Annotated in this window: 49 protein-coding genes and 2 pseudogenes (2 of these 51 only partly in view); 18 read left to right on the plus strand and 33 right to left on the minus strand. The window is 73.6% G+C overall.

Annotation, left to right across the window (positions count from 1 at the left end; translation table 11 throughout):
* Positions 1-1,270, plus strand: the 3' portion of a protein-coding gene (locus ACLE50_RS10765) for an SLC13 family permease (RefSeq protein ID WP_410943316.1). It extends 416 nt beyond the left edge of the window; only the last 1,270 of its 1,686 coding nucleotides appear in the window; its start codon lies off the left edge, out of view; the stop codon is at positions 1,268-1,270.
* Positions 1,271-1,334: 64 nt separating this feature from the next.
* Here ACLE50_RS10765 and arc read toward each other — a convergent pair whose 3' ends face one another.
* A complete protein-coding gene (gene arc / locus ACLE50_RS10770) occupies positions 1,335-3,155 on the minus strand; it encodes a proteasome ATPase (protein ID WP_410943317.1) in 1,821 nt (606 codons plus the stop codon).
* 214 nt (positions 3,156-3,369) lie between these two features.
* Positions 3,370-4,182 (minus strand): annotated as a pseudogene (locus ACLE50_RS10775) (tRNA (adenine-N1)-methyltransferase); the annotation flags it as partial.
* A gap of 623 nt (positions 4,183-4,805) precedes the next feature.
* Between ACLE50_RS10775 and ACLE50_RS10780 the strand changes: the two are divergent.
* Entirely contained in the window at positions 4,806-5,657 is an 852-nt protein-coding gene (locus tag ACLE50_RS10780) for a RecB family exonuclease (protein ID WP_410943318.1), read from the plus strand.
* 8 nt (positions 5,658-5,665) lie between these two features.
* Positions 5,666-6,484 (plus strand): thioesterase family protein, encoded by an 819-nt coding sequence (locus ACLE50_RS10785; protein ID WP_410943319.1) that lies wholly within the window; start codon positions 5,666-5,668, stop codon positions 6,482-6,484.
* 152 nt (positions 6,485-6,636) lie between these two features.
* On the opposite strand, the gene hisG is transcribed toward ACLE50_RS10785, so the two are convergent.
* The 4 genes from hisG to metH all read right to left on the minus strand — a co-directional run bounded on the left by hisG (position 6,637) and on the right by metH (position 12,406).
* Positions 6,637-7,530 (minus strand): ATP phosphoribosyltransferase, encoded by an 894-nt coding sequence (gene hisG, locus ACLE50_RS10790; RefSeq protein WP_410943320.1) that lies wholly within the window; start codon positions 7,528-7,530, stop codon positions 6,637-6,639.
* A gap of 58 nt (positions 7,531-7,588) precedes the next feature.
* Entirely contained in the window at positions 7,589-7,852 is a 264-nt protein-coding gene (locus ACLE50_RS10795; RefSeq protein WP_410943321.1) for a phosphoribosyl-ATP diphosphatase, read from the minus strand.
* Between the two features lie 190 nt (positions 7,853-8,042).
* On the minus strand, positions 8,043-8,744 hold the full coding sequence (locus ACLE50_RS10800; RefSeq protein WP_410943322.1) for an HAD family hydrolase: 702 nt from the start codon (positions 8,742-8,744) through the stop codon (positions 8,043-8,045).
* Entirely contained in the window at positions 8,741-12,406 is a 3,666-nt protein-coding gene (gene metH, locus ACLE50_RS10805; protein ID WP_410943571.1) for a methionine synthase, read from the minus strand. The genes ACLE50_RS10800 and metH overlap by 4 nt, the downstream gene beginning before the upstream one ends.
* A gap of 157 nt (positions 12,407-12,563) precedes the next feature.
* Here metH and ACLE50_RS10810 point away from each other — a divergent pair, with 157 nt between their 5' ends.
* Positions 12,564-13,457: a PAC2 family protein gene (locus tag ACLE50_RS10810; protein WP_410943323.1), complete on the plus strand. Its 894-nt coding sequence runs from the start codon at positions 12,564-12,566 to the stop codon at positions 13,455-13,457.
* A 48-nt stretch (positions 13,458-13,505) separates the two neighbouring features.
* Here the strand turns inward: ACLE50_RS10810 and ACLE50_RS10815 are convergent, their stop codons facing one another.
* The 4 genes from ACLE50_RS10815 to ACLE50_RS10830 all read right to left on the minus strand — a co-directional run bounded on the left by ACLE50_RS10815 (position 13,506) and on the right by ACLE50_RS10830 (position 16,689).
* Positions 13,506-13,868 (minus strand): DUF2237 family protein, encoded by a 363-nt coding sequence (locus ACLE50_RS10815; protein WP_410943324.1) that lies wholly within the window; start codon positions 13,866-13,868, stop codon positions 13,506-13,508.
* Between the two features lie 28 nt (positions 13,869-13,896).
* Entirely contained in the window at positions 13,897-15,135 is a 1,239-nt protein-coding gene (gene mshC, locus ACLE50_RS10820; RefSeq protein ID WP_410943325.1) for a cysteine--1-D-myo-inosityl 2-amino-2-deoxy-alpha-D-glucopyranoside ligase, read from the minus strand.
* A 152-nt stretch (positions 15,136-15,287) separates the two neighbouring features.
* Positions 15,288-15,938: a hypothetical protein gene (locus ACLE50_RS10825; RefSeq protein ID WP_410943326.1), complete on the minus strand. Its 651-nt coding sequence runs from the start codon at positions 15,936-15,938 to the stop codon at positions 15,288-15,290.
* Between the two features lie 121 nt (positions 15,939-16,059).
* Entirely contained in the window at positions 16,060-16,689 is a 630-nt protein-coding gene (locus tag ACLE50_RS10830; RefSeq protein ID WP_410943327.1) for a TetR family transcriptional regulator C-terminal domain-containing protein, read from the minus strand.
* Between the two features lie 223 nt (positions 16,690-16,912).
* On the opposite strand from ACLE50_RS10830, the gene ACLE50_RS10835 reads away from it, so the two are divergent.
* Positions 16,913-18,343: an MFS transporter gene (locus tag ACLE50_RS10835; protein WP_410943328.1), complete on the plus strand. Its 1,431-nt coding sequence runs from the start codon at positions 16,913-16,915 to the stop codon at positions 18,341-18,343.
* Positions 18,344-18,538: 195 nt separating this feature from the next.
* Here ACLE50_RS10835 and ACLE50_RS10840 read toward each other — a convergent pair whose 3' ends face one another.
* On the minus strand, positions 18,539-19,000 hold the full coding sequence (locus ACLE50_RS10840; protein ID WP_410943329.1) for a MarR family winged helix-turn-helix transcriptional regulator: 462 nt from the start codon (positions 18,998-19,000) through the stop codon (positions 18,539-18,541).
* Positions 19,001-19,077: 77 nt separating this feature from the next.
* Between ACLE50_RS10840 and ACLE50_RS10845 the strand changes: the two genes are divergently transcribed.
* Both ACLE50_RS10845 and ACLE50_RS10850 read left to right on the plus strand, forming a co-directional pair.
* Positions 19,078-19,755 carry a DUF4386 domain-containing protein gene (locus tag ACLE50_RS10845; RefSeq protein ID WP_410943330.1) on the plus strand — a complete coding sequence of 226 codons (678 nt, stop codon included), beginning with the start codon at positions 19,078-19,080 and terminating at the stop codon, positions 19,753-19,755.
* The gene (locus ACLE50_RS10850; RefSeq protein ID WP_410943331.1) at positions 19,752-20,558 is read left to right on the plus strand and encodes an LLM class flavin-dependent oxidoreductase; all 807 of its coding nucleotides are present in this window, start codon (positions 19,752-19,754) and stop codon (positions 20,556-20,558) included. Before ACLE50_RS10845 ends, ACLE50_RS10850 begins: the two co-directional genes overlap by 4 nt.
* A 272-nt stretch (positions 20,559-20,830) precedes the next feature.
* On the opposite strand, the pseudogene ACLE50_RS10855 reads toward ACLE50_RS10850, so the two are convergent.
* Positions 20,831-21,772, minus strand: a pseudogene (locus ACLE50_RS10855) (bile acid:sodium symporter family protein); the annotation flags it as partial.
* Positions 21,773-21,865: 93 nt separating this feature from the next.
* Between ACLE50_RS10855 and ACLE50_RS10860 the strand changes: the two are divergent.
* From ACLE50_RS10860 to ACLE50_RS10870, 3 genes are all read left to right on the plus strand, one after another.
* Positions 21,866-22,741, plus strand: coding sequence for a LysR family transcriptional regulator (locus ACLE50_RS10860; protein WP_410943332.1), 876 nt, complete (start codon positions 21,866-21,868; stop codon positions 22,739-22,741).
* A 78-nt stretch (positions 22,742-22,819) separates the two neighbouring features.
* A complete protein-coding gene (locus ACLE50_RS10865) occupies positions 22,820-23,614 on the plus strand; it encodes a transporter substrate-binding domain-containing protein (protein WP_410943333.1) in 795 nt (264 codons plus the stop codon).
* A 35-nt stretch (positions 23,615-23,649) separates the two neighbouring features.
* Positions 23,650-24,534 (plus strand): NmrA family NAD(P)-binding protein, encoded by an 885-nt coding sequence (locus ACLE50_RS10870; protein ID WP_410943334.1) that lies wholly within the window; start codon positions 23,650-23,652, stop codon positions 24,532-24,534.
* A 5-nt stretch (positions 24,535-24,539) separates the two neighbouring features.
* Here the strand turns inward: ACLE50_RS10870 and ACLE50_RS10875 are convergent, their stop codons facing one another.
* Positions 24,540-26,498, minus strand: coding sequence for a VWA domain-containing protein (locus tag ACLE50_RS10875; protein WP_410943335.1), 1,959 nt, complete (start codon positions 26,496-26,498; stop codon positions 24,540-24,542).
* Positions 26,491-27,885, minus strand: coding sequence for an ATP-binding protein (locus tag ACLE50_RS10880; RefSeq protein ID WP_410943336.1), 1,395 nt, complete (start codon positions 27,883-27,885; stop codon positions 26,491-26,493). The genes ACLE50_RS10875 and ACLE50_RS10880 overlap by 8 nt, the downstream gene beginning before the upstream one ends.
* A 147-nt stretch (positions 27,886-28,032) precedes the next feature.
* Between ACLE50_RS10880 and ACLE50_RS10885 the strand changes: the two genes are divergently transcribed.
* Together ACLE50_RS10885 and ACLE50_RS10890 are read left to right on the plus strand one after the other, a co-directional pair.
* Entirely contained in the window at positions 28,033-28,656 is a 624-nt protein-coding gene (locus ACLE50_RS10885; protein ID WP_410943337.1) for a TetR/AcrR family transcriptional regulator, read from the plus strand.
* Entirely contained in the window at positions 28,653-29,825 is a 1,173-nt protein-coding gene (locus ACLE50_RS10890) for an oxygenase MpaB family protein (protein ID WP_410943338.1), read from the plus strand. Before ACLE50_RS10885 ends, ACLE50_RS10890 begins: the two co-directional genes overlap by 4 nt.
* A gap of 27 nt (positions 29,826-29,852) precedes the next feature.
* Here the strand turns inward: ACLE50_RS10890 and ACLE50_RS10895 are convergent, their stop codons facing one another.
* The 8 genes from ACLE50_RS10895 to ACLE50_RS10930 form a co-directional block, all read right to left on the minus strand.
* Entirely contained in the window at positions 29,853-30,638 is a 786-nt protein-coding gene (locus ACLE50_RS10895; RefSeq protein ID WP_410943339.1) for a DUF6885 family protein, read from the minus strand.
* 3 nt (positions 30,639-30,641) lie between these two features.
* Positions 30,642-32,024, minus strand: a complete 1,383-nt coding sequence (locus tag ACLE50_RS10900) for a type I glutamate--ammonia ligase (protein WP_410943340.1) — start codon at positions 32,022-32,024, stop codon at positions 30,642-30,644.
* Between the two features lie 22 nt (positions 32,025-32,046).
* Positions 32,047-32,952: a M56 family metallopeptidase gene (locus ACLE50_RS10905; protein WP_410943341.1), complete on the minus strand. Its 906-nt coding sequence runs from the start codon at positions 32,950-32,952 to the stop codon at positions 32,047-32,049.
* An 85-nt stretch (positions 32,953-33,037) separates the two neighbouring features.
* Complete coding sequence (locus ACLE50_RS10910) at positions 33,038-33,379, minus strand: BlaI/MecI/CopY family transcriptional regulator (RefSeq protein ID WP_410943342.1); 342 nt, start codon at positions 33,377-33,379, stop codon at positions 33,038-33,040.
* 122 nt (positions 33,380-33,501) lie between these two features.
* Positions 33,502-34,242: an enoyl-CoA hydratase gene (locus ACLE50_RS10915; protein WP_410943343.1), complete on the minus strand. Its 741-nt coding sequence runs from the start codon at positions 34,240-34,242 to the stop codon at positions 33,502-33,504.
* The gene (locus ACLE50_RS10920) at positions 34,239-36,659 is read right to left on the minus strand and encodes an FUSC family protein (RefSeq protein ID WP_410943344.1); all 2,421 of its coding nucleotides are present in this window, start codon (positions 36,657-36,659) and stop codon (positions 34,239-34,241) included. Before ACLE50_RS10920 ends, ACLE50_RS10915 begins: the two co-directional genes overlap by 4 nt.
* A gap of 56 nt (positions 36,660-36,715) precedes the next feature.
* A complete protein-coding gene (gene speD, locus ACLE50_RS10925; RefSeq protein WP_410943345.1) occupies positions 36,716-38,032 on the minus strand; it encodes an adenosylmethionine decarboxylase in 1,317 nt (438 codons plus the stop codon).
* 64 nt (positions 38,033-38,096) lie between these two features.
* On the minus strand, positions 38,097-39,302 hold the full coding sequence (locus ACLE50_RS10930) for a type III PLP-dependent enzyme (protein ID WP_410943346.1): 1,206 nt from the start codon (positions 39,300-39,302) through the stop codon (positions 38,097-38,099).
* 77 nt (positions 39,303-39,379) lie between these two features.
* Here ACLE50_RS10930 and ACLE50_RS10935 point away from each other — a divergent pair, with 77 nt between their 5' ends.
* Positions 39,380-39,886: a pyridoxamine 5'-phosphate oxidase family protein gene (locus tag ACLE50_RS10935; protein ID WP_410943347.1), complete on the plus strand. Its 507-nt coding sequence runs from the start codon at positions 39,380-39,382 to the stop codon at positions 39,884-39,886.
* 404 nt (positions 39,887-40,290) lie between these two features.
* On the opposite strand, the gene ACLE50_RS10940 is transcribed toward ACLE50_RS10935, so the two are convergent.
* Positions 40,291-41,433 (minus strand): acyl-CoA dehydrogenase family protein, encoded by a 1,143-nt coding sequence (locus ACLE50_RS10940; RefSeq protein ID WP_410943348.1) that lies wholly within the window; start codon positions 41,431-41,433, stop codon positions 40,291-40,293.
* On the minus strand, positions 41,433-42,623 hold the full coding sequence (locus ACLE50_RS10945) for an acyl-CoA dehydrogenase family protein (RefSeq protein WP_410943349.1): 1,191 nt from the start codon (positions 42,621-42,623) through the stop codon (positions 41,433-41,435). The genes ACLE50_RS10940 and ACLE50_RS10945 overlap by 1 nt, the downstream gene beginning before the upstream one ends.
* Positions 42,624-42,725: 102 nt before the next feature.
* On the opposite strand from ACLE50_RS10945, the gene ACLE50_RS10950 reads away from it, so the two are divergent.
* Positions 42,726-44,198 (plus strand): NAD-dependent succinate-semialdehyde dehydrogenase, encoded by a 1,473-nt coding sequence (locus ACLE50_RS10950; RefSeq protein WP_410943350.1) that lies wholly within the window; start codon positions 42,726-42,728, stop codon positions 44,196-44,198.
* Between the two features lie 81 nt (positions 44,199-44,279).
* Here ACLE50_RS10950 and ACLE50_RS10955 read toward each other — a convergent pair whose 3' ends face one another.
* The 5 genes from ACLE50_RS10955 to ACLE50_RS10975 all read right to left on the minus strand — a co-directional run bounded on the left by ACLE50_RS10955 (position 44,280) and on the right by ACLE50_RS10975 (position 49,917).
* Positions 44,280-44,552, minus strand: a complete 273-nt coding sequence (locus ACLE50_RS10955) for a hypothetical protein (protein ID WP_410943351.1) — start codon at positions 44,550-44,552, stop codon at positions 44,280-44,282.
* On the minus strand, positions 44,552-46,624 hold the full coding sequence (locus ACLE50_RS10960) for a hypothetical protein (protein WP_410943352.1): 2,073 nt from the start codon (positions 46,622-46,624) through the stop codon (positions 44,552-44,554). The genes ACLE50_RS10955 and ACLE50_RS10960 overlap by 1 nt, the downstream gene beginning before the upstream one ends.
* Positions 46,621-48,423, minus strand: a complete 1,803-nt coding sequence (locus ACLE50_RS10965) for a hypothetical protein (RefSeq protein WP_410943353.1) — start codon at positions 48,421-48,423, stop codon at positions 46,621-46,623. The genes ACLE50_RS10960 and ACLE50_RS10965 overlap by 4 nt, the downstream gene beginning before the upstream one ends.
* Positions 48,420-48,797 carry a hypothetical protein gene (locus tag ACLE50_RS10970; RefSeq protein ID WP_410943354.1) on the minus strand — a complete coding sequence of 126 codons (378 nt, stop codon included), beginning with the start codon at positions 48,795-48,797 and terminating at the stop codon, positions 48,420-48,422. Before ACLE50_RS10970 ends, ACLE50_RS10965 begins: the two co-directional genes overlap by 4 nt.
* Before the next feature lie 103 nt (positions 48,798-48,900).
* Positions 48,901-49,917: a glycosyltransferase family 2 protein gene (locus tag ACLE50_RS10975; RefSeq protein WP_410943355.1), complete on the minus strand. Its 1,017-nt coding sequence runs from the start codon at positions 49,915-49,917 to the stop codon at positions 48,901-48,903.
* Between the two features lie 535 nt (positions 49,918-50,452).
* On the opposite strand from ACLE50_RS10975, the gene ACLE50_RS10980 reads away from it, so the two are divergent.
* Positions 50,453-51,352 carry a glycosyltransferase family 2 protein gene (locus tag ACLE50_RS10980; protein ID WP_410943356.1) on the plus strand — a complete coding sequence of 300 codons (900 nt, stop codon included), beginning with the start codon at positions 50,453-50,455 and terminating at the stop codon, positions 51,350-51,352.
* A gap of 129 nt (positions 51,353-51,481) precedes the next feature.
* Here the strand turns inward: ACLE50_RS10980 and ACLE50_RS10985 are convergent, their stop codons facing one another.
* The 3 genes from ACLE50_RS10985 to ACLE50_RS10995 form a co-directional block, all read right to left on the minus strand.
* Positions 51,482-52,714, minus strand: a complete 1,233-nt coding sequence (locus ACLE50_RS10985; RefSeq protein WP_410943357.1) for an SPFH domain-containing protein — start codon at positions 52,712-52,714, stop codon at positions 51,482-51,484.
* A gap of 15 nt (positions 52,715-52,729) precedes the next feature.
* Positions 52,730-53,173, minus strand: a complete 444-nt coding sequence (locus tag ACLE50_RS10990) for an NfeD family protein (protein WP_410943358.1) — start codon at positions 53,171-53,173, stop codon at positions 52,730-52,732.
* A 94-nt stretch (positions 53,174-53,267) separates the two neighbouring features.
* Complete coding sequence (locus ACLE50_RS10995; protein ID WP_410943359.1) at positions 53,268-54,110, minus strand: DUF3097 domain-containing protein; 843 nt, start codon at positions 54,108-54,110, stop codon at positions 53,268-53,270.
* Positions 54,111-54,277: 167 nt separating this feature from the next.
* On the opposite strand from ACLE50_RS10995, the gene ACLE50_RS11000 reads away from it, so the two are divergent.
* Together ACLE50_RS11000 and ACLE50_RS11005 are read left to right on the plus strand one after the other, a co-directional pair.
* Positions 54,278-55,072 (plus strand): hypothetical protein, encoded by a 795-nt coding sequence (locus tag ACLE50_RS11000; protein WP_410943360.1) that lies wholly within the window; start codon positions 54,278-54,280, stop codon positions 55,070-55,072.
* Between the two features lie 48 nt (positions 55,073-55,120).
* Positions 55,121-55,582, plus strand: a complete 462-nt coding sequence (locus ACLE50_RS11005; protein ID WP_410943361.1) for a VOC family protein — start codon at positions 55,121-55,123, stop codon at positions 55,580-55,582.
* 33 nt (positions 55,583-55,615) lie between these two features.
* Here the strand turns inward: ACLE50_RS11005 and ACLE50_RS11010 are convergent, their stop codons facing one another.
* On the minus strand, positions 55,616-56,500 hold the full coding sequence (locus ACLE50_RS11010) for a LysR family transcriptional regulator (RefSeq protein ID WP_410943362.1): 885 nt from the start codon (positions 56,498-56,500) through the stop codon (positions 55,616-55,618).
* Between the two features lie 70 nt (positions 56,501-56,570).
* On the opposite strand from ACLE50_RS11010, the gene ACLE50_RS11015 reads away from it, so the two are divergent.
* On the plus strand, positions 56,571-57,671 hold the 5' portion of the coding sequence (locus ACLE50_RS11015; RefSeq protein WP_410943363.1) for an FAD-binding oxidoreductase. The gene runs 102 nt beyond the window's last position; only the first 1,101 of its 1,203 coding nucleotides appear in the window; its start codon is at positions 56,571-56,573; the stop codon falls past the right edge of the window.

Genomic DNA, 57,671 nt, shown 5'->3' on the forward strand with positions numbered 1-57,671 from the left:
GAAGTGGCAGCTGCACCGGCGGATCGCGCTGCTCACGCTGCTCACGGTCGGGACGACACCCACCCGGATCGTGCTCGGCATCATGATCGCGACCGGGTTCCTGTCGATGTGGGTGTCCAACACCGCGACCACCCTGATGATGCTGCCGATCGCGCTGTCGGTCCTGGCACTGGTCGCCGAGCGCGCGGGTGGCGCAGGCGACGCCGTACGGCGGGGCGCCCCGATCAGCGAGACGGTGCGCGACCCGGCGGTGCGGACGTTCGGCGTCGGCCTGGTGCTCTCGGTCGCGTGGGCGTCGTCGATCGGCGGCCTCGGCACCCTGCTGGGCAGCCCGCCGAACGCGATCGTCGCCGCCTACGTCTCCGACGAACTCGGCCGCGAGATCGGCTTCCTCGGCTGGATGCAGCTGGGCGTGCCGATCGCCGTGGTGTTCATCGGCGTCGCGTGGTTCCTCATCACCCGGTTCCTGTTCCGCACGACGCTCACCGAGATCCCCGGCGGCCGCGAGATGATCACCGGGCAGCTGGCGGAGATGGGCCCGGTCAGCCCCGCGGAGAAACGGGTGCTCGCGGTGTTCGCCGGTGCCGCGTTCCTCTGGATCGTGCCGGGCATCCTGTCCGAGTTCGCCGCCGTCGAGGCCGTGCTGCCGTGGATCGGCGACCTGAACGACACCGCGATCGCCATCGCCGCAGGCGTGGCGCTGTTCCTGATCCCGGCCGGCTCGGTGCCGCCCGGTGAGGCCCGGTCCGGGGAGGCACCGAACACCGGGCGGCCGTTCCGGATGCTGCTGGTCTGGGAGGATGCGCAGAAGGGCCTGCCCTGGGGCGTGCTGGTGCTCTTCGGCGGTGGCCTCGCCCTCGCCGGTGCGGTCGCCTCCAGCGGGCTCGACGAGTTCATCGGCGCCAGCGTCGCCGGTCTCGGCGTGCTGCCGATCCTCCTGCTGGTCGCCGCGGTCGTGACGATCGTGCTGTTCCTGACCGAGGTCACCAGCAACACCGCGACCGCCGCGACGTTCATCCCGGTCCTCGGCGGGGTCGCCCTCGGCATCGGCGCCGACTCGATGACCCTGCTGATCCCGGCCGCACTGGCTGCGACGTGCGCGTTCATGCTCCCGGTCGGGACGCCGCCGAACGCGATCGTCTTCGGCTCCGGGGTGGTCACCATCGGTCAGATGGCCCGCGGCGGGATGGCGCTGAACGTCGTCGGCGTCATCGTGATCACGCTGTTCGCGTGGCTGCTCGGCGGCTGGGCACTGGGCCTGCAGTTCTGATGCCGGCCCGGCACGCGACCGGCCCCGCCGCGACTGCGACGGGGCCGGTGCGGTGCTGCCGGTGCTACAGGTACTGGCCGGTGTTCGACGCGGTGTCGATGGCCCGCCCCGCGGCGTCGTTCTTCCCGGTGACCAGCGTGCGGATGTAGACGATCCGCTCGCCCTTCTTGCCCGAGATCCGGGCCCAGTCGTCCGGGTTGGTGGTGTTCGGGAGGTCCTCGTTCTCGGCGAACTCGTCGACGATCGCGTCGAGCAGGTGCTGGACCCGCAGGCCCGGCTGCCCGGACTCGAGCACCGACTTGATCGCGGACTTCTTCGCCCGGTCGACGATGTTCTGGATCATCGCGCCGGAGTTGAAGTCCTTGAAGTAGAGGGTCTCCTTGTCACCGTTGGCGTAGGTGACCTCCAGGAACCGGTTCTCCTCCGACTCGTCGTACATCCGCTCGACGATGCGCTGGATCATGCCGTCGACGCAGGCCTTGCGGCTGCCGCCGAACTCGGCGATGTCCTCGTCGTGGATGGGCAGCGACTCGGTGATGTACTTGGAGAAGATGTCCTGCGCGCCCTCGGCGTCCGGACGCTCGATCTTGATCTTCACGTCGAGCCGGCCGGGCCGCAGGATCGCCGGGTCGATCATGTCCTCGCGGTTCGAGGCGCCGATGACGATGACGTTCTCCAGTCCCTCGACGCCGTCGATCTCGGCGAGGAGCTGGGGCACGATCGTCGTCTCGACGTCGGAGGACACACCCGAGCCACGGGTGCGGAAGATCGAGTCCATCTCGTCGAAGAACACGATCACCGGGGTGCCGGCCGAGGCCTTCTCCCTGGCCCGCTGGAAGATCAGCCGGATGTGCCGCTCGGTCTCGCCGACGAACTTGTTGAGCAGCTCCGGGCCCTTGATGTTGAGGAAGAACGCGCGACCCTCGTCCGGGTCGTCGCCCCGCTGCTTGGCGATCTTCTTCGCCAGCGAGTTCGCAACCGCCTTCGCGATCAGCGTCTTCCCGCAGCCGGGCGGCCCGTAGAGCAGGACGCCCTTGGGAGGCGCCAGCTCGTAGGTGGTGAACAGCTCGGTGTGCAGGAACGGCAGCTCGACCGCGTCCTGGATCTGCTCGATCTGCCGGGACAGACCACCGATGTCGCCGTAGGAGATGTCCGGGACCTCCTCCAGCACGAGGTCCTCGACCTCGGCCTTGGCGACCCGCTCGTAGGCGTAGCCCGCCCGCGAGTCGACCATGAGGGAGTCACCGGACTTGAGGGCACTGGTGCCCTCCTCCGCGCCGAGCTCGAACAGCGGCGCGGCCAGCCAGACCACGCGCTCCTCGTCCGAGTGGCCGACCACCAGGCCGCGGCCGGCGGTGCCGTCCTCGCCCGGGCGGTCGATGATCTCGCGCAGCGAGTAGAGGTCGCCCACCTGTTCGAAGCCCATGGCCTCGACGACGGTGAGTGCCTCGTTGAGCCGCACGGACTGGCCGCTCTGCAGCTGCTCGCCCTCCACCGCAGGCGACACCGGGACACGCATCCGGCGGCCGGAGGTGAACACGTCGACGGTGTCGTCGTCGTAGCGGCCGAGGAACACCCCGTACCCCGACGGCGGCTGGGCCAGCCGGTCGACCTCCTCGCGGAGCGCGACCAGCTGTCCCCGAGCCTCCTTGAGGGTCTCGGTGAGCTTCTCGTTGCGGGCGTTCAGGGCGGAGAGCCTGCTCGTGGTCTCGGCCAGGCGCTGTTCCAGCACACGGGCGTGCCGGGGGGTCTCGCTCAACCGCGCGCGCAGCGACGCGATCTCGCTCTCGAGGTGACGGATGTGCTCAGCGGCCTCAGCGTCGCTGAGATCGCGATCAGATTGGACGTCCTGCCTGCCGGGACCGTCGTCGTAGGGGTGGTTCACGGCAGCCTCCCTCCGTGTTCCGTCTCACCACGGTACCCGTAGGGGGTGACCGCGAAAGTGCGTCGAACCGGTGATCCGGGCCTCAGCCGGTCGGCACCATGTGGTCACTCTGCGGCTTCGTGGCCGTCACCGCCACGTCCACACGGATGGGAGTTTGTGAACTTCTTGTTTTCCGGCCCGGGCGCGTCGCGGCCCGGTGCCGTTCACCCGGTGATCACTTGGACTGCGGCCTGCGCTGCGGCCGGGGCGGGGTCACGCCGTCGGCCAGACGCCGTGTGGTCAGCAGGAACGCGGTGTGCGCGATCATCCGGTGCTCCGGCCGGACGGCCAGCCCGACGACGTGCCACGGCCGGATCATCGACTCCCACGCCTGCGGCTCGGTCCAGCACTGCATCTCGCGCAGCTTCTCGGTGAGCGCCGAGAGCTGGGTCGTCGTCGCGACGTAGCCGACGAGCACTCCCCCGGGCACCAGTGCGTCCCGCACGGTGTCCAGGACGTCCCACGGGGACAGCATGTCCAGCACGACGCGGTCGACCTCGCCGCGGAAGTCCCGGACGTCGCCGACGGTCAGGTCCCAGTGCGGCGGGCGGTGCCCGAAGAACGTCTCGACGTTGGAGAGCGCGTGCGGGGCGTGGTCGTCGCGGATCTCGTAGGACGTCACCGACCCGGTCGGCCCGACGGCCTGCAGCAGCGAGCAGGTCAGCGCACCCGAGCCCGCGCCGGCCTCGAGGACGCGGGCGCCCGGGAAGACGTCGCCCCACATCAGGATCTGCGCGGCGTCCTTGGGATAGATGACCTGCGCGCCCCGGGGCATGGACAGGACGTAGTCGGCGAGCATCGGGCGCAGCGCCAGGTACGGCGTGTTCGACGCCGACCGCACGATGCTGCCCTCGGGCTCACCGATGAGGTCGTCGTGCGCGATCTGGCCGCGGTGGGTGTGGTACGCGCCGCCGGTCTCCAGGACCAGCGTGTAGTGCCGCCGCTTGGCGTCGGTGAGCTGGACCCGGTCGCCGGGACGGAACGGGCCACCGCGGCGGGGTGGCTCCCAGACGGCCGCGCCGGGGGTGTCCGCGGTGTCGCCGGAGGCAGCGGCCTCGCCGGGAGCTGCGGTCTCGCCCGGGACTGCAGCCTCGCCGGGGACTGCGGCCTCACCGGGGACTGCGGCCTCGCCGGGGACTGCGGCCTCACCGTGAGCTGCGGTCTCGCCGGGCGCAGCCATCGGGTCGGCACCGTTCGCGGCCGGGGACGCGTCGGCGGGGGCTGTCGCGGGGGCTGTGGGGACGTCCCCGGGAGCGACGTCGGCGGAGGTCTCGGCGGAGCCGGGCTGGTCGTGCACGGACGACGACGCTAACGGCGCGTCCCGGCTCCCGGTCGGGCGGGGCTCCCCGTCGTCGCAGCCGTCGTCGCAGCACAGCGTTTCCGGCCGCAGCACATGCCGCAGCGTGTGCCACGTACGGAATCGGTCTGCCACGCCGGTTCCCGCGGGCGGGGGCACACCCCGTGGCGGGTCGCCACACCGGAAATATCGGGTGTGCCGACCGGGCCCGGGGTGTGTGGTGCGGCGCCGGGGTGTGGGAACGCCGGGGCACCGGGCGGTGCAGGCCCGCCGCGGCGGCGTCACTGTCGGACCCCTCGCCTAGCCTCGTCGTCGTGACCGCACCACCCGAGCAGCAGGCCGCCGAGCGGCGCGCACCGGCCCTGTCGCCGTCGCGCGCCGCGGACTTCCGGCGCTGCCCGCTGCTCTACCGGTTCCGGGCGGTCGACCGGCTGCCCGAGCCGCTGTCGCGGGCGCAGGTGCGGGGCACGCTGGTGCACGCCGTCCTGGAGCGGCTGTTCGCGCTCGACCCGGCCGCCCGCACCCCGGACGCCGCGCGGGCACTGCTCGGCCCGTGCTGGGACGAGCTGGCCGAGGCCGAGCCGGCGGCCACGGAGCTGTTCGCCACCCCCGACGAGCTCGCGGTGTGGCTGGACTCGGCTTCGGCACTGCTCGACACCTACTTCGCGCTGGAGGACCCGGCTCAGGTCACGGCGTCGTCGGTCGAGGAGCGGGTGGAGACCGAGCTGACCGGCGAGCAGGGCCCGGTGCCCTTGCGCGGCATCATCGACCGGCTCGACGAGGGCCCGGACGGCACCCTTCGCGTGATCGACTACAAGACCGGTGCGACGCCCGGTGAGGGCTTCGAGGGTTCGGCACTGTTCCAGCTGAAGTTCTACGCGCTGGCCGTGCTGCTGGCCCGCGGCCGTGTCCCCGACGAGCTGCGCCTGCTCTACCTGTCCGACGGCACCGCACTCACCTACCGCCCCGACGAGGCCGAGCTGCACCGCTTCGCCCGCCTGCTCGACGCCGTCTGGTCGGCCATCCGCCGCGCCGCACCGACCGGCGACTTCCGGCCGAACCGCGGCTCCGCCTGCCGGTTCTGCGACCACCGCGACCGCTGCCCCGCCTGGGAGGGAACGCCGCCGCCGTACCCGGGGTGGCCGGGCGCCACGACCGAGGCATGATCGACGGCGTGGAGACCACGACCGAGCCCGGCCCGTTCTACCTGCCCGACACCGCGAGCAGCGCTCCGGGCGGCACCGAGCACTTCACCGCCACCCATTGGACGACCGGCCCCTGGTTCGCCGAGGCCCAGCACATGGGGCCGCCGTCGGCGCTGCTCGCCCGCGCGCTGGAACGCGTACCCGGCGGGGAGGGCAAACGGATCGCGCGGATCACCGTCGAGGTGCTCGGTGCGGTCCCGTCCGGAGCGATCACCGTGTCCGCCGGCGTCGAGCGCCCGGGCCGCACCATCGAACTGCTGCACGCCACGATGAGCGCCGGCGGCCGCGACGTGCTGCGTGCCCGCGCCTGGCGGCTCGCCGCGAGCGACACCGCGGCCGTCGCGAGCGGCGCGGCCGATCCGCTGCCCGGCCGCGAGCACGCGACGATCCGCGACGAGCACCCCGACGGCTGGCTACCCGGCTTCCTCGACGCCATGGAGTGGGGCTGGCTCGACGGCGCCCTCGACGAGCCCGGCCCGGGCCGCGCCTGGATCCGGATGCGGGTCCCGCTGGTCGAGGGCGAGCCGACGACGCCGCTGGAGCGGGTCATGGTCGCTGCTGACTGCGCGAACGGTCTCGCCGCGCCGCTGGACGTGCGCGGCTGGCTGTTCCTCAACACCGAGCTGACCGTGCACCTGCTGCGCGCCCCGGCCGGCGACGGGGCGGTGGGGGTGTCCGCGCAGACCGTCGTCGGGCCGGAGGGGCTGGGCACCTGCACCGCCACCCTCTTCGACGACGACGGCCAGGTCGGCCGCATCACCCAGGCCCTCACCGTCCGCGCCCGCTGAGCCCGGCACCGCCGAGCCTCCGATCCACCCGGGTCACGGGGCTGCCGGCCCCGGACACCGCGACGGCCCGGCCCCGAGGGTGTCGGGACCGGGCCGGCCGGCGCTGGGGAGAGGTTCGGCGGGACGCCCGAGACGGTGCCCCGGAGGCTCGCTCAGCCCTCGTCGGTCCGCGGCGCCATCATCGCGCGGCAGGACCGGATCTCCGAGGTCAGGATGGCCGTCGCGCCGATCGTCGCGAGCTGGTCCATGACCCGGTTGGTGTCCTTGGTCGGCACCATCGTGCGGACCGCGACCCAGCCCTGCTTGCGCAGCGGCGACACCGTCGGCGCCTGCAGGCCCGGGGCCACCTTCTCCACCTGGGGCAGCAGGTCCTCGTGGCAGTCGAAGTCCATCATCAGGTACTCGCGGGCGAGCACGACGCCGCGCAGCCGCTCCGCGAAGACCTTCTTGACGCCGTCGATCTCGGGGTCCTCGGTGCGGTCCGGGCGCTTCTCGCGCTCGATCAGCGTCGCCTGCGAGGTGGCGATCGGCTCGCCGATGACCTCCAGGCCGTGCTGGCGCAGCGTCCGGCCCGAGGACACGACGTCGGCGATCGCGTCGGCCAGCCCGAGCTGGATGGAGATCTCCACGGCACCGTCGAGCTTCACGATCTCGGCGCCGATCCGCTTGCCCGACAGGTAGGACCGGACCAGCCGCGGGTACGACGTGGCGATCTTGCGGCCGTCGAGGTCCTCGAGCTTCCAGTCGTTGTCCACCGGGGCGGCGAACTGGAAGCGCGACTTGCCGAAGCCCAGCGCGATGAGCTCCTGGGTCTGGCTGCCGGACTCCTCCATGAGGTCGAAGCCGGTCACGCCCAGGTGCAGGTCGCCCTTGCCGACGTAGGTCGCGATGTCCTTGGGCCGCAGGTAGAAGAACTCGATGCCGTTGCCCTCGTCGACGATGCTGAGGTCACGCGAGTCGGTCCGCTGGCGGTATCCGGCCTCGCGCATCATCGTCGCGGCGGGCTCGGCCAGGGTGCCCTTGTTCGGCAGTGCCACGCGGAGCATGACGCTCTCCTGAATCGTTCGGTGCGGTCGTCGGTCGGGTCGTGACGGGTGCGGCGCGCTACAGGTGCTTGTAGACGTCCTCGAGGCCCAGGCCACGCTGGAGCATGATCACCTGCAGCCGGTAGAGGAGCTGTGAGATCTCCTCGGCGAGGGACTCGTCGCTCTCGTACTCGGCGGCGATCCACACCTCGCCGGCCTCCTCGAGCACCTTCTTGCCCTGGGCGTGCACCCCGGCGTCCAGTGCGGCGACGGTTCCCGACCCGGCCGGGCGCTCCTGCGCCTTGGCCGAGAGCTCGGCGAACAAGCCGTCGAATGTCTTCACGTGCATCGACCCCTTTCACCACCAGTGTGAAGGGTCCCCGGAACGCGGCGCGCAGCCACCCGGGGCCGTGGAGCCGTGCGGGCGGGCGACGTCGGCGGGTGGTTCACCCGCAGTGGCTGCCTGGTGACCCGCAGGACAGCCGGCGGCCGTTCGTCGCGGTGATCCGGCCGCTCGTGTGGGTGACGCCCGGTCAGGCCCGGGCGGTCACCTCGGCCAGGATCGCGGCCAGCTCGGCCGGCCCGACGCCGTCGAGGGTGTCGCGCTGCACGCGTCGCGGGCCCGCGGGCACGTCCAGCTCGCACGGCACGACGAGCACGGCGCAGCCGGCCCGCTCGGCCGCCAGCGCCCCGGTCGGCGAGTCCTCGACCGCGACGCACTCGGCCGGGTCGAGCCCGAGCAGCTCGGCCCCGCGCCGGTACGGCTCGGCGCCGGGCTTGGGATCGGACACCTCGTCCCCGCAGACGACGGCGGCGAAGTTCTCGTGCCCCATCGTCACCAGCGCGCGGTCGGCCAGCACCCGGATGGTGTTGGTGACCAGTGCGGCCGGGATGCCCTCGGCGCGCAGCGCGGTGAGCAGCTCCAACGCGCCAGGCCGCCAGTCGACGCCCTGGCCGAACAGCTCACCGGCACGGTCGTAGAGCCACTCCCCCGCCTGGCGGTACTCCCCGGCGGGCACCGCGGCCGGGTCGCGCCCGGCCTCGCGGAAGCAGATCCGCAGCGAGGAGTCCAGCGATCCGCCGACGGACTCCCGGCGGGCCTCGGTGGACAGCGGCGGCGCCCCGAGGTGCTTCATGAGGTCGTTGAGCGCGACCTCCCACACCTTCTCCGAGTCGACGAGCGTGCCGTCCATGTCGAGCAGGACGCCCCGCAGGGCCACGGGAGCCCCGGTCACGGCGTGTACCCCAGGTTCGGGCGCAGCCACTTCTCCACGTACTCCACGTCCTGGTCGAGGCGGCCTGCGTAGTCGCCGACCTGGTCCTTGCCGATGCGCCCGACGGTGAAGTACCTGGACTCGGGGTTCTGGAACATCATGCCGCTGACCGCGGCGGCCGGAGTCATCGCGTAGGACTCGGTGAGCGCGATACCCAGGTCGTCCGCGCCGAGCAGGTCGAACAGCGGCCGCTTGAGCGTGTGGTCCGGGCAGGCCGGGTAGCCGAACGCCGGGCGGATACCGCGGAACTTCTCCGCGAGCAGCTCCTCGAGCGGCTGGTCGGCGTCGGGCTCGAACCACTCGCGGCGGGCCTGCAGGTGCGCGTACTCGGCGAAGGCCTCGGCCAGCCGGTCGGCCAGCGCCTTCACCATGATCGCCCGGTAGTCGTCGAGGGCGTCCTCGTACTCCTTGGCCATCTCCTCGGCGCCGTGGATCGACACCGCGAACGCGCCCAGGTGGTCCCCGGAGGGCGCCACGTAGTCGGCCAGGCTGCGGTTGGCGCGGCCCTCGGGCTTCTTGGTCTGCTGGCGCAGCATCGGCAGCCGCACGTCATCGGTGTCCGGCGAGATCACGATGTCCTCGCCCTCGGCGTGGGCGGGCCAGAAGCCGTAGACGCCCTTCGCGGTGAAGCGGTCCCCGGCGATGATCTCGTCCATCATCGCGTTGGCGTCGTCGTAGAGCTCCTTGGCGACCGGGGAGTTCAGGATCTGCGGGAACTTGCCCTTCAGCTCCCAGGCCAGGAACAGGAACTGCCAGTCGATCAGCTCGCGGAGCTCGGCGATGCTCGGCGCGAGCTCCCGGGTACCGGTGAACTCCGGCACGGGCAGGTCGTCGAAGGAGACCTGCTCGCGGTTGGCGACGGCGTCCTCGAACGCCAGCAGCGGCTTGGACTCGCGGTTGGCGTGCTGCTCGCGCAGCCGTTCCTGGTCCTCGTCGTTGCGCTTGCGCAGCGCGTCGGCGCGGTCGTCGTCGAGCAAGTCGGAGACCACCCCGACGACGCGGGAGGCGTCGAGCACGTGCAGCACGTTGGCGTCGTACTCGGGGGCGATCTTGACCGCGGTGTGCTGGCGCGAGGTCGTCGCACCGCCGATGAGCAGCGGCAGCTTGAGCCCGCGCCGCTCCATCTCCGCGGCCACGCCGACCATCTCGTCCAGCGACGGGGTGATCAGCCCGGAGAGCCCGACGACGTCGGCGCCCTCGGCCACGGCGGTGTCGAGGATCGTCTGCGCCGGGACCATCACGCCGAGGTCGATGACCTCGTAGCTGTTGCAGCCCAGCACGACGCCGACGATGTTCTTGCCGATGTCGTGCACGTCGCCCTTGACCGTGGCCATGACGACCTTGCCGTTGCCGCGGGAGTCGATCTCCCCGCGGGCCTTGGCCTCCTCCTTCTCCTTCTCCATGAAGGGCTCGAGGTAGGCCACGGCGCGCTTCATCACGCGGGCGGACTTCACGACCTGCGGCAGGAACATCTTGCCGTCGCCGAACAGGTCGCCGACGACCTTCATGCCGTCCATCAGCGGGCCCTCGATGACGTGCAGCGGCTTGTCGGCCTGCTGCCGCGCCTCCTCGGTGTCCTCCTCGACGAAGTCCACGATGCCGTGCACCAGCGCGTGCTCGAGGCGCGCGGAGACGTCGTTCTCCCGCCAGGACAGGTCCTGCTTGCGCTGGGTGCCCTCGCCCTTGAACCGGTCCGCGGCCTCGACCAGGCGGTCGGTGGCGTCCTCGCGCCGGTTGAACAGCACGTCCTCGACCATCTCGAGCAGCTCGGGCTCGATGTCCTGGTAGACGACCAGCTGGCCGGCGTTGACGATGCCCATGTCCAGGCCGGCCTTGATCGCGTGGTAGAGGAACGCCGAGTCCATCGCCTCGCGCACCACGTTGTTGCCGCGGAAGGAGAACGACAGGTTCGACACACCGCCGGAGATGTGCGTGCCCGGGCAGCGCTCCTTGATCTGCGGGCAGGCCTCGATGAAGTCCTTGGCGTAGTCGGCGTGCTCGGACATGCCGGTCGCGATGGCCAGGACGTTCGGGTCGAACACGATGTCCTCGGGCGGGAACCCGATCTCGTCGACCAGCAGCTTGTACGCGCGCTCGCAGATCTCGACCTTGCGCTGCGCGGTGTCGGCCTGGCCGCTCTCGTCGAAGGCCATGACCACGACGCCCGCGCCGAACGAGCGCACGATGCGGGCCCGCTCGAGGAACTCCTCCTCACCCTCCTTGAGGCTGATGGAGTTGACGATCCCCTTGCCCTGCACGCACCGCAGCCCGGCCTCGACGACCGACCAGCGCGAGCTGTCGATCATGATCGGCCACTTGGCGACCTCCGGCTCGGTGGCCAGCAGGTTCAGGAACGTCGTCATCTCCTCGGCGGACTCGAGCAGGTCGGCGTCCATGTTGACGTCGAGCATGTTCGCGCCGCCGCGGACCATGTCCAGGGCGACGTCGAGCGCCCCGTTGTAGTCCTTGGACTCGATGAGCCTGCGGAACCGCTTGGAGCCGGTGACGTTGGTCCGCTCACCGATCATCACGAAGCCGGTGTCCGGGCCGATCTCGAAGCGCTCCAGGCCGGAGAACCGGGTCCGGTGGCTCGGCTCGACCGGGGTGCGCGGCGGCAGGCCCTTGACCTTGTCCGCGATGTGCCGGATGTGCTCCGGGCCGGTGCCGCAGCAGCCGCCGACGATGTTGACCAGGCCGGAGTCGGCGAACTCGCGCAGGTACTCCGCGGTCTGCTCGGGGCGCTCGTCGTAGCCGCCGAACGCGTTCGGCAGGCCGGCGTTGGGGTAGGTCGCGACGTAGGTGTCGCTGATCTCCGACATCGCGACGGCGTGCGGGCGCATCTCGTCGGCGCCCAGCGCGCAGTTCAGGCCGACGACCAGCGGCTCGGCGTGCGCGATCGAGGTCCAGAACGCGTCGACGGTCTGCCCGGACAGCGTGCGGCCCGACCGGTCGACGATCGTGACCGAGATCCAGACCGGCAGGTGCGGCGCGACGTCGTGCGCGGCGTGCAGCGCGGCCTTCGAGTTCAGCGTGTCGAAGATCGTCTCGATCAGCAGGATGTCGACGCCACCCTGGTCGAGCGCGGCGATCTGCTCGGCGTAGGAGTCGTAGACGTCCTGGTAGGTGACGGCGCGGTACGCGGGATCCTCGACCTTCGGCGACAGCGACAGCGTCACGTTCAGCGGCCCGATGGAGCCGGCGACCCACTTGGGCTCGCCGGTGGCCTCCTCGGCCTCGTCGGCGGCGGTCCGGGCGAGCTTCGCGGCCTCGACGTTCATCTCGACGACCTTGGACTCCAGGCCGTAGTCGGCCTGGCCGATCGTCGTCGCGGTGAAGGTGTTGGTCGTGGTCAGGTCGGCACCGGCGTCGAAGTAGTCACGGTGCGCCTGCAGGATCAGGTCCGGACGGGTGAGGTTCAGCAGGTCCGGGTCACCGTTGGTGTCCTTGTGATGACCCTCCAGCCAGTCCGCCTGGTAGTCCTCGGCCGACAGACCCAGCCCCTGGATGACCGTCCCCCACGCGCCGTCGATGACGCCGATGCGCGTGTCCAGCAGCTCTCGGAGCTGCTGAGTCTTCTTCTGTGCGTGCGCGACCCGCTCGTGGTCGGCCTGCCCCCGGGGGATGTCGCCTTCCGAAGAGGTGCTCACCGCGTGATCCGCTCCCGTCGTAGATGACACGCTGCGCCACGTTACCTGCTCATGTGTGAAGCCTCGGGTCCGAAGTGCCTCCGGCTGCCGTGTACGGCGGGGTTCGGCGGGACCGAAGTCGTAGGCTGGGGCGATGACCGACCGAGAGCCGAGCACCACGGGCAGCGGTGAGCCCCCCGCCCTGGTCGATCCGGTCCTCATCGCATCGTTCGAGGGCTGGAACGACGCAGGCGAGGCCGCGAGCACCGCACTGGAGCACCTGGAGCTCAGCTGGGACGCCGAGCCTCTGACCTCGATCGATCCCGAGGAGTACTACGACTTCCAGGTCACCCGGCCGCACGTGAAACTCGCCGGCGGGGTGACCCGCAACATCGAGTGGCAGACCACCCGGCTGTCCTGGGCGACCCTGCCCGGCACCGACCGGCACGTCGTGCTCGTGAACGGGATCGAGCCGAACCTGCGGTGGCGCTCGTTCTGCGCCGAGCTGGTCGGCCACGCGGAGCGCCTGGGAGTGACGAAGGTCATCACATTGGGGGCGCTGCTGACCGAGGTGCCGCACACCCGGCCGACCCCGGTGAACGGCACGGCATGGGACGCCGAGTCGCTCAAGGAGATGGGCATCGAACCCTCGAACTACGAGGGCCCCACCGGGATCGTCGCGGTGTTCCAGCAGGCCTGCGTGCAGGCCGGGATCCCGGCGCTGTCCTACTGGGCCGAGGTGCCGCACTACGTCTCGCAGGCGCAGGTGCCCAAGGCCGCCGTCGCGCTGCTGCACCGGATCGAGGAGGCCCTCGACGTCGAGGTGCCGCTGGGGTCGCTGCCGGAGAAGGCCGAGGAGTGGGAGCGGACCGTCTCGGAGATGGCCGACGCCGACGACGAGGTCCGCGAGTACGTCCGCCAGCTGGAGGAGCAGGCGTCGGAGACCGAGGCCGAGGAGACCGCGGCCGAGCTGCGCGACACCTCCGGCGACACGATCGCCGCGGACTTCGAGCGGTACCTGCGCCGCCGCGGCGGCCCCGATTCCTGATTCCGTGACGTCCTGACACCGTGAGCCGGTCGCACGCCGGCCCGTGCCTCAGCGCGGGACGGCGTGCGCCTTCAGGTCCTCGAGGTCGACCCACTCCAGGGTGCGCGCGTGCGTGGCCTCCAGGACCACCGGCGGCGCGGCGCCCTCGCGCAGCGCCTCGGCCCAGCGGCTCGCGCACAGGCACCACCGGTCGCCGGGCACCAGTCCGGCGAACCCGAACTGCGGGCGCGGGGTCGACAGGTCGTTGCCCTGCTCGCGGGAGAAGTCCAGGAACTCCGCGGTGACGCGGGCGCACACCGTGTGCACGCCCGCGTCCTCTCCGCCGGTGTCGCAGCACCCGTTGCGGTAGAAGCCGGTCATCGGGTCGGTCGAGCAGGACTCCAGCTCGCCGCCCAGCACGTTCTGCGCCATGCGCTACAGCCTCTCAGAGGCTGCACGGTCAGAGCCGCACGCCCAGCAGCGCGTCGAGCGCGGCCCGCACCTGTCCCGGCGCCGCGGGGTCGGTGCCGCGGCGGGTGAGCGCCTCGTCGACCCACGCGTCGACGGCGGCCAGCGCGCCCGGGGTGTCCAGGTCGTCGGCGATGTGGGTGCGCAGCTTCGTGACCAGCTCGGCGCCGTCCGGGCCGGTGTCGAGGTCGACGGCCTCGCGCCAGCGCGCGACCCGCTTCTCCCCCGTGGCGTGCACGTCGTCGTCCCAGGAGCGGTCGGTGCGGTAGTGCCCGTCGAGCAGGGCGACCCGGATGATGTTCGGGTCGACGCCGGCGTTGCGCAGCTTGGACACGAACACCAGGTTGCCCTTGGACTTGGACATCTTCTCGCCGTCGAGCCCGATCATGCCGGTGTGCACGTAGTGCCGGGCGAACGGGTGCTCGCCGGTCAGCGACTCGGCGTGCAGCGCACCGCACTCGTGGTGCGGGAAGATCAGGTCCGAGCCGCCGCCGTTGAGGTCGACCTGCGGGCCGAGCCGGTTCAGCCCGATCGCCGCGCACTCGACGTGCCAGCCCGGGCGGCCTGCTCCGAGGCCCGACTCCCAGGACGGCTCGCCCGGGCGCGCCAGACGCCACAGCAGCGGATCGAGCGGGTGGCGCTTGCCCGGGCGGTCCGGGTCGCCACCGCGCTCACGGGAGAACTGCAGCATCGTGTCCAGGTCGTAGTTCGACTCGTAGCCGAAGTGCCCGGTGGCCTCGATGTCCTGGTAGACGTCCGGGTACTCCGGGTCGTCGAGCCGGTAGGCCGCGCCGGAGGCCACGAGCTTCTCGACGAGCTCGGCGATCTCCGGGATCGCCTCGACCGCGCCGACGAACTGGCGCGGGGGCAGCACCCGCAGCGCCTCCATGTCCTCGCGGAACAGCGCCGTCTCGCGCAGCCCGAGCACGACCCAGTCGTCCTGGTCGCGCTCGGCACGCTCGAGCAGCGGCTCGTCGATGTCGGTCACGTTCTGGACGTAGTGCACGTCGTGGCCGAGGTCGCGCCAGTACCGGTTGACCAGGTCGAACGCCAGGTAGGTGGCCGCGTGGCCCAGGTGCGTCGCGTCGTAGGGGGTGATCCCGCAGACGTACATCGTCGCGGTCTCACCCGGTGCGGTCGGGCGGACCCGGGCCGTGGCGGTGTCGTAGAGGCGCAGCGGAGGTCCGCTGCCCTCCAGTGCCGGGACGTCGGTCGGGGCCCAGGTCTCCATGCGGTCAAACCTACCTGCGGTGTCGGAAGCTACTCACGATGCCGAACGTCCGCGGGTGCCTGGGGATTCCTGACCGGCGCCGGGCCGCGTCACATCCGGCGGTGCATGGTGAGTTCAGCTCACCAAGATCCACCGACTGGGTGCCGGGACCGTCACGCGCGAGCTGATTCAGGCATGCTGTCGGTAATGGTCCGCCACGACCTGCTGCGGGTGAACCCGACCGGGCGGGCACCGGCGGAGCCGCTTATGAGGTCATCGGCGGCGGCGCTGCGGGAGGCAGTGGTCATCGCCTGGTGGGAGGCCGTGTCGCTCCACTCGGCCACGTTGAGCACCCGGGATCCGGACACGCTGAGGTAGAAGGTCGCCGAAAGCATTCCCGGGGCAGATTCCCGCCGTCGGCCAAGCGCGAGCATGGCGTCCATCCACCGGTGGGCCGAGGCAGAGTCGTCGGAATCGATATCGACCAGAACCAGACAACCGGTCGTGGTGTCGGCCACTTGGACGCCATCGTAGACGCGATAGACCTCTACCCCGAGGCGCTGGACACCGGGTGCAACCTCGTCGACCGCAGCGGCCCACTGATTCTTGGCCGTTGCGGTGAACCCGCGGGCTGCGCGGTCGTTGCGCCAGTGCGACAGGTGCAGCACCCTCGTCCCGTCCTCGGCGGCGATGGCGGTGTAGGACTCCAAGCCGGGCGGCCATCCCACGGTGTTCCAGGCCGCAACTGCGGCGTCGATTGCGTCGGCTTGCTGCTCGGGTGCTCCGACCCGCCAGCGCCCCAGCACCAGAACGGCATCGCTCATCGGGAGTCCTACCTCCTGCTACTGGCGACCTCGAGGACCCGGCGCACCTCGCATGGACCGTCGCGGGATTCGCAGTCCCGAACATATGTTCCGCGATCTGTCTACGGCCGCTGACCTGTGGTCACCCGCCGGCGTCTGGGGATTGGTACAGCGCGGCGACGGCACCGAGGATCTGAGCGCGGGCGCTGTCTGCGGTGATGACACCGATGAGGACATAGTAGGCCAGGCCTTCGGCCAGCGCAGCCAGGCTGGTTGCCGCGGTCTCGGGAGCGATATCCGGATCGATAGCGCCGGCGCGCTGGTCGCGGCAGACCAACTCGGAGAGATCGTGCTGATGTAGGCGGCGATACTGTTCGCGTAGTCGGGCGGCGATGTCGTCGTGATGTAGCGCCAGCGCGGTGAACGACTGCCGAAACTGCACGTGCGCCCGGCTCGCTTCGTCGTGTGGGATCAGGTCGGTGAGTACCACGCTCAGGACGTCTCGCGGCTCGGCAGCGTGTTGGTCACCTCCGAGGTTCTCGGTGATCCGGGCGGTGCTGGCGGCGTTGACACGCTCGAACGCGGCGCCCAGCAGGTCGGTCATGGTCGGGAAGTAGTGCTGCACTCGCCCGGGAGAGACTCCCGCCGCGGCGGCCACGCTGGCTTGCGACACCGCCGACACCCCGCGCGCCGCGGCCACGGACAGAACCGCATCGATCACCTCGCTGCGACGCTGCTCGTGTGCCGCACCAGTACCGCGCGTCCGGGCCACCCCTGCACCTCCTCGATGTGAGCCCATCGTTTTGACCAGTACAGCAGATTCTTCTATCGTCGACGCGACGGTACTCCGATGCGGCCACATCGATTTGTTGTCGGTTGTGGATCGCGGCTCTGCGCCGGACGGAAGGCGAGCAACTGTGGATGAATCGGGGACCGACAACGCGGACATCTCTCGGGCCAACAGCGCCCCCGGCCGGGCGGCAGGGGTGTGGCTTGTGCTGGTGGTGTCGTGCGCTGCTGAGTTCATGGTCGTCCTCGACGCCTCGGTCGTGAACGTGGCACTGCCTGCGATCCAGGCCGGGCTGGGATTCGATCCGACCGGTCTGCAGTGGGTGGTCACGAGCTACGCGCTGGTGTTCGCTGGGTTTCTACTGCTCGGTGGGCGCCTAGCCGACCTGTACGGGCGGCGTCGCGTGTTTCTCGCCGGCTTGCTGGTGTTCACCGCGGCCAGCGTGGCCGGTGGCCTGGCCGTCTCTCCGGCGATGCTGGTGATCTCGCGCGGAGTGCAGGCCCTCGGTGCCGCGGTGCTGGCCCCGGCCAGCCTGACGATCCTGACCACGACTTTCACCGAGGGGCCACGACGGGTGCGGGCACTGGCGATCTGGACCGCGCTGGCTTCTGCCGGGGGCGCCGCAGGCAGCCTGCTCGGCGGGGTCCTGACCGAGTACCTGACCTGGCGGGCCACCCTGCTGATCAATCTTCCGATCGGCGCAATCGCGCTGCTGCTCGCCGCCCGCGCGCTGACCGGCGACCGGAGCGAGTCCCGCAGGACCCCCGGCTATGGCGCCGACGGCGGTGAGCCGACGCGGCGTCTCGACATGCCCGGTGCCGTGGCCGCTACCGTCGGCCTGGTCGCGCTGACCTTCGCCGTCTCCGGCGCACACGCACGCGGCTGGAGTTCGTCGACAACCCTGGCCGCGCTCGCAGTGGCCGTCGTCGGACTCGCTGTGTTCGTCGCCGACGAGGGCTGGTGGTCGCCTACCCCACTGGTGCCGCTACGACTGTTCCGCCTGCGCGCGATCATCGTCGGTAACGTAGCGATGCTGCTGGCCGGGGTGACCCTGATGCCGATGTGGTACTTCCTCTCGCTCTACATGCAACTGAGCTTGCACCTGTCCGCGCTGGATACCGGGCTCGGGTTCCTGCCCCATACCCTGGTCACCGTCCTGGTCGGCGCCTGGCTCGCCCCACGGCTCATGGCCCGCATACCCGCCCGCACGCTACTCGCGGCCGGCTCGCTGCTGGCCGCGGCCGGGTTCTGGTGGCAGAGCCGTATCGCCCCCACCGACACCTACCTGTCCGGGGTCCTCGGACCCGCGGTGGTCATGTCGGTTGGCTGCGGGTTGCTCAACACCCCGCTGACCACCCTGGTCACCTCCGGAGTCGCCGGCGACGACGCCGGTGCCGCCTCCGGTCTGATGAACAGCACCAAGCAGGTGGGCGGAGCGCTCGGCCTCGCCGCCCTGCTCACCGTCGGCGCCGCGGCTACCAGCACTGGGCACCTCGAGCAGGGCGACCCGGCCGAGCTCATCGCCGCGTTCTCCACCGCCTTCGCGGTGATGGCCCTGCTCATGACCGCAGTTGCGGTACTCGCCGCCGTGCTGCCCGCGCCCCGACACCAACGATGCGACTCCGGCACCAGATAGAGGACCCCTCACCGGACGCTTCCGCGACATCTCTCGGCCTGACGACCGGCAGACCGAGATCAGCCTGCATATGGGACGACGGCAGCGCGCGCCGCTGCATCGTCCAGCGGCACCTCTCGTCCGCGAACTGGGTCGCCCCCCATCACCTCGACCAGGCCCTGCACTGGTTCGCGGGCTTCATGCCCGGCCCCCGCGTCACACCTGCCGGTAGCCCGGGTGCACGCCGGGAGTGAGGCCCTGGTCGTCGGCGATGCGGGTGAGCAGCCGGTGCAGGGTGGCGCGCTCGGTGTCGTCGAGGGCGGCGAGCAGGGCGTCGTCGTGGGCGTGCGCGACCCGGCCGATCCGGCTCAGCATCGCCTCCCCCGCGTCGGTGAGGTGCAGCGCGTGCAGCCGCCGGTCGTCGGGGTTGCGGCGACGCTCCAGCAGGTCCCGGTCGGCGAGCCCGTCGACGAGTGCGACGAGCCGGCTGGCCGGCATACCCAGGTGCGTGGCGAGGGCCTGCTGCGAGCGGCCCGGCTCGACGGCGACCGCGCGCAGCAGCCCGGTCTGCGGCGGCGTGAGGTCCAGCGCGGCGACCCGCTCGGCGTAGCGGGCGGCGGCGTGCGCCCCGATCTGGGCGAGCAGGAACGCGGAACCGGCGCGCGGGATCGTCGTCACCGCTCGACCGTATCAGTTGACAAACGGTGTACACAGATAATCGTTCAGTACTGTAACGACTATCGAGGTGAACGATCATGGCGACCATCGCGTCCGACCGCCCCGTCCCGCTCGCCACCGGCGGCCCTCCGCTGCTCGTCCCCGCCGCCGCGCTCACGGTGCTCACCGTCGCCGGTGCGGTGCTCGGGGGAGCCGGGCCGCGCCCGGACACGGCTCCGGCGGAGGTCCTGGCCTACGACCTCGCCCACCCCGGCACTCTCGGCCTGGGCGCGGCGCTGCTGTTCGGTTCGGCGTTCCCGCTGGTCGTCTACGCCGCGACCGCGCTGCGCCGGATGGAGCGCCTCGGTGCCGCCGTCCCCGGCCCGCTGATCGGCTACGCGGGTGCGGTGCTCGCCGCGGCGTCGCTGTCGGTGAGCGCACTGGCCTCGTTCGTCGCGGCGCGGACCGTCTCGCTCGGCGATGTCACGCTCGCCCGGACGCTGGCCTGGGTCTGGTTCGGTGCCGGCGGGCCCGGGTTCGCCGCGCCGATGGGGCTGCTCGTGCTCGGCCTGGCCGTACCGGCGCTGCTGTTGCGGCTGATCCCCCGCCCGCTCGCCGTCGCCGGGATCGTGATCGGCGTGCTCGCGCTGCTGAGCGTGTTCTCCCTGGCCGCCGACGTTCTGTACCCGCTCGTCCCGGTCGGCCGGTTCGGCGGTCTGCTGATGCTGCTCGGGTTCGCGCTCACCCTGCCCACGCGCCCGGCCGGTGCCCGGTGAGCGCCCCGTTCCGGTTCGGCGTGATCGCGGCCGCGCACGGTTCCGGCGACGCGTGGACCGCACGGGCCCGCCGGGTCGCCGAGCTCGGCTACTCCACCCTGCTCACCCCGGACAACCTCCCGGCGCACGAACCGCTGCTCGCTCTGGCCACGGCGGCGGCCGCGGCGCCGACGCTGCGGGTGTGCCCGTTCGTGCTGGCTGCGCCGCTGCGGACCCCGGCGTCGGTCGCCTGGCAGGCCACGTCGCTGACCGCGCTCACCGGTGGACGGTTCGAGCTGGGCCTGGGCACCGGCCGTCCGGACGCCCGCGACGAGGCGGCGGCGCTCGGCATGTCCTGGGGCACGGGGGCGGAGCGTCTGGCCGCGGTGCGCGCCGCCGTCGACGCGACGCGCGAACGGTCACCGGCGACCCCGGTGGTGCTGGCCGCGTCCGGCCCGAAGGCGCTCGCGACGGCTGCGGAGATCGCCGACACCGTGTTCCTCGCGGCCCGGCCCACCACCTCGCGGGACGAGGTCGTCGCGATGGCGGCGGTGGTGCGCGCGGCCGGGCGCGAGCCGGAGATCGGGATGAACCTGTTCGCCGTCGGCGACGACGTGCCTGAAGAAATGCTGCGCTGGGCCGGACCGGGTGCGGCCGAGGCGCTCGCCGACCCGGACAGCCTGGTGCGGCTACGCGGGACCCCGACGGCGATGGCCGACGAGCTGCGCCGCCGCCGCGACACGCTCGGGGCCGGCTACTTCGCGGTGTCCGAGGGCGGGGCGGAGGCGCTGGCGCCGGTGGTGGAACTGCTGAGCGGCACCTGAGACGCCGCACCGTGCTCTGCTCACCACCACTCGACGTCGAGCTTGGACTCGATGTCGCGCACGTGCTGCCGGGCGCAGGCCGGGCACAGCCACGACGTGCGGCCCCGCTCGTCGCGGTCGGAGACCCAGCCCAGCACGCTCGCACCGGCGGCGTCGCCGGGACGGGCGGAGCCGCAGAGCCTGCAGGCCGTGGGCGCGGTGGTGGTCACCGCCGTGATGCTGCCGCAGCCGTGGCCGCCGCCCGGGGTCGGCTCCTCATCGAGGTGTGCGCGGCGGCGGCCGAGCCGGTTCGCGATCGTCGCGCAGGCCATGAGCTGGATCTGGTGGAACAGCATCACCGGCAGCACGACCATCGCCGCGGCCGGGCCGCCGAACAGGACACCGGCGATCGGCAGGCCGCTGGCCAGCGACTTCTTCGACCCGCAGAACACGATCGCGATCCGGTCCGCGGCGTCGAAGCCGAGGGCGCGGGAACCGAGCGCGGTGATCACGAGTGCCAGCACCAGCAGCAGCACACAGACGGCCAGCAGCGTCACCAGCGACACCGGGGTCAGCGCCCGCCAGGTCCCGGCGACCACACCCGCGCTGAACGCCGAGTACACGACCAGCAGGATCGAGCCTCGGTCGACGAGGTTGAGCCGCTTGCGGTGCCGCGCCACCCAGCCCCCCACCAGTGGCCGGGCCAACTGTCCCGCGAGGAACGGGACGAGCAGCCGCAGCGCGATGTCGCCGATGCTCGACAGGTCGATGCCGCCGCTGGTGGCCAGCAGCAGCGCCGCGAGCAGCGGGGTCACGACGACACCGAGCACGTTCGACACCGACGCGGCCACGATCGCCGCCGGCACGTTGCCGCGGGCGATCCCGGTGAACGCGATCGAGGACTGCACCGTCGAGGGCAGGCAGCACAGGAACACCACGCCGGTGGCCAGCGACGTCGGCAGCAACCATTGGGGCAGCGCAAGTGCGGCCAGACCGAGCAGGGGGAAGACGACGAACGTCGCAGCGAGCACCGTCGAATGGAGCCGCCAGTTCCGCAGCCCGCCGAGCGCCTCGGCGGCGGAGAGCCGGGCTCCGTAGAGGAAGAACAGCAGCGCGATCGCGACCGTCACGGCCACGTCGACGCCGTCGGCCACCGCGCCGCGGGCCGGCAGCAGCGCCGCCACCCCGACGGTGGCCAGCAGCAGGACGAGGAACGGATCGGGACGGACGCGCATGGCACCGATTCTCGACGCACCGCTGCCATCCGGAAACCGGCTCACCACGATGAGTGTCAGCGTAGAACGTGATGACCGGTCTACGCTGGTGAGGTGCTGGATCCGGTACTGCTGCGCTCGTTCACCGCGGTCGCGCGGCTGCGCAGCTTCACCGCCGCCGCCCGGGCCCTCGGACTGGGCCAGTCGACGGTCAGCCAGCACGTCCGGAAGCTGGAGGCGGTGGTGGACCGTCCGCTGCTGGACCGGGACACCCACACCGTCGTCCTCACCGCGGACGGCGAGGCCATGCGCGCGTTCGCGGCCACCATCCTCGACGCCGGCGACCGCGCGCTCGCGCACTTCCGGGCATCACGGGTGCACGGCCGCGTCCGGTTCGGTGTCTCGGAGGACCTGGTGCTCGCCAGCCTGCCCGCGGTGCTGGCCGAGTTCCGGCACCGCCACCCCGACGTCGACGTCGAGCTGACCGTCGGGCTCGCCGCGCAGCTCGAACGCGGCCTCGGCGACGGCGAGCTGGACCTGGTCTACGCCAAGCGCCCACCCGGCCCGGACGACGGCCGCTCGGTCGTCCGGCGGGACCGGTTCGTCTGGGTGGCCGCACCCGGATTCCGGCTCCGGCCCGACGACCCGGTGCCGCTGCTGGCCTATCCCCCGCCGAGCCTGTCGCGCACCGAGGCCGTCGGGGCGCTGGAGACGGCAGGGCGCGCGTGGCGGATGGCCTGCACCAGCGGGTCGCTGTCCGGGCTGCGCGCCGCCGCCCTCGCCGGGCTCGGGGTGCTCGCGCACGCCGGCACGCTCGTCCCGGACGGGCTCGAACCGCTGCCGCCCAGGGCCGGGCTGCCCGAGCTGGGCCCGGTCGACGTCGTGCTGCTGCGGGGGCGGCGGGCCTCGGAGCCTGCCGAGGCGCTGGCCCGCAGCATCGCCGACGCCGAGGTCGACCGGTCCCCGACGCCACCGCTGCCCCGGCGCTGAACGGCACTGAACGGCACTGGGCAGAGCCGCGGACCACCGAGCAGCCCGGACTCCCGGCCGACCGCCTAGAGTCCGGCCGTGCGCCGATGCCCAGCCGTACTCGTGCTCCTGCTGCTGCTCGCTGCGCTGACCGGCTGCGGCGGCGCGGCACCGGACGCCTCCGCCGGGTCACCCACACTGGACCGGATCGCGCGGTCGCACGAGCTGCGGGTCTGCTCCACCGGCGACTACCGCCCCCTCACTCACCTCGACCGCGGAACCTGGCGCGGCATCGACGTCGACATGGCGGCCGACCTCGCGGGGAAGCTCGACGCGAAGGTGACCATGGTGCCGACGACCTGGAAGACCCTCACCGACGACGTCGTCGCCGGGCGCTGCGACATCGCCGTCGGCGGGGTGTCGGTGACCCCCGACCGCGCGGCGAAGGCCGCGTTCACGATCCCCTACCTGCGCGACGGGAAGACCCCGATCGTCCGCTGCCCGGACGTCGCGAGGTACTCCACGGTCGAGCAGATCGACCGCCCCGGCGTGCGGGCCGTGGTCAACCCCGGCGGCACCAACGAGCGGTTCGCCCGCGAGCACCTGACGAAGGCGACGATCGTGCCCTACCCGGACAACAACACGATCTTCGACGCCGTCGCCGACGGCCGCGCCGACCTCATGGTCACCGACGCGATCGAGACCCGCTGGCAGGCCGCCCAGCACAAGGGCGTCCTGTGCTCGGTGCACCCCGACCAGCCGTTCACCGACTCGCAGAAGGCGTACCTGACCCCGCCCGGCGACCCGGCCTTCACCGAGCGCGTCAACGGGTGGCTGCGCACCGCCCTCGACGACGGCACCTGGGAGCGGTTCGCCCGTCCCTGGCTCGGCTGACCGTTCCTGTCAGGGGTCCGTGCCACGGTGCCTGCATGCGGATCGTGGTGACGACACCGACCGGGAACGTCGGCTCGCGGGTGCTCCGGCTCCTGGTGCAGGCCGGGGTGCGACCGGTGGCCCTCGTGCGCGACCCGGCCCGGCTGCCGCCGGACCTGACCGGGTTCGTCGAGGTGGCGCAGGCCGACCAGACCGACGGCGACGCCGTCCTGCGCGCGACGGCGGGGGCGGACCGGCTGTACTGGGTGAACCCTCCGGGGCCGCCCGGTTCGGATCCGATGGAGCAGCACGCCGCCTGCGCGGAGGTGGTGGCCGCGGCCGTCCGGGAGAACGGGATCGGCGGCACCGTGTTCCAGAGCAGTGGCGGCGCGGAGCGGCGGCACTGCACCGGCGACATCGACGGGCTCGGTGCGACCGAGGAGGCGCTCGACGCCACCGGGGCACCGGTCCTGCACCTGCGCTGCGGCTACTTCACGACGAACCTGTTGATGTCGGCGGCGGAGATCGCGGACGGCACGCTGTCCACGCCGTGGCCGCTGGACCATCCGTTGCCCTGGGTGGATCCGCGCGACATCGGCGACGTGGCCGCCGTGCGGCTGCTCGGCCCCGCGTGGACGGGCCGGAGCGTCCAGGGTGTGCACGGCCCCGAGGACCTCTGCTTCGCGCAGGCGGCGGACGTGCTGACCGGCGTGCTCGGGCACCCGGTGCGCCCGGTGCACCTGCCCGACGCCGAGTTCCGCGCGATGCTCGCCGGTGCCGGGATGAGCCCGCCCGAGGTCGACGCCGTCGCCGGCATGGCCGCCGGGCTGACCGACGGCATCGCCCCCGAGCCACCGCGGGACGCGACGACCACCACGCCGACGTCGCTGCGGTCGTGGGCCGCGGAGCACCTGCGCGAGGCCGTCGCGTCCGGCCCTTGACCGGGTCAGCCCGTCCGCTTGCGCAGGTAGTCCGAGACCACCTCCGCGCCGAGGCCGTCGAGGTCGGGGTGCACGACCCGGCCGCCGCAGCGCCGTGCGAGCCGGTCCATGAACGCGGCCAGGCCCGGGTCGTCACCGAGCACGAAGAACGTGAACTGGGCGTCGATGCCGATCAGGCGGTCCAGGCCGTCGACGGTGGCGCGCAACGTGTACGGGCTCGGCGGGTAGTCGAAGTAGGCCTCGCCGTCACGTTCCAGGTGCGCGGTCGGCTCCCCGTCGGTGACGACCAGCACGACCGGGGTCGCGTCCGGCTGACGGGCCAGGCGCTCCCGGGCCAGCAGCAGCGCGTGGTGCAGGTTCGTGCCCTGCATGTACACGCCCTCCATGCCGACGAGCTCACCCAGGTCGACGGTCTGCGCATGCCGCCCGAAGGTGATCAGCGAGAGGTCGTCGCCGCGGAACCGGGTGGAGATCAGCTGGTGCAGCGCCAGGGCGGTGCGCTTCATCGGCACCCAGCGGCCCTCGGCGACCATCGACCACGACGTGTCGACCAGCAGCGCCACCGCGGCGCGGGTCCGTTGCTCGGTCTCGACGATCTCGACGTCGGCCACGTCGAGCGCACGGTCGTCCCCGCCGGCCCGGCGGAGCTGGGCGTTGAGCAGGGTCCGCGGCACCGACCAGGCCTGGGTGTCGCCGAACTCCCACGGCCGGGTCGCACCGTTCGCGTCGCCTGCGGCGCCGGAACGACGGGTCTCCCGCGCACCCTGCCGGGACGCGATCCGGTCCGCGACGTCGCGCAGCACCGACTGCCCGAGCGTCCGCAACGCCTTGGGCGACAACATCAGCGAGCCGTCCGGTGCCCGTCGGAACAGGTCCTGGCGCTGCAGCTCGCGCTCCAGCTCGGCCAGCGTGCGTGCGTCCGCGGCGGCCTCCGGGCCGAGCGCCTCGGTCAGCGCGTCGAGATCGACGTCCTCCATCCGCGCGCCCGGGTAGCTCTGTGCCAGCTGCTCGGCGAGCGCGTCCAGCTGCCCGAGCTCCTCCAGGGCCCGGGTGGCCTCCCCCATGCCCATCGGGTTGCCGCCGCGGAAGTCGCCCTGCCCCGACCAGTCCTCCCCCGGGCGCAGCCCCTGCAGCTGCGCGTCGAGCCGGGACAGCGACTCCGCCAGTCGCGGGTCGCCGAACGCCTGCTGGGACAGCTCGGCGAGTTCGGCCCGCTGTTCGGCCGACATCGAGTTCAGCATCCGCTGCGCGGCCGCGGAGCGGGCGGCGAGCGCGTCGATCAGCTCGTCGGTGTTCTGCGGGTTCTCCGGGAAGTGCTCGCCGTGTTTGCGCATGAACTCGGCGAACCGCTCGGTGGTGTCCTCGCCGCGGGCATGGTGGTCGAGCAGCTCGTTGAGGTCGCCGAGCATCTCGTTGATCTGCTCGACGTCCTCCGGTGTCGCGTTCTGCATGGCCTGTTTCATGCCCTGGAACCGCTGGTCGAGCAGCTCCCGGCCGAGCAGGTCACGGATCTCGGAGTACGCCTCGCGGGCGTCGGAGGAACGCCAGTCGTAGGCACCCAGCTCGCGGACCGCGCCACCGGTGTCGTTCGGGAGCGCGTCGAGCTGCATCTCGCGGAACCGGGCGTCGTCGGAGTTCTCGTTGCCCAGCGCTTCCCGCTCGGCGGCCAGCGCCCGGTCCAGCAGCTCCCGGACCTCCTGCAGCGTGCCGTCGATCCGGTTGTCGCGCTGCAGGTCCCGGCGCCGCTCCCAGACACGGCGGGTCAGGTCGTCGAGCCCGCGACGGCCGTCGAGACCCCGGCGGAGCAGCTCCTGCAGCGCCTGGCGCGGCGAGGAGCCCTCCATGACGTCGCGGCCGATCTCGTCCATCGCGGACCGGATGTCGAAGGGCGGCGCCAGCGGGTCGGGCCCGCCGGCGTAGGGACCGTAGGCGTAGCGCCGCGTGCGGCGCCGCGGATCAGCCATAGGACACCGTGTCGCCGTCGTCGGATTCGTCCTTGGCCAGCTTGCGGGTCAGGAACAGGTACTCCAGCGCCAGCTCCGCGGCCGAGGCCATCGGGCCGGGGTCCTCTGTGCCGGCCGCCCCGAGCCGGGACGCGATCTCGGTCAGCGCCTCCACCTGCGGCAACGCGGCGACGACGTCGCGGGCCGGGACGCGCTCACCGGTACGGACCGGGCGGGTCGAGACCTCCACGGCGAACTCGTCGAGGTCGATGCCGCGCAGCGCGAACCGGGCGGTGTCGGCGGTCGCGCGGCGCAACAGGTGCTCGAGCACCTCGTCCTCGCGTCCCTCCTCCCCCGACGCGAACTCGACCTTGCCGCGGAGCACCGACGGCACCGACTCCAGGTCGACGGGACGGGCGAACGCGCGCTCCTCCCCGACGATCGCGGCCCGGCGCAGCGCGGCCGCGGCGACGGTCTCGGCGGCGGCGACGGAGAACCGCGCGGACACCCCCGAGCCCTGGTCGACCGCGGAGGACTCGCGCAGGTGCCGGGTGAACCGGGCGACGACCTCCAGCAGGTGCCGCGGCACCTCGGCCTCCAGCTCCGCCTCCTGCTCGATGAGGTCGATCTCCGGGGCCAGCTCCAGCGGGTAGTGCGTGCGGACCTCGGCACCGAACCGGTCCTTGAGCGGGGTGATGATCCGCCCGCGGTTGGTGTAGTCCTCCGGGTTCGCGGACGCGACGAGCAGCACGTCCAGCGGCAGCCGCAGCGTGTAGCCGCGGACCTGGATGTCGCGCTCCTCCATCACGTTGAGCAGCGCGACCTGGATGCGTTCGGCCAGGTCGGGCAGCTCGTTGATCGCGACGATGCCGCGGTGCGCCCGCGGGACGAGACCGAAGTGGATGGTCTCCGGGTCGCCCAGCGAGCGGCCCTCGGCGACCTTGACCGGGTCGACGTCGCCGATGAGGTCGGCGACCGCGGTGTCCGGGGTGGCGAGCTTCTCGGTGTAGCGCTGCTCGCGGTGCACCCAGGCGACCGGGAGGTCGTCGCCGAGCTCCTCGGCGCGCCGGAGCGAGGCGGGGGTGATCGGTGCGTAGGGGTGCTCGCCGATCTCGGAGCCCTCGATGACGGGGGTCCACTCGTCGAGCAGGTTCGCCAGGGAGCGCAGCAGGCGGGTTTTACCCTGCCCGCGCTCCCCGAGCAGGACGACGTCGTGGCCGGCGATCAGGGAGCGCTCCAGCTGCGGGACCACGGTGTCCTCGAATCCGAGGATGCCGGGCCAGGGGTCGCGGCCCTCCCGCAGGGCGGCGAGCAGGTTGTCGCGGATCTCGTGCTTCACGGGCCGCAGTTCGTGGCCGGAGGCGCGCAGGGCGCCGAGGGTGCGGGGAAGGTCTGGTGTGACGGGCACGATTTCCACGCTACGCCCGGGGCGGGGACACGGCGCGCGGTCGCACGGTCGCCGCCGTGAACACCACCTTGAAAACTGTCGGTGCGTACAGATAGTTTCCTGTGCGGGCCGTCACACGGCCCGACGACGAGGTGAGGAAGGCGGCCGATGGCGCTCAGCGGGACCGGCAGCGGCACCGACGGACGGCGTCGCCGCGGTGAGGACACCCGGCGCGCGCTCGTCGACGCCGCCGTCGGCGTGGTCACCGCGGGCGGGTTCGACGCGCTGACCCTGCGCGAGGTCGCCGGACGGGCCGGTGTGTCCGCGGCGTCGGCGACCTACCACTTCGGGACGGCGTCGGCGCTGCTCGCCGCGGTCGTCGCCGAGCTGGAGGAGCGGGCCGCCGGGCGGCTCGCGGCGCTGACCCGGCGCAACCGCGCCGGCGAGCTGACCCTGCTCGACGCGTGCACCGCGTACCTGGTGGACCTGCTCGGACCGCAGCGCCCGATGTTCCTCGCCACCCTGGAGCTGCGGATCCGGGTGGCCCGCGACCCCGGCCGCGAGGACGAGGGTGAGCAGGGCGCAGGCGTCGTCGACCTCATCCAGGACCACCTCGGCAACCGCGAGCGCGCCCGCGAGCTCTACAGCGCGGTGTTCGGCGTCGCGGCGCTCGGCGCGCTGGCCGCCGTCCCCCCGTCCGAGGCCGAGCTGCGGGCCCGGATGGCGCGGCTGCTCACCGCCGCCGGTCTGCCTGCCGACGGCTCCCCGACCGACGAGGACCCCGCGTCGTGACCGACCTGGACAGGGCCGACACGGGCCGACCTCACGGCATCCGGACCGGGAAGCCCGCCTCCGACCCGGCCGCACGCGCCCGGCACACCGGCGACCCGCTCGCCGACGCCGTCGTCGCCGCGATGCGCGCCGCGGCCCCGGAGCGGGCCCGGGAGCTGCGCACCGAGCTCGACCGGGGCATCCGGCACGGTCTCGCGTCGCTGGACGACCCGGCACCGGAGAGCGCCGCGCTGCTCCGCTCGGCGGAGTCCCTGCCGCCGGACACCGATCCCGCGCTGCTCGATACGGGTGCGCTGCCGTTGTTCACCTCGCCGCCCGCAGTGCACACGCTGTCCTTGTCGGCCGGGGCGCTGCTGCGCACCTACGGCTCCCCCTCGATCGCGGTGCTGCTCGGCACCACCGGCCGGCTCGTCGACGGCGCGGCCCGGCGGATCACCGAGACCGGCCGCTGGGTGCTCTGCGCGACACTGCCCGGCGGGCTGCGCCCGGGAGCGCCCGGCTACGTCGCGACCCTGCAGGTCCGGATGCTGCACGCGCACATGCGCGCCCTGGCCCGCAGCCGCGGTCACGACGAGGCCCGCCACGGCGTCCCGATCAACCAGATCGACCTCGCCCGGACCTGGCTGGATTTCACGCTGGTGTCGCTGCGTGCCGAGGCCGCCATCGGTTTCGACCTCACCGACGACGAGATCACCCAGGTCTACGCCTACTGGCGGGTCCTCGCCCACCAGCTCGGCATCGACCCGGAGCTGGTCGGCGGGGTCACCGATCACACGAGCGCGGCCCGGCTCGACGCGCTGGTCAGCCGGGCCACCGGCCCGCCCGGCCCGGAGTCCCGGGTGCTCGCCGGGGCACTGGTCGGGGCGGTCGCGGCGCTGCTGCACGGCTCGCTGCGGCTGCCCGAGCCGGTCGGGCGGCGGCTGCTGCAGGTGCTGGCCCGCCGCTTCCACGGCCCGGTCGTCGCCGACGCCCTGGGGATGCGCCGCTGCGTCCCGCTGGACCTGCTCGTCGGGGTGGCGGCCTGGATCGTGCGGGCCCGGCGGGCCCGCATGCGGTGCACCCCGGGTGCGGTCGCGGCGCGGCACGAGCGGTACGTGGCCGTCACCCGCGCGATCGTCGACGGCGACGCGACCGGTCCGGCCCTGTTCCAGAACTTCCGCCCGAGCTGAGCGCCCCGGGTACGGGGATCCCCGGGGTCACCGGTCCGGGGTGCCGTTGTCCCACCACTCGACCCGCATCCCCGCCGCCCGCACGGCGGCGCGGACCCCGTCGCGGTGCCCGGCGCCGGTGACCAGCACCAGCCCGCCGGTGGCGCTGCGTCCACGGGCCAGCGCCGCCGCGACCCGCGGCAGTGGCTGCCGGTGCCGGCCGTCGTCGCCGAGCTGCGGGTAGGTGTCGGCGACGGCGAGCAGCACCCCGCCCGGGCCGTCCTCACGGCCGTAGAGCACCACGAAGTGCCCGGCCTTCCAGTCCGCGCGCGGCAGGCCGCGGTCGTCACCGGTCTCCAGGAACGCCTCCAGCTCCGCCGCCGGGGTGTGCGTGGAGGCGAACCAGCTGGTCACGACGTTGGCGAGCGGCACGACCGGGATGCCGGTGAGGCCGTCGAGCAGCACCCGGAGCCGGTCAGGGGTCCAGGTCCCGGTCGCCGGGACCGCGGCCAGTGCCCCGCCGGAGAGCTCCTCCACCGCGCGGCCCACCCCCGGTGCGGATGTCCCGGCGGCGGCCTCCGAGCCCGCGTGCGGCACCCCGTCCCAGGCGTCGGTGCGTGCTGCGGCGCCGGGCGGCCGGGCCGCGGGGACGTCCTGCGGCCAGATCGCGGTGCCGGCGACCCGGGCGAACGCGGCGACGTCCGGGGCCCGCCCGGTCAGCGCGACGACCGCGAGCCGCGCGGTGAACGGGCCGCACAGCTGGTCCGGCTGGGGCAGGGCCGCGGCGTGCGCGGCCAGCAACGGCTCGACGCCGACGAAGGGCACGAACGCCACGGCTCAGTACCGGAACCGGAACGCGGCCAGGACGTCGTCGACCGAGCGGTCGGCGGCGAACGCGGCGTCGGCCGCCCGCACCGCGGCGAACGCGCCCGCGAGCTCCTCCCCCAGCGCCCCGGTGACCCGCGGGCTGCCGGCCAGCGCGGCGGCCTGCTCGTCGGGGGTGGTGGGCAGGGCGACGATCCCGGCGGCGTCGCGCTCGGCGCCGGACCAGGCGCCCGGGTCGGTGCCGACCGGATCGGGCAGGGTCGCGCCGTCGGCGATCCCGGCCAGCCCGGCGGCGATCACCGCGGCCTGCGCGAGGTACGGGTTGGCCGAGGCGTCGGAGGCCTTGAGCTCGACGTTCGCCGCGTCCGGGCCCAGCAGCGGCGTCGCCGGGACCAGGCGCAGCGCGGCCTCCCGGTTCTGCACACCCCAGAAGGCGTAGGCGGCGGCGAAGAACCCGGGGCGTCGCCGGTGCAGCGACCCGACGCTCGGCGCGGTCACCCCGGCCAGCGCGGGCAGGTCGCGCAGCAGCCCGGCGACCCAGGCGGCGCCGTCGGCGGTGAGCCCGGCCGGGCCGTCGCCGCCGGAGAGCAGGTTGACCCCGTCCCGGGACACCGAGGTGTGCAGGTGCCACCCGTTCCCGGCCGAGGACCGCGACGGCAGCGGCGCGAAGCTCGCCCGCAGCCCGTGCGCGGCCGCGGCGGCGTGCACCGTCTGGCGGGCCAGCAGCTGGCGGTCCGCGGCGGTCACCGGGTCGGTGGCGGCGATCGAGAACTCCAGCTGTGCCGGGCCGAACTCGGCGTGGAACTGCCCGATCGGCACGCCGTTCTCCGCCAGGTCCGACAGCAGCCGGGTGACGAAGCCGTCCAGCCCGACCAGCGCGTTCGGCCCGTAGACGGGGCCGGTGAACGCGGGCACCGGGGGTTCGGCGCCGTCGTCGGTGTAGAGGGCGAACTCGATCTCGTAGCCGGCGCGGACGGCCAGCCCGGCGTCGGCGACCGCGGCGACCTGGCGCTCCAGCACCGCGCGCGGGTCGTAGGGCCAGGTCCCGCCGTCGGCGTCGAGCAGCCTGCCCGGCGCCCAGGCCAGCCCGGGCCGCCCGGCGAGCGCGACGACGCCGTCCGGGCCGGTGCCGGGCAGCAGCCGCACGTCCCCGGACGGCGTGTCCAGACCGGGGGCGTCGAAGGTGATGCCGTCCTGGGAGTCGAACACCGCGAACAGCGTGGTCACGCCGACCCCGCGGGTCGCGACGGCGGGCAGCTCGGTCACCGGGACGGTGCGGGATCGCAGCACGCCGTTGTTGTCGGCCCAGCCGATCTGCACCCCGACGACACCCTGGTCGGCCAGCGCGCGGGCCCGCGCCTCGAATCCCGAGCTGTCGACACCGGAGACGCTCATGCGCCGACCCTAGTGGCCCGCCTCAGGGCACCGCGAGCAACACGACCGGGGCCGCCACGATCGCCGCGGCGAGGGTCCGCACGACCCACCGCGTCGTGACCGGCAGCGGCTCCGGCGGGCTGGTGACCCGGTCGATCCGGGCGTCGAGCGCCTCGGAGAACGACGTCAGCGCCGCCGCCGGGGCGGACCCGCCGACGGCCTTGAGCGCCGTCGCCAGCTCGGTGGGGTCGCAGAGCTTGCGGGCGACGTCGTCGGCCCGCATCTCGATCAGCTGTGCCACCGCGACCTGTGCGCAGATCATGCCGCGCACGAACGGCGCCGTCGCCCCCCACGCCACGAACGGCAGGACCACGAGGTCGTGGCGTTCCCGCAGGTGGGCGCGCTCGTGGGCGAGGACGGCGATCACGCCGGGGGTGTCGAGGGCGTCGAGCACCCCGGCGGAGACGACCAGCCGTGGCCGCCGCCCGGGCAGGCAGTACGCGACCGGCATCGGATGGTCGAGCACCCGGGTCCCGGCGACGTGCGGCCACGGCGTCGCGAGCACGTCGAGCAGGTCGCGGTGGCGCCGCCGGGCCCGCACCGTCCGGAATGTGGTGACCGCCAGCACCGACAGCAGCCGCGACAGCAGCCCGAACGCGGCCAGCAGCGCGACCACGTGCAGCACGTCGAGCTGGACGGGGAACCAGCCCCCGGACACCGAGGACGCGAGCCGGGCGAACGCGACGGGCAGGGTGTCACCGAGCGGCGCGAGCCCGTAGGCGAGTCCGGCGCCGAACAGCGAGATCCCGCCGGCGAACCCGACGGCCTGCCACAGCACCAGCGCGACGACCGGGTCCCGCCCGGGCCACTGCGCGCGGGCCAGCGCACGGCTGACCGGCTCGGCGAGCGCGACGCCGAGCAGCAGCAGACCGAGCGCGGTCAGTTCCATCGCGACTCATCGTGGACGACACGCGGCGACCGCGCCGCACCGGCCCGGGGGAACAGGCGGGTGGGCGGAACGCCGAGGAGGCCGCTCAGCCCAGCAGGTCGCGCAACCGGGCGCGTTCGGCCTCCGACATCGAGCCCAGGAACCGGGCCAGCGCCGCACCCCGGTCGGAGGCGTCGTCGAGGGCGTCGCTCATCAGCTCGGCGATGTGGTCCTCGCGGCTGCCGGCGGGCCGGTAGTGGTGCGCGCGGCCGTCCCGGATCCGCTGGACGAGGTGCTTGCGCTCGAGCCGGCCGAGCACCGTCAGGACGGTGGTGGTGGCGAGCTCGCGGTCGGCGAGCTGGTCCTGCACCTCGCGGGCGGTGACGTCCCGGTCGGTGTTCCACAGGACGTTCATGACCGCTCGTTCGAGCTCCCCCAGCGTCGTCACGCCTCCGATGCTACCGGGCCGTTCTACCCCGGGTAGAACGGGGAATGCGGCCTGCATCACACCGGGGCGGGACTCGGCGGTCCCGGGCTCAGCGGCCCCGGAACTTCAGCGATCCCGGAACTTCAGCGACCCCGGAACTGCGGAGTGCGCTTCTCCGCCCGGGCGGTGCGGCCCTCGGCGATGTCCTCGGCCTGCCAGCAGGCCTCGAACTCCGCCCCCAGGCTCGCGAGCGCCTCCACCCCGGTGGTGCCGTCACGGCCGAACGCGTTCGCGGCGCGCTTGTTGTAGGCCAGGGTCAGCGGCGCCATCGTCGCGACGTCCGCGGCGAGGGCCTCGGCGGCCGCCCGGTCCCCGGAGACGTCGGCGAGCCCGCGGGCCAGGGCGCTGCCGGCGTCGACGGTGCCGCAGGCCAGCAGCAGGTGCCGCGCGGTCGCGCCGCCTGCGATCTGGACGAGCCGCTCGATCGTCCACGGGTCGACGGCCAGACCGAGGCGCGCCGTCGGGAGACCGAACACCGCGTCCGGGCCTGCGACGCGCAGGTCGCAGGCCAGTGCGAGCTGCAGGCCGCCGCCGATCGCGGGCCCGTGCACCGCGGCGATCACCGGCATCGGCAGGTCGGCGATCGCGTGCAGGCCGGCGTAGAGGGCGGTGCGGAAGCCGTCGTCGTAGACCTCGGAGAAGTCCGCGCCCGCGCTGAACGCGGGCCCCCGGCCTGCGACGAGCACGGCGCGGGCGCCGTCGGCACGCACCTGCGCGGCGGCGTCGACGAGCTCGAGGCAGGTGGCGGCGTCGAGGGCGTTGCGCCGGTCGGGGCGGTTCAGCTCGATCAGGCCGACGCCGTCGGCGGTCCTCACGGTGATCACCGGCGGAGCGTATCCCGGGCGGCGACGGCGGCGATCCGCCCGGTCACCGGTTCGTTCCAGTCGCGCCCGCACAGCTCGCGGGCGAGCCCGACGGTGAGCTGGTCGACCCGGCGCAGCATCCCGGCGACGGCGATGAGCTCGTCGCGGGCGGCGCCGTCGGCCCCGGACGCGGCGGTCTCCACCGCGTCGACGACGGTCTCGGCGGTCTCCACCCCGTACGCCGACGGGTCGGTGCCCGGCGGGTGCCTGCGTCGCGCGGGGTCGTCCCAGCCGTCGACGAGGATGCGGCGCAGCCCGTCGAGGTTGGCCCGCACCTGCTCGACGGCCGGGTCGAGCACCGCGGCGGAGCCGGGCAGCGGCGCGGCGGCCGCCTGCGACGCGAGCATCCGCAGGTAGTGGTCCAGCGCCCCCAGCACCCGGGTCGTGTGGTGCACGCCGCGGCGCAGCGGACGCCGGATGACCGGATGCTCCAGCGGCCGCGCCCGCGCCCGCACGACGGCCAGCTCGGCGTCGGCGGCCCGCGCGCACTCCATCGGGTCGGTCCCCGGGCGGCCGAGCAGCCGCTGCGCCGAGCAGGTCAGCGAGGTGCCGAAGGCGCCGAGGACGTCGCTGAGCGCGTCGGCGAACGCGGTGCGCGAGCGGGTCGGCAGGACCAGGAACGCGGCCAGCATCCCCATCGCAGCGCCGGCGGCGGTCTCCTCCACCCGCAGCAGCAGCACGTGCAGGCTGAACTGGCCGATCACGCCGTAGAGCAGGGCGAGCACGGCGGTCAGCCAGAACGCCATCATCGCCTCGGAGATCCGCACCAGGTACAGCGCGAGGAACACGCAGGCGAACAGCAGGACCAGCGACACGATCTCGTCACCGCCCGCGGCGAGCGCGAGCACCATGCCGGCGACGACGCCGCCCGCGGTCCCCACCGCGCGGGCCCAGCCGCGGCTGAGCACGTCGCCGCGGCTGGTGGTCCCGGCGAACACGATGAATGCCGCGATCACCGCCCAGTACCAGCGCGCCGGTGAGATCATCTCGCCGACGACGATCGCCAGGCTGGTCGCGACACCGACCTGCAGCGCCTGGCGGGTGTACTGGCCCAGCCCGGGGCCGGGCGCGGCCGGTTCCGGCTCCGGGACGGGGGCGGCGTGTGTGGGCCCGTCCGGCGACGGCGTCGCGGGCGGGGCGGGGATCTGCGCGTCCGGGTTCCGGGTGGCCGAGTCCGACGCGGCCGGCGTCTGCCCGGCGGGGGTGTGCACCCGGTGCCGGCCGGACCACTCGTGACGGCCCTGCGCCTGCCCGGCGCGCCGCCGCGCCGCGCCCTCCTGCTCGACAGTGCCCTGCGCGGCGTCGGCGAGGCGGGTCACGGCGAGCGCGATCCGCTGCTCGCGGGCGGCCGGGTGGCTGTGCACCGGGCGGCCGGCGATCGGGGCGACGGCGGCCCGCGCGGACTCCAGCAGCGCCGTGACCAGCGGGCGTGCGGTGCCGACGGCGGTGGCCGCGGCCAGCGACCGGACGGCCTCGGCCAGGGCGCTGCGGTCCCCGCGCGGCAGGTCGTCGTGCTGCTCGGCGGAGCGGAGCACGACCAGGGCGAGCTGTTCGGCGGCCAGCTCGGCGTCGACGATCCACTGCCGCAGGCCCGCGGTGCCGCCGGGCACCCCGGCGGTGTCGGACAGCGCGCCGGGCAGAACCCCGGTGCGCCGGTGCGCGGGGTCGCCGCCGGAGTCGTCGAGCCGGTCGGCGACCAGCAGCGAGGTCTCGTTGAGCCGGGTGAGCCGGTGCAGCAGCGCGTCCGGGTCGGGGTCGCGGCCGGACTCCAGCGCCTCCAGCACGGCCAGGGTCAGGGCGTGCAGCCGGGCCTCGAACGCGCGGGTCAGCTCGTCGAGCACCTTCGGGGCGTGCCGGACGAACAGCACGCAGCGCAGCAGATAGGTGCTGCCGATCCCGACGACGACGCCGACCAGCAGCCACGGCAGGTCCGGGAGCCCGAGGTGCAGGAACTGGACGAAGAAGAACGGCACGAACATCGCCATGCCGACCGCGACACCGCGCGGCCCGTACCGGCGGACCGCGACCGCGACCATCATGACCAGCACGAACACGACGTCGGCCAGGTAGCCGCGGTCGGTGAGCAGCGCCGACAGCGTCGCGGCACCAGCGGCCGGGAGCACCAGCAGCGCGGTGGTGACCCGGCGGCGGGCGAGGTCGGGCTCGTCGACGGAGATGTTGACGAACATCGCCAGGATCACTGCGAACATCACGACGCCGACCGACTGCCCGCCGACGATCCGCACGACGGTCATGACGGCCGCGGCGAGGATCATCGCCGCCGTCGCAACCGATGCGAGATGCAACCGGGTGCGGCCCGGATCCGTCCCCGCCACCCAGGAGCGGGCCTCGGCCCATCCACGCCGCAACGCCCTCACCCGGACGAGTCTGGCAGGCGCTGCGGGAGCCCCCGGGAGGGGCTCCCGCAGCGTGTTCAGCCGGTGATCCTGCGCAGCGACAACGGCGCCACGAGCCGGTGACGCAGGCTCGTGGCGTCCCACAGCTCGGGCCGTGGGGCGGCCGGGTCGCGCGCCTCCAGCGCGGCCGCGGCGGCCTCCCCCGGGTCGGCGAGCGGCTCGCGGACCCCGGCGAGGAAGGCCCACTCGTGCTCCTCGCACCCGATGTAGACGCCGCGCCCGCCGGTCGCGCCGAACACCGACGCGAACCGCTGCCACGCCGCCTTCAGGGTCGCGTCGCGCCACACCGCGGGGCTGCCTGCCTGGAACACCAGCACGCCGCCGTCGGTGAGCCGGTCGGCGCAGGCCCGGACGAACTCCTCGTCGTAGAGCCGGTTGATCTGGGCGTCCGGCTCGTCGGGGCGCTCGTCGGGGAGGTCGACGATCACCAGGTCGTAGTGCTCGGTGCTGTCGAGGACGAACTGCCTGCCGTCGCCGTAGGTGAGGCGGACCGGGCCGTCGCCGCGCTCGGCGGCGGTCAGCGACTCCGGGGTGTAGCCGTAGGGCAGGTACTCGGCGCAGATCTTGACGGCCTCGGTGTCGATGTCGACGTGGTCGACCTGCGACGCCCCGGCGGCCACGGCCATCTCCGAGGCGACGCCCTCGGAGGAGCCGACGATCAGCACCCGGTCGAGGCTGCGGGCCAGCAGCGCACCCGGCCAGACCAGCGCCTCGTGGTAGGTGAGCTGGGTGTGCTCGGCGGACTGGCGCTCGTCGTCGCAGAACAGGGTGACGCCCTGCTCGGTGTCGGCGACGACGACGCGCTGGAACCCGGTGTCGGCGACGGTGTGCACGGTGCCGAGCTCCCAGCGCCGGGTCAGCCCGGGCGAGATCGGCTCGGTGATCGCGTGCGGGGCGCCGCCGCGGTCGACGACCTGCAGCGCGGTGTCGGTGGCACCGACGCGCTCGGCGAGCCCGCGGACCGCGGCGACCGGGTCGGCCGACGGGCCGCAGGTGAACACGTCGACGTGCATACCGCCGTGCTCGGGCCAGGTGTGGATCGAGGCGTGCGACTCGGCGAGCACCGCGACGACGGTGGCGCCCTGCGGCTCGAACCGCTCGGTGACGACCTGGCGCACCTGGGCGCCGGCCTCGGTCAGGGCCGTGGCGAGGTCGTCGCGCAGCCGCTCGACGTCGTCGAGGACCGCGGGCGCGATGCCGCCGAGCTCGGCGAGCACGTGCCGGCCGACCGGGGACGCGGAGCTCGGCAGCGCCGGGGCGCCCGGCCCGACCGGATGCAGCTCCCCGGTGGGGCTCTCAGCAAGTGGAACGGTGAGCGGAGTGGAGGATGACACGTCCGTACACGCTAAACGCCGTGCCGCCGGAACGCGCTCCGGCGGACGGTGGTGATCACCTCCCTCAGGTGTCGGTGACCACGACCTCGAGCGGGCCGAACCCGTTGAACCCCACCGAGGCGTAGCTGGAGGTGTAGGCGCCGGTGCGCAACAGGTCGACGACGTCGCCGGCGGCCAGGTCCAGCGGCAGCGCGACCGGGGTGCGGCGGTAGATCACGTCGTCGCCGTCGCAGGTGGGGCCGGCGAGCACGCAGGGTCCGTCCGGCCCGGTGCGGCCGGGGGCCCGCACGGGGTAGCCGATCGCCTCGCCCTCGGTCTCGGCGAGCCCCTGGTAGCGGCCGACGTCGAGGTAGACCCAGCGGCGGTGGTCGATGCCGGGGCGCCGGGACACCCGCAGCACCGTCGCGCGGAGCACCCCGGCGTCGGCGGCCAGCGCGCGCCCGGGCTCGAGCAGCAGGTCCGCGGCGTCGACGAGCCCGTCGGCGACGCAGCCGTCCATCGCGGAGCCGACGGCGGCGGCGAACGCGTCCGGTCCGGTCACCGGGCTGCGGTAGGCCACCGGCCAGCCGCCCCCGAGGTCGATCTCGGGGCGGCGCAGCCCGGCGGCGTGCGCGACCTCGCAGGCGGTCCGGACGGCGGCGGCGTAGGTCTGCGGGCGGGTCTGCTGGGAGCCGGCGTGGAAGGTGAGCCCGGCCGGGACGAGCCCGGCGTCGCGGACCCGGCCCAGCAGCCGGACGGCCTCGGCGGGCAGAGCGCCGAACTTGCCGTGGAACGGCGTCGCGGAGCCGGTGTCGTCGACCGAGAGCCGCACCTGGACCCGGGCGCCGGGCACCTCGGCGGCCAGGGCGTCGACGTCCTCGCCGGAGTCGGTGACGAAGCGGCGCACCCCGAGCGCGGCGGCGGCCGCGGCGGCGCCGGGCCCGCGGACCGGGTTGCCGTGCTGCAGCAGGGCCGGGTCGGCGCCTGCGGCCAGGCACAGCTCGATCTCGGCGTGTGAGGCGACGTCGAACCCGGCGCCCTCCCCGGCCAGGGCGCGCAGCACCGCGGGCTCGGGGCAGGCCTTCACGGCGTAGAGCAGGCGGGCCGAGGGGAACGCGGCGCGCAGTGCCCGGTACCGCTCCCGCACGACGCCCGGGTCCAGGGCCAGGTACGGCGTCGGCCGGTCCCGTTCCCGTTCCAGCAGGGTTTCGAGACCGGGCGCGACGGGCTCCGGGGCGGGCGCTACGGCCGGCGCGACGGGGTCGGCGGAGCGCGGGGAGGTGGGTGCCACGTGCGGACATGCTGCCCGATCCCGATCTCCGTACGTGGTCGCGGGCCGGGGTCCGAAGCCTGGGCTACGGTCCGGGCATGACCGCCCCGAAGCCGCAGCGCCGCGCCCGGAAGATCGCCATGACCCCCGACGAGGTGACCGCGTTCCTCGGCGAGGAGCGCACCTGCCGGGTCGCGACGATCTCCGCGGACGGCCCGCACGTGACCCCGCTCTGGTACCTGTGGGACGGGGCTCAGGGCTCCGAGGGTTCGGGCGGCCCCGAGGGTTCCGGCGGCGGGACGTTGTGGCTGACGTCGTTGTCGCGGTCCCAGCGCTGGACGGACCTGGAGCGCGACCCGCGGGTGGCGGTCGTCGTCGACGCCGGGCACGACTACACCGAGCTGCGCGGCGTGGAGCTGCGCGGGCGGGTCGAGGTCGTCGGCGAGGTGCCGCGTACCGGGGAGCCGGACCCCGAGCTGGAGCGCGTCGAGCAGGCCTTCGCCGACCGCTACACCGGCGGGCACGTCGTGATCGACGGCCGGCACGGCTGGCTGCGGCTGCACCCGGAGAAGATCACCAGCTGGGACTTCCGCAAGCTGGGCTGAGCAGGGACACCCTCGGCGAACACCTCACCTACTGAGACATCGCCTACCGGGACAGCACGTACCGGACGACGCCGGGGAGCGGCAGTCCCCGTCTCGGAAGTACGTCACCCACTGAAGTACGTCACCCACTGAGGTACCTCACCTGCTGAGGCGGTACCTCACCTGCTGAGGCACTTCGCCGGAGTCTCCCCGCCTGCGTTCCCCGAGTGACGGCCCGGAGCGGACCCCGACCCGAGATGCCTCACCTGCTGAAGCACTTCGTCAGGGTGCCCCTCGCCTCGGTGCCCCTGCCCCCGGCACCGGACGCGCCGCGCAGGCCGGCGCGCCCCGGCCGATTCCCCCGCGGCCTGACCCCCGCGGCGCCGACGCCTCCGGTTCCCCTGCGGCGCCGACGGCTCCGGCGCTCAGGGCCGCCCGGTGACCAGCGGCCAGAGCCCGTCGGCGCCGGCGTCCAGAGCTGTCGCGCCGACCCGCTCGGTCCAGTAGGACTCGTTGCCGTCCTCGTCGCGCCAGGCCCAGAGCCGGGTCGTCAGCAGGCGCAGGTCGTGCTCGCGGGTGAACCCGATGGCGCCGTGCACCTGGTGCGCGATCCGGGCCACCGCCGTCGCGGTTTCGCCGCATCGGGCCTTGGCGGCGGCGACGGCGAACGCGGTCGCGGGGTCGGCGAAACCGAGCTGTTCGGCGGTGCGCGCCGCGGTCGCCGACGCCGACGCGGCCGCGGCGACCTCCCCGCCTGCCTCGGCGAGCAGCTGTTGCACGGCCTGGAATCGTCCGATGGTGCGGCCGAACTGCTGCCGCTCCCCCGCGTAGCCGACCGACCGGGCGAGCGCTCCGCGGGCGGCTCCGGCCAGCAGCAGCGACCGCGCCAGCGCGGCCCGCAGCACCAGCTCCTCGGCCACCCCGGCCGCCGTGCTGTTCCGCGCCGCCGTGCTCCCGGACGCCGCCGTGCCCCCGGACAACGCCGTGCCCCCGGACAACACAGCCGTGCCTCCGGACGACACCGTGCCCTCCGCGACTACGGCGTCCGCGGAGACGGTCAACGTGTCCCGCGGCTCCTCGGCCAGGTTCGTGCCCTCCTCGACCGTCACCGCTCCCGGTGCCACGGCGGCCCCTGCGGGCCCGGCGAGCACCGCCACCCGGTCCCCGTCCAGCACGACGACCGACGCCAGCGCCCGCCCCCACGGCACCCGCGGCAGCGTCACCGGCGTCTCCGCCGAGTCCCCCGCCGAGTCCCCCGCGGCCCCCGGCACCGGGCCCAGTACGGCCGTCGACGGCCCGTCCGGCAGCTCGACGCCGGCGGCCCGGGCCAGCCATCCGGCCAGCAGGTCGGTCTCGGCCAGCGGCAGCCGCGCGGCCCACGCGCCCGCGGTCTCCAGCAGCACCGCGGCGTCGGAGATCGTCCCGCCGAGGTCCGGGTCGGTGAGCGTCGTGAGACCGGCCTCGCGGCACGCCTTCCAGGCGGCGGCGTCGAGACCGGACGCGTCCGGGTCGTAGGAGTCCGCGAAGATCGACTCCGCGAGCTCGGCCAGCTCGGCGTTGCGTGCCATCAGCGCAGTCCCATCCCCCGCGCGACGATGCCGCGCAGGACCTCGTTCGTACCGCCGCGCAGCGTGAAGCCCGGGGCGTGCAGCACCGCGTCGGCCAGCAGCCGGGCGAACCCGTCCTCGGCGCCCGGGTCCGGCGGGACGTCGGCGAGCAGCCGGGCGGCGTCGACGACCTCGTTCTCGAACCGGGTGCCGACGTCCTTGACCAGTGCCGCGGCCAGCTCCGGCGCCTCCCCGGACTCCAGCGCCCCGGCCACGGCCAGCGACATCGTCCGCAGCGTCCACACCCGCGACACCAGCGCACCGACCCGCCTGCGAGTGCCGGCGTCGACGTCGTCACGGGCAGCCAGCTCCCCGACCAGCGCCGCCAGCAGCGGGTAGGTCGACAGGAACCGCTCCGGCCCGGACCGTTCGAACGCCAGCTCCCCGGTCACCTGCGCCCAGCCGTTCCCGATCTCGCCGAACACCCGCTCGTCGGGCACGAACACGCGGTCGAAACGCACCTCGTTGAAGTGGTGCGCGCCGGTGAGCAGCGGGATCGGCCGGATCTCCACGCCGGGCCGGTCCAGCTCGACGAGCAGCTGGGACAGCCCCGCGTGCCGGTCGTTCTCGTCGCGGGGCGAGGTCCGGACCAGCGCGAAGAACGCGTGCGCCCGGTGCGCCCCGGACGTCCACACCTTCGTACCGGTCAGCTCCCAGCCGCCGTCGACCTTCTCCGCGCGGGTCCGTACCGACGCCAGGTCCGAGCCCGAGTCCGGCTCGGACATCCCGATCCCGAAGAACACCTCGCCGCGCGCGATGCCCGGCAGGAACGCCTCCCGCTGCTCCTCGGTGCCGTGGCGCAGCAGCGACGGCCCGATCTGCCGGTCGGCGATCCAGTGCGCCGCCACCGGCGCCCCGGCGGCGAGGAGCTCCTCGGTGACGACGTAGCGCTCGAGTGCGGACCGGCCGTGCCCGCCGTAGCGGACCGGGATCGTCATCCCGACCCAGCCGCGCTCGGCCAGGCGCCGGGAGAACCCGGCGTCCCAGCCCGAGAGCCACACGTCGGCGCGGGGCTGCCAGGCTCCGGCGGCGCGCTCGTCGTCGAGGAAGGCCCGGACCTCGGCCCGCAGGTCCGCGAGGTGCGCGGGCAGCTCGATCGGGTCCGGGACGAGCGCGGGAAGCCGGGACGGTGTCGCTGCTGCTCCTGCCACGGCCCCATCATCACCCGTGATCACCACGTCCGCCCGGCCGCCCGCCGGTCGCGACGATCAGGGTGGTGACTGCCCGGCCGCCGCCACGGGTACGTTGCGGCCATGACCACCAATGCTGACGAGCGCAGGGTGCTCGACGCCGCCCGGACCGAGCTGTTCATCGGTGGGCAGTGGCGCGCCGGGGAGAGCGGTGCCACCGCCAAGGTGGAGGACCCGGCGACCGGTGAGGTGCTCACCGAGGTCGCCGACGCCACCCCCGCAGACGGGATGGCCGCCCTCGACGCCGCCACCGCCGCACAGCCGACGATCGCGGCGATGCCGCCGCGGCAGCGCAGCGAGATCCTCTACCGCGCCTACACGCTGCTCCACGAGCGCACCGACGACCTCGCGCTGCTGATGACCCTGGAGATGGGCAAGCCGCTGGCCGAGGCCAAGGGCGAGGTCGGCTACGCCGCGGAGTTCCTCCGCTGGTTCGCCGAGGAGGCCGTCCGGATCGACGGCGGCTACCAGATCGCCCCGAACGGCCAGACCCGGTTCCTCACGCTCCGCCAGCCCGTCGGTGTCTGCGTGTTCGTGACGCCGTGGAACTTCCCGCTCGCCATGGGCACCCGCAAGATCGCCCCCGCGGTCGCCGCCGGCTGCGCGTCGATCATCAAGCCGGCCCCGCAGACGCCGCTGACGATGCTCGCGTTCGCCCAGGTGCTCGCCGACGCGGGCCTGCCCGACGGCGCCCTGAACGTCATCAACGCCACCGACGCGGGCGCCGTGATGGAGCCGATCATCCGGGACGGCCGTGCCCGCAAGATCTCCTTCACCGGCTCCACCCCGGTCGGCAAGAAGCTGCTGGAGCAGGCCGCGGACAAGGTGCTGCGGTCCTCGCTGGAGCTGGGCGGCAACGCGTCGTTCATCGTGCTCGACGACGCCGACGTCGACTCCGCCGTCGAGGGCGCCATGATCGCCAAGATGCGGAACATGGGCGAGGCCTGCACCGCGGCGAACCGGTTCTACGTGCAGAGCGGCGTCGTCGAGGAGTTCACCGCCAAGCTCGCCGAGCGGATGGGAGCGCTCACCGTCGGGCGCGGCACCGAGGACGGCGTGAACGTCGGCCCGCTGATCGACGGCAAGGGCCTGGAGAAGGTCACCGACCTCGTCGCCGACGCGGTCGCCAACGGCGCGAGCGTCGCGCTGGGCGGCGAGGCCGTCGACGGGCCGGGCTACTTCTACCCGCCGACGGTGCTCACCGGCGTCCCCGCGGGCTCCCGGCTCAACCACGAGGAGATCTTCGGGCCAGTCGCGCCGATCACCGTCGTCGAGTCCGAGCAGGAGGCCCTCGACGCGGCCAACTCCACCGAGTTCGGCCTGGTCAACTACGTCTACACCCAGGACCTGGACCGGGCGCTGCGGATCTCGGAGAACCTCGACAGCGGCATGATCGGCCTCAACACCGGCCTCGTGTCCAACCCGGCCGCGCCGTTCGGCGGGGTCAAGGAGTCCGGCCTGGGCCGCGAGGGCGGCATGGTCGGCATCGAGGAGTTCCTCGAGACCAAGTACGTCGCCATCGGCTTCTCCGGCTGACCCGCCCCCGTACGACGAGAGGCCCGGCGGTCCCCGACCGCCGGGCCTCTCGTGTGTGTGCTGTGCCGCAGGTGCTGCGGGTCAGCTCGCGTCCGGGTCCTGGCCCTGCTGGATCTGCTGCTGGCTGGCGCTCTGCTCACCGTTGAGCAGCAGGTCGGCCAGGGTCGTGCCGCCGTTGAACACCATCAGCACCAGCAGCACCGCGATCGCCCCGACGAGACCCGTGGTCAGCGACCGCTGGGTCGAGCCGCCGCTGGTGAGCCGGCCGCGGTTGGTCTCCACGACCCACGCCCGTGCGCCGAACAGGCCCAGGACCACCAGGAACACGATCCAGGTGAAGACGAATCCCACCATCAGTTCCCCCCGGTGTTCTGGTTGTCGTTCTGCGCGTCCGGTGCGGCCGGTGCCGGGTTCTGCTGACCGCCTGCCGGGACGGCGCCCTGCCCGGTGGACACCAGGATCGCGTTGAAACCGTGCGCGTAGGTCTGCTTGTACTGCCCCGACGCGATCAGCTTCTTGCGGATGTCGAGCGTCCAGCCCGGCTTCTCGCCGTTGAGCACGACGCCCTGGTCCTCGATCGAGCCGTAGAACAGCAGCGTCTGCGGCTGGACCTGGTCGATGCAGCGGAACGGGTCCTGGGCCAGCACGTTGCAGCCCTGCCCGCCGACGGCCATGTTGTTGTGCTCGCCGACGCCCTCCAGGGCGTACGGGCCGACCGTGGACAGCGGCTGCACCGTGGCCCCGCGCGGGGCCTGGTCGTAGGCCAGCCGGGTCATCTGGACGTCCTCGGTGGTGACGTCGGTGTAGGCCTCGTTGCCGCCCCGGATCAGGATGAGCAGGCCGAACACCGCCACCATGCCGGCCGCCAGGAGCCGCTCGCGCTTGCGGTCGACGCGGGCGAACGCCCGCAGCGCGTCGGTCGCGAGGATCGACAGGATCGGCAGGCCGTAGAGCAGCACGCGCAGCAGCAGCTCACCGCCGTAGCTCTGCACGACCGCCATCCCCATCGGGACCACGGCCAGCAGGATCGGCACCAGGTCGCGGCGCCGCTTCCAGTAGACCCAGGCCCCCGCGAAGCCGATCAGATAGGTCACCACGGTCATCGCGATCCGCAGGCCCTTGCCGACCAGCTGGCCGGTGTCGCCCTCGAGCCGGTCGGCGACACCCGCGGCGAGCGCGCCGCCGTCGTCGCCGCTGCCGACGATCATGCTGATCTGGGTCAGCCAGAAGTCGCGGGCGCCGATCAGGATGAACACCCCGACCGCGAGCATGGCGACGATCAGCAGCCCGCGGCCGCGGAACCGGCCGACCACCGACAGCACGAACAGCTGGCCGATGATCGCGAACGGCGTCAGCTGGTGGGTGGGCGCGACCGCGATCACGCACAGCGCCGCGCAGAAGTAGATCAGCAGCAGCTGGCGGGCGGGAAGCGTCGGATGGTTCGGCGGGGTCATCGCGCTGATCAGCCAGCGCCGCCAGCGTGGCAGCGGCGGCGCACCGCGGTGCGCCTGCGGCCAGCCGGGGACACCGGCGTTGTCGATGCGGCGGGTCGCCAGCGGGCCGAGCGCGAACGTCAGCACCGTCAGCAGCAGCACGATGCCGGTGGCCTGCGGGGAGAAGTAGTCCTGCTCGATCCAGTTCAGGCCGATGAACAGCCAGGCCGCGACCCACGGCGCCCGGGTGCCGCCCAGCATGGAGCGGGCCAGGGCGTAGACACCGATCGCCCAGACGGCGACGACGGCCGGCGGGTACCAGCGCAGCACCGTGTCGAGCTGGTCGGCGCCGGCGGCGTCGCGGAACCAGGCCCACTCGGCGAAGAACGCCGGCCAGTAGAACCGGGCGTCGATGCCGGTCGGCGGGACACCGGCGCGGCCGACGGCGTCGACGAAACCGGAGATCAGCCAGGCCGTGGTGAACCGGGCCTGCGGCTGCACGACCGAGGGCAGACCGGTCGAGCACAGGATCAGCACCGCCGACGCGGCGCCGAGCATCGGCACCCGCGGGCGGCGCGACCACAGCTCGGTGACGCACGCGCCGATCGCGAACAGCAGGGCGAGCCAGCCGAACGGGCTCAGCACCGCGGCGAAGCCCCAGCCGCCCAGGTCGGACAGGTCGGTGGTCGCCGCGGCCAGCGGGAGCATCAGCACCGCGAGCACGGCGAGCAGCGGGGCTCCCCAGGTCCACAGCGGGGCCCCGGGGGCGGTGCTCAGCAGGCCGGACCGCGACGGGCCCTGCCCGCCGGGCTGCGCGGGCGCGGCGCCGTCGGGCAGCTGCTCCGGCGGCGGGCCGACGGGCTGGATCAGCTGCGTCCGCTCGCTCGGGCCTGCCTCGGCCGTCTGCGTGCCTCCGGCCGGCGAGCCGGGGTCCGGCTCGTCGGACCGGGACGACGGGTCCGGGGAGCCCGGCCGGCGGGTCTCCGACGTCACGACGTCACCTCCGAGGTGGGCCGGCGCTTCCACGCCGGGAGGAACCTGAGTGCGAGGGCGCAGATGATCTGTGCTCCGAGGTATCCGAGGACGAAGGGCAGCATCACCAGCCCGGCCGAGGTGTGCGCGGGGTCGGGCAGCGGCACGACGAACGCGAACCCGACGACCAGGCCGGTGTTCACCAGCTGCAGTTTCGCATACCCCATCCCGTCACCGTCCGCCTGACGACGAGCCAGCTCGAACACCACGATCAGCCGGAACAGCAGGCCGAGCATCAGCACGGCCAGTGCCGGTGCGCCGACGGTGTAGCCGGACCCGAGGACGGCGAGCACGGGGTAGCCGAGCAGGGCGCCCAGCGCCAGGATCGGCACGAACAGCATCAGCATCCGGCGCCGGGTGGCGCGGGCGAGCTCCTCGCTGCGGTGCGGCTCCCGCGCCGTCTGCACGGCCAGGGAGTTGGTGAAGAACGTGGCGGCCAGGTCGACGACCGTGACGGCCTGCCAGATGATGAAGAACGTCGCGCCGATCTCGTTGCCCATGCGCAGGTTCGCCAGCAGCGGCACCTGGTTGTAGAGCGCGGCGTTGCCGGTCTGGGCCAGCGCCGTCGGCAGCAGGAACGCGATCATCGTCGAGCGGGCGGGCAGCACGCCCGGCCCGCCGGATGCGGCGAAGCGCCGCACCATGAACCAGAGCACGACCGTGCCCGCGGCGACCCACACCACGACCGGGACCGCCCAGGACAGGATGAAGCCCTCGGCCTTGAGCGACACTCCGAGCGCGACGAGCAGCGCCAGCCGGACGACCGCGAAGGTCCCGTTGCGCCACACCGCGATCCATGGCCGCCCGACGGCGACCATGGCGAAGTCGTGCACGACGAACACGCCCCAGCCGGCACAGGCCAGGACGAAGAGGACCATCCCCCAGGTCACGTTCCCGCCGCCGGCGGTCTCGATGATGCTGGGGACGAGCGTGCCGTAGATCAGCCCCATCAGGCCGGACAGCGGCATGATCAGCAGCAGCGACCCGAACACCAGCCGGACCGACTTGCGCCCGGCCCCGGGGAGCCAGCGCATCAGGCCGATGCCGAGGTTCAGCTGGGCGGCGCCGCCGATCAGCTGCATCGCCGAGACGAACTCCGAGGCCCGGCCGACGTCGGCCTGCGGCATGATCCGGGTGGAGATCAGGACGACGAGCAGGCCCGCGACGGAGCCGAACGCCGAGCACAGCGACAGCGCGACGCCGTCGCCGATGCCGCCGTTCTTCGGGTGCTCGTCCCCGGGCCCGTCGGTGCCGGTCGTGCCGGGGCCACCGGGGTCCTGCGGGCCGTCGAGGTGGCGGGTCGCCGGGCCGTCCTGCGGCGCGGGCCCGGCGTCGTGCGGCGCGATCCGCGCGGTCGCCTCGGCGCCCTGCTCCGCGGCGGGCGGCGCGGGCTGCTCGCCCGGCCCGACGACGGGCAGGTACTCGGTCGGGTGCTCGCGGTGGTCTCCGAGCTCGCCGGCGTCGTCGGGCCGGTCCCCGGCCGCGTGGGCGGCCGCACGGCGGCGGCGCTCCCCGGCCGCGGGCAGCCACGTCGTCGGCGGCTCGAACGGCTCGCCGTCGTGGGCGGCCGGCTCGCTACGGGGCGCGGAGTGCGTCTCGTGCGGTGCGGGGTCGTGCCGGGCCGGCTCCGGGTGGTTCCACGGCGGTCGTGCCGGGTGCCGGGGGCCGCCCGGCTCGTCCGGCTCGGATGCGGCGTGCCTGCCACCGGAGCGGGCGGAACGCTCGGGTGTGACGGCGGAGTACGGGCCGGACGGCCTCACTGGGCGACCACGGCGTGCCGTACCAGGAACGGGATGCTGACCAGGGTCACGAGGAACAGGGCGACGCTCGGGTACCAGAGGCCGAGCCCGACCATGATCTGGCCGACGATCAGCGTGACCGCCGTCCCGACGCCGAGGGTCAGCAGCCACACGTGCGCGGCGGGCGCGCGGCGCAGGAAGCCCGCGGCGGCCCAGCCGGGCCCCAGCAGCAGGGACGCGATCGTCAGGAGCAGCCGGAACTCCCCGGCGTTGCCGCCGGAGACGTCCATCACGTTCATCACGCACGCGAGGACACCGGCGGCGATCAGCAGGATCGCCACGGCGCGCCGCGCGGTCCTCGCGCGGGTCACCTCTGCTGCGGACGGCACGCTCACCGCGGCACTCCCCTTCTTCCGCTCAGCGGCCGCCGGCCCTCACAGGACCGGCGGCCACGACTGTCGTTGCGGGGACCGTCGCGGCGGCCCCGGGCGTCCTGGTTCAGGACGCCTCCTCACCCCATGCGTACCGCATCCCGCCCTGGTCGGAGCGGTGGGCCCCGCCGGTGGCGGGCTGCGGGTCGCGGGGGGCGGGCGCCGGAACGGGCGAACCGGTCACCGGGCCGTGCGTGGTGCCGTTCACCGCACCGTTGGTGGCGCCGTTCACCGAGCCGTTGGTCGCAGAGGTGCGGCGGTGCGCACCGTTGACCAGGTGGCCGTTGCGGGCGGCCGGAGCCTCCGGCGGGACGACGGCGGCAGCCGGCGCCTCGGGCGCACCGGAGCGGGCGGCGGGGCGCTCCTCACGGGAGGCGCGGCGGCGCTCGGCGGCCAGCGTGCGCAGCACGCGGGTGCCGTCGGCGAAGGTACGCAGGTTCGTGTCGCCGAACATCCGCTCCTTCTCCACCGAGGGGACCTCGGTGATGGCGAGCCCGGCCGAGGCGACGCGGCAGTTCAGCAGCGTCTCGATCTCGAAGCCGTCGCCCCAGTACATGCCCTCGTCGGGGTGCGGGGGCATGTCGACCGCGGGCAGCTCCAGCAGCGGGAGGATGTCGACCCAGAAGGCGTTGTAGCCGTAGCACAGGTCGGTGTAGCGGGTGCCGAACAGCGTGTTGGCGACCAGGTTCAGGCCGGCGTTGCCGCTCTTGCGCAGCAGCGTGATGTCCTCGCTGCCGCCGCCCTTGGCGAACCGGGTGCCCTTGGCGAAGTCGGCGCCGTCGACCAGCGCGTCGACGAACCGCGGGATCTCGGCGGGGTCGGCGGAGCCGTCGGCGTCGAACATGACGGCGATGTCGCCGGTGACCGCGGCGAAGCCGCACGCCATGGCGTTGCCCTTGCCCTTGCGGGTCTGGCGGACGATCTTCACGCCCGGGAGGACCCGCTGCGCGGTCTCGACGGTGCCGTCCTTGGAGTTGCCGTCGACCACGATCACCTCGTGGACGGCGGGACGCACCGCGGCGATGGCCGGAAGGACCACCTCGAGGTTGCGGGCCTCGTTACGGGTCGGCACGACCACCGACACGCGCGGATGGCGTGGGCGGCTCGTGTCGTTCTCTGGGCGCTGGTTCACCGGTCTCTCCCCCGAATCGATCGGTTCGTTGCGCACGCGGATGGTGAGCATTGCGTGGTCGGTGCCCCGGGCGACTCTGCCGGCACCACATTCCGTTGCCCCGGAAGAGGGGCTGTACGGCATATCTCCACCGACCACGCTTGCGTTACGTGACGTCCGCCGCAGCGTGGATCACCCGATCGTGCGTCGAGCGGGCCGACGACGATCACCGGGAGGTGATCGGCCGCCGTGGACACAGTTCGGGACAGTACCGACCCGATCGGGGCCGCTGACCGGCGGGACCGCAGTTCGGGACCGGTCGTCACCGTCGGTCGACGGACCCGCGACACGCGGTGTCCGGCCGTCCCGCGGGGGCGACCGCCCGCCGACGGCGGTCACTCCGTGCAACGGTCAAGCGTGTGCAGTGCGTGACGAGGTAGCCTCGGCTGCCGCTCGTGCTGTTGTTCCGGTCTCCTGCGTTCGCAGGAGCGATTCCTTGAGGTGGTCGATGAGGCCCGGCGGCTTCCTGCCCAGTGTGTCGGTCTGCATTCCCGTGTACAACGGGGAGGCGTTCCTGGCCGAGACCATCCGGAGCGTGCTGGACCAGACCTGGCGGGACTTCGAGCTCGTCATCCTGGAGAACAACAGCTCCGACGCCAGCTGGGAGATCGCGACGTCGTTCCGCGACCCGCGGATCCGCGTCGAGCGCAACCGGGAGACCCTGCCGCAGGGCGAGAACTGGAACCGTGCGGTCCAGCTGTGCCGGGCACCGCTGGTCAAGCTGCTCTGCGCCGACGACCTGCTGCATCCGCGCGCCCTGGAGCTGCAGGTCCCGCCGATGCGTGACGACCCGTCGATCGCACTGGTCGCCTCGCGCCGGCACATGATCGACGAGCAGAGCCGGGTGATCGTCCCCCGCCGCGGCCTGTCCGGCGGCCTGGTCGGCCTGCACTCGGGCAGCGAGGTCGCCCGCCGGGTCATCCGCAACGGCGCCAACCCGATCGGTGAGCCGGGCAACGTGCTGTTCCGCCTGGAGCAGTTCGTGACCTCCGGCGGCTGGCGCCCCGAGCGCCGCTTCATCATGGACCTCGACGCCTGGATGCGGCTGCTGCAGTACGGCGACTTCCTCGGCATCCCCGAGACCCTCGCCGCGTTCCGGATCGCCCGCGGCTCGGTGTCCTCGGAGTACGAGCAGCAGATCTCCGAGCAGCAGCAGGAGCTGTTCGACGAGCTGGGCTCCGACGGCGCGTTCGACGTGCGGCCGGTCGACATCACGATCGGCCGGGTGGCACTGCCGCTGGGCCGGGCGCGGCGCAAGGCGCTGTTCACCGTGTCGAAGATCGTCGCCAAGCGGGACGACAGGACCGCGAAGAAGAGCGCCGACGAGGAGGCCTCGGCCTCGAGCTGAGCCCTGCACCGATCCCGCACGACCGCATACGAGCAGAGGCCCGGTGTCCCTCAGGACGCCGGGCCTCTGCTCGTCGGTGCTCGTCGTGCGGCCGCTGCTCGTGGTGGGCCGGTGCCCGCCGGCCGCGGCTCAGTCCTGCCTGCGCCCGTTCGACTCCGGGGCCGGGACGGCGCCGTCGCCGGGGATCTGCGTGGTGGCGGCCTCGGGAGCCGCCGCGGCGATCCGGGCGGTGCCCGCACCGCGTGGGCTCTGCTCGCCCACCGGCGGCACCTCCGCCTGGGCGGCGGCCGTGGCCTCCGCGACCTGGCGGGCGATCTCCGGGTCGGTGGAGGTGTCGAACCACTCCTTGATCGACTCGTCGTCCTCGGCGGGCCGGGAGACCGCGCCGTCGTCGGCGCTGGGCTGGTAGCGGAAGACGCCGTCCTCCCCCGGGGCGCCGAGCATCCGGGTGAAGCCCTCCAGGGCCTTCCCGAAGTCGGACGGGACGACCCACAGCTTGCTGGCCTCGCCCTCGGCCATCTGCGGCAGCGTCTGCAGGTACTCGTAGGCGAGCAGCTCCGGGGTCGGCTTCCCGGCCTTGATCGCGGCGAACTTCTTCTCGATCGCCTTCGCCTCACCCTGCGCCTCGAGGTACTGGGCGGCCCGGCGGCCCTGCGCCCGCAGGATCTCCGACTGCCGCTCCGCCTCGGCGGAGAGGATCGCGGCCTGCTTGGCGCCCTCCGCGGAGAGGATCTGGGACTGCTTCTGCCCCTCGGCACTGCGGATCGCGGACTCCCGCTGGCCCTCCGCGTTGAGGATCATCGCCCGCTTCTCGCGGTCGGCCTTCATCTGCCGCTCCATCGACTCCTGGATCGACGGCGGCGGGTCGATGGCCTTGATCTCCACCCGGGCGACCCGGATGCCCCAGCGCTCGGTGGCCTCGTCGAGCTCGCCGCGCAGCACCGTGTTGATCCGGTCGCGGCTGGTCAGCGTCTGCTCCAGCGTCATGCCGCCGACGACGTTGCGCAGCGTCGTGGTCGTGATCTGCTCGACGCCGGCGATGTAGTTGGCGATCTCGTAGACCGCGGACTTGGCGTCGTTGACCTTGAAGTAGACGACGGTGTCGATGTTGACCGTCAGGTTGTCCTGGGTGATCACCGGCTGCGGCGGGAAGGAGACGACCTGCTCGCGCAGGTCCACCCGCTCCCGGGTCCGGTCGACGAAGGGCACCAGGATCGCCGGGCCGCCCTCGCGGGTGCTGTGGTAGCGCCCGAGACGTTCGATGATGTAGGCCCACTCCTGCGGCACGATGACGATCGACTTCACGACGACCGCGACGACCAGCACGAGGACCACGATCAAGATGATCAGTCCTGCGTCCATGCGGTTCTCCCCTTCCTAGAGTTCCCCCCGACCGGTGACGAGCACGGCCGCCCCGGTCACCTCCATCACGGTCACCAGGGCGCCCTCCTCGAGCACCTCGTGACCGTCGAGCGACCGGGCCGACCACAGCTCGCGGCCCACGCGCACCTGCCCGGTGGTGCCGTCCACCCGTTGCACGACCTCGGCGGTCGCGCCGACGAAACGGTCCTGGTGGCGGTCGAGCAGGCCGGTGTGCTGCTGCAGCTTGCGTTTCGCCGCCGGCCGCGCCGCGACCAGCAGCAACACCGAGACCAGGGCGAACACCCCCGCACTCCCGAGCGTGCCCAGGCCCAGCGCGGACGCGACGGCCGCCGACAGCGCTCCCCCGCCGAGCATCGCCAGGAACAGCTCACCCGACACGGTCTCGGCCACGACCAGCACGACTCCCGCGATCAGCCAGAGCAGCGCGAGAGGTAACACACCTCCACCCTGCCACGCGTCGAGCACCGAGCGCTGCCGAATGACTCCCTATCGTTATGCCGATTTGCCCGGAATGCCGGATCCGGGCGGTTGGTCAGGCCTCTTCGGCGGCGGTCACGAAGTCGATCAGGCGCTCCACGGCCCCGATCATGGGGGCCTCGAGGTCGCGGTAGCTGCGCACGGCACCGAGGACGCGCCGGGCGCCGTCGGCGGGTTCGCCCCAGCCGAGCCGGTCGCAGATGCCGGTCTTCCAGTCGGTGCCCTTCGGGATCGCCGGCCACTCCCGGATCCCGACGACCTCCGGCTTCACCGCCTGCCACACGTCGACGTAGGGGTGGCCGGTGACGAGCACGTGGTGCTGGGCCTGCGGCGTCGCGCGGTAGGCCTCGCGGGCCTGGCGGGTCTCCTTGGTGCCGTCGACGAGGTGGTCGACCAGGATCCCGAGGCGGCGGTGCGGGCCGGGCGCGAAGTCGCGCACCGCACCGGCGAGGTCGTCGACACCGTGCAGCGGCTCGACGACGACACCCTCCACCCGCAGGTCGTGGCCCCAGACCCGCTCGACCAGCTCGGCGTCGTGCAGGCCCTCGACCCAGATCCGGCAGGCACGCGCGGTGCGCGCCTTCAGATTCGCGACGTGCACCGACCCGGACGCGGACATGGTCCGGCCCTGCGGCGCGGCCGTCGGCCGGACCAGCGTGGCCGGGGCGCCCTCGTGCAGGAACGCGGCCGGGCGCAGCGGGAACACCCGACGCCTGCCGAACCGGTCCTCCAGGGTCACCTCGGCGGAGGTGACCGTGACGACGGCGCCGCAGAACCCGCTCGCGGGGTCCTCCACGACCAGGCCGGGCTCGGCGGGCACCTCGGGCACCTGCTTGCGCTGCACGGTCCGGGTGCCGGCGGCGTCGAACATGCCCCGGTAGTCGTGGGTGCGGCTCATGTCCCCGAGTATCGGACGGGCGCGGGCTCCGGCCCGGGCACGACACGCACCGTGCCACGCGTCCACCGGATGCACGCGATCGCGGTCACAGCGGGCGCTCGGAGCTCTACGCAGCGTCACCCACGTGCCGCATGTGCCGCGCCTCCACGCTCGTTAGCCTGTCGCTCGTGTCCTGTGCCTCCGCGACCCTGGCCGTGTGGGCCTCGGCCTGGCTGGCCGGGGCCGCGGCTCCCGACGACGTCCTCGACGCACTCGCGCCCTGGTCCGACGCGCACGACGTCGTCGCGGCCGATGACGACGCCGCCGAGCTGACCGCGCTCCCCGCCGCCGGCACCCCGCCCACCTCGACCGCCATGCTGCTGATCACGATCCGCAAGCTCGCCCCGCGCGGACAGGCGCGGCTCGTGCTGCCCGCCCCCGGCGACGTCCGTGGGCTGCCCGGGCCGGGCCGGTTCTCCCGGGAGGCCACCGCCACCGGGGAGGGCGTGTTGTTCGCCGACGCCGGGATCGGCGTCGTGCCCGGGCCGATCGCCGACGGCGTGGTGCGCTGGAGCGTGTACGCGGTGCCCGACCCCGGCCCCACGCCGGAGTACGTGGCGCTCAACGAGGCCGAACGGGACCTGCGCGGGCAGGTGCGGGCAGCTGCGGCGGCGCTGTCGGAGATGGACGTGGCCCGGCACCGGCCGGGCGTGCGCGAGGAGATCGCCGCGTCGCTGCGCCGCCGTCCGCAGGCGCTCTGGCCCGGCGGGATGCCGCCGCAGGCACTCCGGGTGCTGCAGCAGGCCGACGAGGTCGACGCGATCCTGTCCGCAGCCGCGGGCGACGAACCGGGCGGTGCGCTGTCCGCGACGGCCGCGATCGCCCGGTCGGATGCGTTGCGCCCCATCGCCACCGCCGTGCGGGTGGCACGCCGGGCCGCGGTCGCGGAGGCCGTACGGGTGCTGGTGTCGGTTCCCCGCTGACCTCGTTCGCGGACAGTCGCTGTCCGCGAACGGTGCCAGGATCGGCGCATGAGCCGCCAGGTGCAGATCACCGTCGACGCCCACGATCCCCGCGCGCTGTCGCTGTTCTGGCGCGACGCGCTCGGCTACGTCGTCCCTGCTCCGCCCGGGGTCACGCTCGCGCCGGGTACCGACGTGCTGGCCGCGTGGGACGACTTCCTCGACGGGATCGGGGTGCCCGCCGACCGGCGCAACACGTCGTCGGCGGTGGAGGACCCGGACGGCGCCGGGCCGCGGCTGTTCTTCCAGCAGGTGCCCGAGGCGAAGACGACGAAGAACCGGCTGCACCTCGACGTCCGGGCCGCCCCCGGGCTCACCGGAGACGACCGGATGGCCGCGCTGGAGACCGAGTGCGCACGCCTGGTCGCGCTGGGCGCGCGGCGGCTGCGCCGCGACGAGCCGGCGCCGCCGCTGAGCCACGGGTTCATCGTGCTGGCCGACCCGGAGGGCAACGAGTTCTGCCTCGACTGACCCCGCTCGACTGATACCCGCTCGACCCGGCCGCTACGGCGTGAGCCGCGCCTGCAGGGCGCGGGCGGCCGGGCCGGCCGGCCCGCCGGTGCGCCACAGCAGGTACATCCGGGTACGGACCTCCGGGTCCAGGGCGACGGCGACCGGCGGCCGGTCGAGCGCCTGCACCGGTCCGGCGCCGAGCGCCGGGGCCGGGACGACCGCGACGCCGGCGCCCCGGGCGGCGAGGCGCAGCAGCAGGTTCATCGCCCCGGCCTCGAACGCGACCCCCGGGGTGAGACCGCGCGCGGCGCAGGCGTCGTCGAAGGCGGCACGCAGGCCGTGCCCGCGGGGCAGGCAGATCAACGGCCGCCCGGCCAGCGCGGCCAGGGGGACCGCACGGCGCCCGGCCAGCTCGTCGTCCGCGGCGACGGCGGCGACCAGCCTGTCCTCGATCAGGACGACGCCGTCGAGCCCGTCCGGCGGGGTCCGCGGGAAGCCGGCGACGACCAGGTCGAGCCGCCCGGCCCGCAGGTCGTCGGCGAGGTCGTCGGCGGTGCCCTCGCGCAGCTCGACGGTGACCCCGGGGTGTGCGGCGGCGAACTCCCCCACCTGGTCGGCGACCACCGTCTCCGGCAGCGAGGACGCCATCCCGACCGCGACGCGGCCGCGCAGGAGCCCGCGCAGCCCCGCGACGGCGTCACGGGCGCCTTCGACGGCGGCGAGGGCGGCGCGGGCGTGTGGCAGGACCGCGCGTCCGGCCTCGGTGAGCTCGACGGCTCGGGGACCACGGACCAGCAGCGTCTCCCCCAGCTCGCGTTCGAGCTGTCGAAGCTGGGAGCTGACCCCGGGCTGGGCGACGTGCAGCTCGTGGGCCGCCGCGGTGATCGTCCCGGTGTCGGCGACGGCGACGAGGTAGCGCAGGTGCCGCAGTTCCATAACTCGTGATTCTAGTGCGAAGACGAACCAGCTCTTGGACTTCTCGCTCCGACGCCGCGACGCTCGGAACATGACTTCCTCACTCGCCACTTCCTCACCCGCCGTCCGCAGCTTCCAGACCGGCCTCCACCACCGTCCCGGCACCGTCGTCGTACCGGGCACGACCGACGAGGTTGCGCGGACACTCGCCGGGGCCGCCCGCAGCGGCGCCCCGGTGACCGTGCACGCCACCGGACACGGACTCACCGATCCCGCCGACGGCGGGATCCTGCTGGTCACGACCGGTATGAACGAGATCGTCGTCGACCCGGAGGCGGGGACCGCCCGGATCGGGGCCGGGGCGACCTGGGCCGACGTCGTCGCCGCGACCGCACCGCACGGCCTGCGGCCACCGAACGGGAGTGCGCCGTCGGTCGGCGTCGCGGGCTACCTGTTCGGTGGCGGGCTGGGCCTCACCGCGCGGTCCGACGGCTGGGCCGCCGATCACGTCCGCGCGTTCGAACTGGTCACCGCCGACGGCATCGTCCGCACCGTCGACGCGGCGACGGACCCCGGCGAGTTCGCCCGCCTGCGCGGCACCGGCCCGTCCGGCGGCGCCGTGGTCACCACGGTGACGCTGGGTCTGCTGCCGGCCGGGCCGCTGACCGGCGGCGGGCTGGTCCGGGTGCTCGGGCCCGCCGACGGGCCCGGCGATGCCGGGCCGCTGCACGCCTGGCACGCGTGGACCCGCAGTCTGCCTGACGACATCACCTCCGGGCTCTCGCTGGTGCCCTACCCGGACCTGCCGTTCCTGCCCGGGCACCTGCGGGGGCGACGGGTGCTGCGGATCGCGGCCGTGGTCACCGGGGACGAGGAGCGCGCCCGCGAGCTGCTGGCACCGCTGCGGGCCGCGATCGACTTCGACGAGGACGCCGTGGCCGCGCTGGATCCGGCCGACTCGGCCCGGGTGTACGCCGAGCCGGACGTCCCGCACGCCTACGTCGGCGACGACCACCTCGTCGCAGATCTGGACCCCGCCGGCCTGGACGCGGTCGCCCGGCGAAGCGGGCCCATGGTGGTCACCGGGATCCGGCACCTGGGCGGCGCCGCAGGCCGGGCGCCCGCGGTCCCCGACACGGTGCGGGGCCGCGACGCGTCGTACCTGGTGAACGCGCTCGCCCCGTTCGACGGC

It is taken from the genome of Pseudonocardia phyllosphaerae (assembly GCF_046546475.1).
GTDB classification, from domain to species: Bacteria; Actinomycetota; Actinomycetes; order Mycobacteriales; family Pseudonocardiaceae; genus Pseudonocardia; species Pseudonocardia phyllosphaerae.

Bases quoted from the DNA above. Each gene is read 5' to 3' on its own strand.
- ACLE50_RS10815 (WP_410943324.1), bottom strand. From the start codon at position 13,868: ATGGCGCAGAACGTGCTGGGCGGCGAGCTGGAGTCCTGCTCGACCGAC.
- ACLE50_RS11005 (WP_410943361.1), top strand. From the start codon at position 55,121: ATGAGCCGCCAGGTGCAGATCACCGTCGACGCCCACGATCCCCGCGCG.
- ACLE50_RS10935 (WP_410943347.1), top strand. From the start codon at position 39,380: ATGACCGCCCCGAAGCCGCAGCGCCGCGCCCGGAAGATCGCCATGACC.
- ACLE50_RS10905 (WP_410943341.1), bottom strand. From the start codon at position 32,952: ATGGAACTGACCGCGCTCGGTCTGCTGCTGCTCGGCGTCGCGCTCGCC.
- ACLE50_RS10940 (WP_410943348.1), bottom strand. From the start codon at position 41,433: ATGGCACGCAACGCCGAGCTGGCCGAGCTCGCGGAGTCGATCTTCGCG.
- ACLE50_RS10885 (WP_410943337.1), top strand. From the start codon at position 28,033: ATGGCGCTCAGCGGGACCGGCAGCGGCACCGACGGACGGCGTCGCCGC.
- ACLE50_RS10875 (WP_410943335.1), bottom strand. From the start codon at position 26,498: ATGGCTGATCCGCGGCGCCGCACGCGGCGCTACGCCTACGGTCCCTAC.
- ACLE50_RS10845 (WP_410943330.1), top strand. From the start codon at position 19,078: ATGGCGACCATCGCGTCCGACCGCCCCGTCCCGCTCGCCACCGGCGGC.
- mshC (WP_410943325.1), bottom strand. From the start codon at position 15,135: ATGGAGACCTGGGCCCCGACCGACGTCCCGGCACTGGAGGGCAGCGGA.
- hisG (WP_410943320.1), bottom strand. From the start codon at position 7,530: ATGCTCCGCGTGGCACTGCCGAACAAGGGCACCCTGGCCGAGCCCGCC.
- ACLE50_RS10870 (WP_410943334.1), top strand. From the start codon at position 23,650: ATGCGGATCGTGGTGACGACACCGACCGGGAACGTCGGCTCGCGGGTG.
- ACLE50_RS10900 (WP_410943340.1), bottom strand. From the start codon at position 32,024: ATGAGCGTCTCCGGTGTCGACAGCTCGGGATTCGAGGCGCGGGCCCGC.
- ACLE50_RS10950 (WP_410943350.1), top strand. From the start codon at position 42,726: ATGACCACCAATGCTGACGAGCGCAGGGTGCTCGACGCCGCCCGGACC.
- ACLE50_RS10985 (WP_410943357.1), bottom strand. From the start codon at position 52,714: ATGGACGCAGGACTGATCATCTTGATCGTGGTCCTCGTGCTGGTCGTC.
- ACLE50_RS10995 (WP_410943359.1), bottom strand. From the start codon at position 54,110: ATGAGCCGCACCCACGACTACCGGGGCATGTTCGACGCCGCCGGCACC.
- ACLE50_RS11010 (WP_410943362.1), bottom strand. From the start codon at position 56,500: ATGGAACTGCGGCACCTGCGCTACCTCGTCGCCGTCGCCGACACCGGG.
- ACLE50_RS10825 (WP_410943326.1), bottom strand. From the start codon at position 15,938: ATGAGCGATGCCGTTCTGGTGCTGGGGCGCTGGCGGGTCGGAGCACCC.
- ACLE50_RS10980 (WP_410943356.1), top strand. From the start codon at position 50,453: ATGAGGCCCGGCGGCTTCCTGCCCAGTGTGTCGGTCTGCATTCCCGTG.
- ACLE50_RS10955 (WP_410943351.1), bottom strand. From the start codon at position 44,552: ATGGTGGGATTCGTCTTCACCTGGATCGTGTTCCTGGTGGTCCTGGGC.
- ACLE50_RS10810 (WP_410943323.1), top strand. From the start codon at position 12,564: ATGACCGACCGAGAGCCGAGCACCACGGGCAGCGGTGAGCCCCCCGCC.